A 55037-nucleotide genomic window follows, 5' to 3' on the forward strand; every position below is an offset into this window, starting at 1 on the left:
GCACATCGCCCAGCGCCGCGGTGTTCTCGCGTATCGCAAGGTCCGGGATCGGCTGGGCGATCGCGCCGACCGTCTCCGGTCCGAAGGACGAGCCGCCGAGCACGATCACCAGTTCCGCCAGCAGCACCAGACCGACCAGCGCGCCAATCGGCGCATATTGCAGCATGCCGGTCCGCAATTCGGCGAAATCGATGTCGAGCATCATCACGACGAAGAGGAACAGCACCGCGACCGCGCCGACATAGACGATCAGCAGGATCATGGCGAGGAACTCGGCCCCGGTCAGCAGGAAGAGCGCCGAAGCGTTGAAGAAGGTCAGGATCAGGTAGAGCACCGAATGCACGGGATTGCGCGACGACACGACCATCAGGGCCGCGGCGACCGCAACAAAAGCGAAAAGATAGAAGAACGCGGCCGGCAATCCGGTCAGCAATGCGCCCTGTTCCATGGTCCGTTCCCTGTCATCGCGGCCGTCTGAATGGGATTCAGCCAGCCTCGTTTCGGCGAGCCGTGCCGCCTTGTGTCAAATTCCGCTTGCGGATGCCAGCCACCCGCAACGCTGTCCCCTGTCTCTTGGCGCCCTAGCGATAGGGCGCGTCGAGTTCGATATTCTTCGCCAATTCGCGCTCCCAGCGGTCGCCATTGGCCAGAAGCTTTTCCTTGTCGTAGTAGAGTTCCTCGCGGGTCTCCGTCGAGTACTCGAAATTCGGCCCCTCCACGATGGCGTCGACCGGGCAGGCCTCCTGGCAGAAGCCGCAATAGATGCACTTCACCATGTCGATGTCGTAGCGCACGGTGCGGCGCGTGCCGTCGTTGCGGCGCGGGCCGGCCTCGATGGTGATGGCCTGGGCCGGGCAGATCGCTTCGCACAGCTTGCAGGCGATGCAGCGCTCCTCGCCGTTCGGATAGCGGCGCAGCGCGTGCTCGCCGCGAAAGCGCGGCGATTGCGGGTTTTTTTCGTAGGGATAGTTGATCGTATGCTTCGGTGCGAAGAACTGCCGCATCGTCAGGCCGAACGCCTTGACGAATTCCAGAAGAAGCAGCGATTTGGCGGCTTGCGCGAGACCAGTCATCCGTTTGCTCCCAGAGAATAAGCGGCATAGCCAAACACAAAGGCGAACACGAGCGGCATCACGAACCGGTATACAAGGATCGTGGACCGGCGAACGCGATCCATATCGCCCGGGCGGCCTGTCACTCGACTCTTGAAGCGGTCTTGGTGACTACGCTGATAAGCCAGCACCCTTGGAAGAACGAGCACGTTGGCCGCCAACGCAACCAACAGACCAAGCCCTGCTCCAAGAGCTATCCGAAACAACGGAATGTCAGCAACGACGCTCATCATCCCTCTCCAAACACATAGGGACCAAGAAACCAGCCGATGATCGGAAAGGCGATCAGCTGCACGATGGCGGTGATGCGCAGAATGCCGCTCGGGCCGGCCAGGTCCAGCCGGCGACCGAGCATCGTTAGCAGCGCGAAATCGGCCACTGCCAGTACGATGCCGCAGACCAGTCCGAGCAGGTTGGCGCTCATGCCGCACCGCCTTCCAGAAGCTTCAGCACGAAGGCCGTGATGACAACCATGGCCAGGCTGATCGGCAGGAACACCTTCCAGCCCAGACGCATCAGCTGGTCGTAGCGATAGCGCGGCACGAAGGTCTTCACCATGGCGATCATGAAGAACAGAAGCGACAGTTTCAACGTGAACCAGATCACGCCCGGCACCCAGGTGAAGGGCGCGATGTCGACGGGCGGCAGCCAGCCACCGAGGAACAGGATCGTCATCAGCGCGCACATCAGCAGGATGGCGATGTACTCGCCCAGCATGAAGAGCATGTACGGCGTCGACGAATATTCCACCATGTGGCCGGCGACGAGTTCGGCTTCCGCCTCGACCAGATCGAAGGGCGGGCGGTTCGTCTCGGCCAGCGCCGAGATGAAGAAGATGACGAACATCGGCAGAAGCGGCAGCCAGTGCCAGTCGAGGAAGGTGTTCATCAGGCCGAGCCGGGTGCCCAGACCATCGGTCTGGCTCATCACGATCACCGACAGATCGAGCGAGCCGACGGCCAGGAGCACCGTCACCAGAACGAAGCCGATGGAGACTTCGTAAGAGACCATCTGCGCGGCCGAACGCAGCGCGCCGAGAAACGGATATTTCGAGTTCGAGGCCCAGCCGGCCATGATGACGCCATAGACCTCCAGCGAGGAGATCGCGAAGACGTAGAGAATGCCGACATTGATGGAGGCAATGGCCCAGCCTTCATTGACCGGGATGACCGCCCAGGCCGCGAGCGCCAGAACGCTGGAGACCAGCGGCGCCAGCAGGAACACGCCCTTGTTCGCGCCAGCCGGAATGATCGGCTCCTTGAACACGAATTTCAGCATGTCCGCAAAGCTCTGCAGCAGGCCCCAGGGACCGACGACGTTCGGCCCGCGCCGCAGCATGACGGCCGCCCAGATCTTTCGGTCGGCGTAAAGAATGAAGGCGGTGAAGACGAGCAGCGCGACGAGCAGCAGAAGCGACTGCCCGATTATGATCAGCGCCGGCAGCACCCAAATGGTGAAGAATTCCATCGTTCCCCTGCCCTACTCTATTCCGCGGCCTGCTGCAGCGCGCCCTGCACGAAGCGCTGGCTGCATTCGGCCATGACCGCAGAAGCCCTCGCGATCGGATTGGTGAGATAAAAATCGGCGATCGGGGTGGTGAACTCGCCCGTTCCGAGATCGCCCGCGCCGAGCGATGCGAGCGCGCCGACATCGGCCGGTTCGATTGAATCGATGGCTGCAAGATGCGGCACGGCTTCGTAAAGCTGCGCGCGCAACGGCTGGAGGCTGTCAAATGGCAGCTTGTGGCCGAGCACGTCGGACAGCGCTCGGAGAATCGCCCAATCCTCGCGCGCGTCGCCCGGTGCGAAACCGGCGCGGGCCGCCATCTGCACCCGCCCTTCGGTGTTGACGTAGGTGCCGCTCTTTTCGGTGTAGGTCGCCGCCGGCAGGATCACGTCGGCATGGTGCGCGCCACGGTCGCCATGTGTGCCAATATAGACTGTGAAGGCATCGCCAAGCTGGGTCACATCGAACTCGTCCGCGCCGAGCAGGAAGACGACATCCATATCGCCCATTTGCGACAGCGGTTTGCCGCCCTCGCCCGGCACGAAACCGATATCGAGCGCGCCAACGCGCGAAGCTGCCGTGTGCAGAACGGCCAGACCGTTCCAGCCTTCTTCGCCAGCGGCCAGTTCGGCCACCTTCGCCAGCAGGGCTTCTGCATTGTCGCCCGTCAGTGCGCCCTGACCGACAATGACCAGCGGCTTCTTCGCGTCCGACAAAACCGAGGCAAATTCGCCCAGGTCGCTCAGCGACGCTGCGCCGCGTCCAAGATGGGCGTAATCATAGGTCAAATCGACATGTTCGCCGATCAGCGCGATCGGCAGGTCCGTTGCGCGCCAGTGCTTGCGGATGCGGGCATTGATGACAGGCGCTTCCCAGCGCGGATTTGCGCCGACGATGAGAATGGCGTCGGCTTCCTCGATCCCGGCAATAGTCGGGTTGAACAGATAGGAGGCGCGCCCCTTCGACGGATCGTGGCGGGTCCCGTCCTGCCGGCAGTCCAGATTGGCAGAGCCGAGGCTTTCCATCAGCAGCTTGGCCGCGAACATTTCTTCTACGGCGGAGAGATCGCCAGCCACCGCACCGATCTTCTCGCCGGAGGTGGCCGAGACCTTGTCTGCAATGGCCTGAAATGCTTCGCCCCAACTCGCCGGGCGCAGCTTGCCGTCGACCTTGATGTAGGGCCGGTCGAGGCGCTGGGTGCGCAGGCCGTCCCAGACGAAGCGCGTCTTGTCGGAGATCCATTCCTCGTTCACGTCTTCATTGGTGAGCGGCATGATGCGCATCACTTCGCGGCCGCGCGTATCGACGCGGATGGCGGAACCTGCAGCGTCCATCACGTCGATGGTCTCGGTCTTCTGCAATTCCCACGGTCGCGCCTGAAAGGCATAGGGACGGCTGGTCAGCGCGCCGACCGGGCAGAGATCGATGACATTGCCCTGCAATTCGGAGGTCATCGACTTTTCCAGATAGGTGGTGATTTCGGCATCCTCGCCCCGACCGACCAGGCCGAGTTCGGAAATGCCAGCGACTTCCGTGGTGAAGCGCACGCAGCGCGTGCAGTGTATGCAGCGCGTCATGATCGTCTTGACCAGCGGGCCGATATATTTGTCCTCGACGGCGCGCTTGTTCTCCGCATAGCGCGAGGAATCGACGCCGAAGGCCATGGCCTGGTCCTGCAGGTCGCATTCGCCGCCCTGATCGCAGATCGGGCAATCGAGCGGATGGTTGATGAGCAGGAACTCCATCACGCCTTCGCGAGCCTTCTTGACCATCGGCGTGTTGGTGAAGACCTCCGGCGGCTCGCCGTTCGGGCCGGGGCGCATATCGCGAACGCCCATGGCACAGGACGCCGCGGGCTTCGGCGGACCGCCCTTCACCTCGACGAGGCACATGCGGCAATTGCCGGCGATGGACAGCCGTTCGTGAAAACAGAAACGCGGAATTTCGGCGCCGGCCTCCTCGCACGCCTGTAGCAGCGTGTAGTGATCCGGAACCTCGACTTCCTTGCCGTCGACCTTGATCGTCTTCATCTCGATCCGTTTCCTTGCTCAGCCCCGGCACCGACGTCGCCGGAGTTCGACCAGCGGCAGACACGGCCTGCCAAGGGCGCGGTCGGTATCGCCGTGCGCGCTGCGATGGTCAAGCCATGGCTCGGCAATCCCTTCGCAATTTGCGTCGCTTCCATCATTCCGCCGCCACCAGAGCAGGCCGGTCCACATCGGCATTGCGGGAAAATTCGTCGATGCGGCGCTCGATCTCGGGGCGGAAATGGCGGACGAGACCCTGGATCGGCCAGGCGGCCGCGTCACCGAGCGCGCAGATTGTGTGGCCCTCGACCTGCTTGGTGACTTCCAGCAGCATGTCGATCTCGCGCTTCTGCGCATTGCCGACAACCAGACGCTCCATGACGCGCCACATCCAGCCTGTGCCTTCGCGGCAGGGCGTGCACTGGCCGCAGCTTTCATGCTTGTAGAAATAGGAAAGCCGGGCAATCGCTTTGACGATATCGGTGGATTTGTCCATCACGATGACCGCCGCCGTGCCGAGACCGCTCTTCAGCTCTTTCAGCCCATCGAAATCCATCGGCGCGTCGATGATTTCGCTGGCAGGAACGAGCGGCACGGACGAGCCGCCCGGAATAACGGCCAGAAGATTGTCCCAACCGCCGCGAATACCGCCGCAATGCTTGTCGATCAATTCCTTGAACGGCACGCTCATGGCTTCTTCGAAGGTCGCCGGCTGATTGACATGGCCGGATACACAAAAAAGCTTGGTGCCCGTGTTGCCCTCGCGGCCGAAGCCAGCGAACCACGATCCGCCACGGCGCAGAATGGTCGGGGCGACCGCAATCGATTCCACATTGTTGACGGTCGTCGGGCAGCCATAGAGGCCGACATTGGCCGGGAATGGCGGCTTCAGGCGCGGTTGACCCTTTTTGCCTTCAAGGCTTTCCAGCAGCGCCGTTTCCTCGCCGCAAATATAGGCGCCGGCTCCATGATGGATGAAGACGTCGAAATCGTAGCCATGAACATTGTTCAGGCCGAGAAGGCCGGCATCGTAGCATTCGTCGATGGCTGCCTGCAGCGCTTCGCGCTCGCGCATATATTCACCGCGAATATAGATATAGGCGGCATGGGCGCCCATCGCGAAACCGGCAATGACGCAGCCCTCGATCAATGTGTGCGGATCGTGGCGCATGATCTCCCGGTCCTTGCAGGTGCCGGGCTCCGATTCATCTGCGTTGACGACGAGATAGTGCGGACGGTCACCGACTTCCTTGGGCATGAAGGACCACTTCAGGCCGGTCGGAAAACCCGCGCCGCCCCGGCCGCGCAGCCCCGACGTCTTCATTTCGCCGATGATCCAGTCGCGGCCCTTTTCCAAAAGGCCTTTCGTGCCATCCCAATGGCCGCGCTTCATCGCTCCGGCCAGGCTCTTGTCGAACTGGCCGTAGAGATTAGTAAAAATGCGATCCTTGTCGTCCAGCATGATCGTTGCTCCCTAGCGCGGCTTCTTGCCGAAGCGGCGCTCATATTCTTCCGGCCCGCCAGCGGCCAGCGCATCGGCCTGCGCGATCCAGTTCTCGCGCGCGATCCGCCCGCGGAACGATAGCTGCCGGTCGACATAAGCGGCGTTGTCCGGCGTCCACGATGCGATCTGCGCGTATTTGTATACGCCTAGATCGTTGAGCTTGGCGTGAATTTTCGGACCGATGCCGGCAATCAGGCCAAGATCGTCGGCGTCGTCCGGACGGCTTTCATGCAGTTTGGGCTGCGCTTCGTTCTCCGCGGCAGCCGATCCGCTCTTCGACGAAGACGCATCGGCGTCATCACCTTCGGCAATGGCCGTTGCCGGGCTGCTGTCGCTCTTGTCGCCACCGCCTGCCTGCTGGGCGGGATCGCGATAGCCGGGCCCTTCCGCATCGGCCGGTCCTTCGATGGATGGGTCGGCTTCCGGCGCGTCGCCGTCCGGCTTTGCCGCCTCGGTCATCTCGGCCCGTTCGGCATCGGTCGGCTTGTCGCCGCCGGAGGGTTCGCCTGCCGGTTCCGTCATGTCCTCGGCCATTGCGGCGGCATCGCCATCGCCCGCTCCGACATCCGACGTGGCCGGAGCCTCGCTGGCGGACCGTGCCTCGGCGTCAACGCCCTCTATCCGCTCGTCGACATCGATTTTCGCTTCGCCCGTCATGGCGACCGGCTCACCGGACGCCGTCAGCGAATAGCCCGGCTCGCCCGAAGTCTGGTTGGCGTCGGCCGGTCGTGCGACGTTGTCGGCCCGAACCATGCTTACCAACGCGGCAACCGTCTCGGCGGCCGTCTCGATGTCACCGCTGCAACGCTGGGCGGCCTGATCGCCACGGCCGCTGTCGGGCTTCGCGGCCGGCTTGAGTGTGATCGCTTCCTCGTCGGTCAGCGAGGTCGCGCCCTCGATCGGCATGGAGAAGACGCGGCCGTTCTGCGGGCCGGTCGGAACATCGGCACCCTGGTCGGCCTCGAACGCCTTGATGATCTCGTCCAGACGCTCGACCGTCAGATCTTCGTAGGCGTCCTTGCCGATAATAACCATCGGCGCGTTGACGCAGGCGCCCTGACACTCGACCTCTTCCCATGAAAGCGTGCCTTCCGCATTCGGATGCAGCGGTTCGGGATGAATGTGCGTTTTGCAATGCTCGATCAGTTCGCCCGCGCCGCGCAGCCAGCAGGGCGTCGTGCCGCAAACCTGAATATGCGCTTTTTTGCCGACCGGCGCGAGCATGAACTGTGTGTAGAACGTCGCCACTTCCAGCACGCGGATTAGCGGCATGCCGAGCATCTGCGCGACGGACTCCACCGCCGGCTTGGTGACCCAGCCTTCCTGTTCCTGCGCAAGCATCAGAAGCGGAATCACGGCGGATTGCTGGCGGCCCGCCGGATAGCGAAGCAGCCATTTATCGACTTCGGTCTGGCGCGCCGCATCGAAGGAGAAGGCGGCGGGCTGAACATCATCGGTAGCGAGACGACGAACGGACATTACTTCTCACCGGTCTTTCTTGTCTTGGCGATCGTGCGGATATCGGACATCAGCGGTCCACCTCACCGAACACGATGTCGAGCGATCCGAGAATGGCGGACACATCCGCCAGCTGATGGCCACGACAAATGAAATCCATCGCCTGCAGATGGGCAAAACCAGGTGCGCGCAATTTGCAGCGATAGGGTTTGTTGGTGCCGTCGGCAACGAGATAGACGCCGAACTCGCCTTTCGGCGCTTCCACGGCGGCATACACTTCGCCCGGCGGGACGTGATAGCCCTCCGTGTAGAGCTTGAAGTGGTGGATCAGCGCTTCCATGGAACGCTTCATCTCGCCACGCTTCGGCGGAACGATCTTGCCGTCGGTATTGGAGACCGGGCCGATTCTCTCCTTGCCGAGAAGCCGTTCGCAGCATTGCCGCATGATGCGCACACTCTGGCGCATCTCTTCCATGCGGATCAGATAGCGATCGTAGCAATCGCCATTCTTGCCGATGGCGATGTCGAATTCCATTTCGTCATAGCATTCATAGGGCTGGCTCTTGCGCAAATCCCATTTCGCACCGGAACCGCGCACCATGACGCCGGAAAAGCCGAACGCCCAGGCGTCGTCCAGATCGACGACGCCGATATCGACATTGCGCTGCTTGAAAATTCGGCTGCCGGTCAGCAGGTCGTCCAGGTCCTGCACGGTCTGCAGAAAGGGATCGCACCAGGCGGCGATGTCTTCGACCAGTTGATCGGGAATGTCCTGATGAACCCCACCCGGCCGGAAATAGGCGGCGTGCATCCGCGCCCCGGAGGCGCGCTCATAGAACACCATCAGCTTTTCGCGTTCTTCGAAGCCCCAGAGCGGCGGGGTCAGCGCGCCGACGTCCAGCGCCTGCGTCGTGATGTTGAGAAGGTGCGAGAGAATACGACCGATCTCGCAGTAGAGAACGCGGATCAACTGGCCACGCTTCGGCACCTCGATATCGAGCATTCGCTCGACCGCCAGCGCAAAGGCGTGCTCCTGGTTCATCGGCGCGACGTAGTCGAGCCGGTCGAAATAGGGCACGGCCTGCAGATAGGTCTTGTGCTCGATCAGCTTTTCAGTGCCGCGATGCAGAAGGCCGATATGGGGATCGACGCGCTCTACAACCTCGCCGTCGAGCTCAAGCACCAGACGCAGAACGCCATGCGCCGCGGGGTGTTGCGGGCCGAAGTTAATGTTGAAGTTTCGGACGTTGTGTTCAGTCATGTGACTGCGCCTCTTGTCCTGCCATCACCATCGCCATGAACTGTTCGCCGGTCTGGCACTTGGTTTCGTTGGCGAATGCGTAATTGTCGGGTTTGTCGTCGATGAAAATCTGACCTGTGAAGGTAAAGCGGGACGGATCGTCGAAGGCCTGCGCCGAAACGACCGACACCGAGCCGTCTTTCGCGCGCCAAGAGAGCGTCGTGCCGCACGATTTGCAAAACAGGCGCTGGCCCCACGGCGATGAGTCGTAGACGCCGATAGAATCCTCGCTGTCATATTCGACGCTCTCGGCATCGACCGCCATCCAGACGCCGCCGGACCAGCGCCGACACATGCCGCAATGACAGACACCCATCTCCATATTTTTCGGCGTCGCCTGAAATTCGACAGCGCCGCAGAGACATTGACCTTTCAGCGGTTCCGCACTCATCACGAACTCGCCTTCTCATCACCGGGCAGTTCGTATTCGGTGCCCTCCCAGGGCGACAGGAAATCGAACTGCCGGAACTCCTGGCGCAGATTGACCGGCTCGTAGACCACACGCTTGACGGTATCGTCCCAGCGCACCTCGACAAAACCAGTCAGCGGAAAATCCTTACGCAGCGGATGCCCCTCGAAGCCGTAATCGGTCAGAATGCGCCGCAGATCCGGGTGTCCGGTGAAGAGAATACCGTAGAAATCGTAGGCTTCGCGCTCGAACCAGTCGGCGCCGGGAAAGACATCGACCGCACTGGGAATCGGCGTGTCCTCATCCGTCTCGACCTTGATGCGAATCCGCATGTTCTGCCGTGGCGACAGAAGATGATGCACCATGTCGAAGCGCCTCTGGCGAGACGGATAATCCACGCCCGCGCCATCGATGTAGTTGATGAACTGGCACTGCGTATCGGTCTTCAGGAAGTTCAGCACCTTGATGAGATTTTTCGGCGCGACCACGATGGTGAGTTCGCCATAGGCGACGCTCGACTGTTCGATCGCATCGTCCAGCTTCTCGGCCAGATAGTCGGCAAGGTCGCGCATTGCTTCGTCGGTCATCGCCTTCCCCTACCGCTCGATCGTGCCGGTGCGGCGAATTTTACGTTGAAGAAGAAGAACACCGTAAAGGAGCGCCTCGGCGGTCGGCGGGCAGCCCGGCACATAGATGTCCACCGGGACCACCCGATCGCAGCCACGCACGACGGAATAGGAATAGTGGTAATAGCCGCCGCCATTGGCGCAGGACCCCATGGAGATGACGTAGCGCGGTTCGGGCATCTGGTCGTAGACCTTGCGCAGCGCCGGCGCCATCTTGTTGGTCAGCGTGCCGGCGACGATCATCACATCCGACTGGCGCGGGCTCGCGCGCGGTGCGAAGCCGAAGCGCTCGCAGTCGTAACGCGGCATGGACATCTGCATCATTTCGACCGCGCAGCAGGCCAGGCCGAAGGTCATCCACATCAGCGAGCCCTGGCGCGCCCAGGTGATCAACGCCTCGGACGAGGTGACGACGAAGCCCTTATCGTCCAGTTCGCCGTGAACCTCACGGAACCAGGGATCGTCAGCGCCAACGGGCTGGCCGGTGTTCGGATCGATGATGCCTTTCGGAGACGGAGCGACGATCGTGCCGTCTCCGGCCGTCACGGCCTTATCGGAAGTGGTCAGTCCCATTCCAGCGCCCCCTTCTTCCATTCATAGACGAAGCCGATGGTCAGAACCGCAAGGAACACCATCATCGACCAGAAACCGAACCACCCTATAGCGCCGAACGAAACGGCCCACGGGAAGAGAAACGCCACTTCCAGATCGAAGATGATGAAAAGGATGGCGACCAGGTAGAAGCGAACATCGAACTTCATGCGCGCATCGTCGAATGCGTTGAAGCCGCACTCATAGGCCGACAGCTTCTCAGGATCGGGATCCTTGTATGCGATGATGAAGGGCGCGATCATCAAAGCGAGTCCGATGACCAGCGCGACACCGATGAAGATCAGAACTGGAAGGTAGGAAGCGAGAAGTTGTTCCACGCTCGACATCTCCTTTGCCACCCTTTGCGTCAGACGGGAGCGAGAAGGACTGGCAGGACGCCGAAGCTCTCGTCCGAGATGGTTCTCGAAATGACGCCGCACTAGCCCAGCCAATCAGGGAGTGCAAGGGTAACACAAGTCTAATGGGGCCTGCCCACCATAGAATATAATATGATATTACTGGTCATATATAGTTTAATGTCCTTCCTGTTGGAGGCTCATGGCCGACCACTCTTGCGCAATGGCAGTCCTTTGAGTTCTCGATAGGCCTTCACGCCATTCTGTCCGCCCAGCCGGCGAAGGTGCGTTCCAGCCAGACAACGGCGTAATAAAGAAGGATGCCCAGCACCGCCAGCGCGATGAGCACGGCGAACATCAGAGGATAGTTCGAGTTGGTCTGGCCGGAGAGGAACAGCGCGCCGAGACCTCGGCCATGCGGTGAGATGATCTCCACCAGATTGGTGCCGATAAAGGCGAGCGTGGCGGAAACCTTCAGCGCGCCGAAGAATTCCGGCAGGGTCTTCGGCAGGGCGATCTTACGGAAGATAGTGAAGCGAGATGCGCCCAGCGAACGCAGAATGTCGCGATATTCCGGCTCCAACGTCGCCAGACCGATGGCGACCGACACCGCGATCGGAAAGAAGGAGATCAGGAACGCCATCATGACCGTGTTGAAGTTGTGCTGGCCGATGAAGAGAAGCGCCAGCACCGGCACCAGGGTGGCTTTCGGAATGGCGTTGAAACCGATCAGAAGCGGATAGAGCGCATCGTTGGCAATACGCGAGAGGCCCATCACCATGCCGAGCAACACGCCCGCGACGATGGCGATGAGAAGGCCGACCACCGTGCGCCAGAGCGTTTCCCAAGCACCCGTCAGAAAGAGCTTCCAGAAGCGCATATAGGCGTCCGGCAGATCCGACGGTGAAGCCATCACGTAGTCCGGCCATCCATTGGCCCAGACGAGCAGTTCCCAGAGAATGACGAAGATGGCGATCGCCGCGATCGGAACGGCGACCTTCTGAAAGGTGTGCATCAGCCGGCCTCCCCGTCGCGACCCTGCGCGATTTTGATCTGGTCGCGCAGCGTGTGCAGCATGTCACCGACATGCGGCTCGAAGAGAATGGCGAGCGGCCGGTCGTCGGGCAGATCGATATCCATCACATATTGCGTCCTGGCAGGGCGGTCGGACAGAACGATAACCTCATCGCCGAGATAGACACTTTCGCGCAGATCGTGGGTGATCAGCAGGGCCGTGAAGGGCTCGGCCGCCCGCAGATTGCGCATGGTCTGCCAGAGATCCTCGCGGGTGAAATTGTCCAGCGCGCCGAACGGCTCGTCCATGATGAGAACGTCGGGCTTGTGCACGATGGCCCGGCAGAGCGAGGCGCGCTGGCGCATCCCACCGGACAGTTCGGAAGGCCGCTTGCCCTCGAAACCGGACAGCCCCACCATCTCCAGCAGTTCTTCGGCGCGCGCCACGCGCTTCTTGCGCGGCATGTCGGAGGCGACGATCTCCAGCGGCAGGATGACATTGTCCAGAATGGTCCGCCATTCCAGCAGGACCGGGTTCTGGAATGCCATGCCGACCGTCTGGCGCGGGCTGCTGACCCGTTCGCCGTGCAGCCAGACCTCGCCCTTGTCGGGCCGCATCAGCCCTGCGATCAGCCGCGTTAGCGTGGATTTTCCGCATCCGGATGGCCCCACGACCGCACAGAACTCCCCTTCCGGCACCGCCAGATCGAGACCGGCCAGAACCGGCAGCGGTCCGGCCTTGGTCTGGTAGGCATGGTGAACGTCTTTGATTTCAATGAGATCGGTCATCGCGATTCCAAAAGAGTCGAGCCGGTCATTCGCGACCGGCTCGTCAAAGCAAAAATCCGGGCGTCTTACTGCAGTTTGGCGGCGTCACCGGACGGCAGATAGCTGCCGTCCCAGAACGTTTCCATCCGGGGCGTAGTCTGGAATTCGTAGACGGTCTTGGTCTGTTCGATCGCCGCTTCGAAACGCGATTCGTCGATACCGCCCATGCCGTTTTCTTTGACCCAGTCGGTCAGCACATTGGCATCGATCGCCATTTGCAGCCGGTCGATTTCCAGCTCCTTGTCGGCGGCCGGGTTGCGTTGCAGAAGCGAATCGATCGCCTCGGAAGGATTGGCGATCGCGCTTGTCCAGCCCATCGCGACCGCTTCCAGAAAGCCCTTCACCGCATCCGGGTTCTCTTCGGCGAACTCGGTGTTGACGATGATGGCATTGCCGTAAAGCTGCACACCGTAATCGGACATCAGCAGGACGGACAGATCGTCTTTCGGCACGCCGAGCCGGATCAGATTGAGAGTGGACGAAAACGAGAAGCCCGTCACGGCCGCGACATTGCCCTCCGCCAGCATCGGCTCACGCGTCGGGAAGCCGACCGGCTCGACCGTGATGGCGTCCATGTCCAGATCGTTTTCGGCGGCAAAGATCGGAAATTGCGCCCAGGCGCCATCGGGCGGCGGCGCGCCCAACACTTTTCCTTCGAGGTCTTTCGGGGCTTCGACACCGAGCGACTTGCGTCCAACGACCGAGAAGGGCGGCTTGTCATAGACCATCATCACCGCCCTGACCGGCGCGCCAGGGTTCTGGTCCAGAAAGCGCATAAGCGAGTTGATGTCGGCGAAACCGACGGGAAAGGCGCCGGTCGCCACTTTTGGAATCGCGTCGAGCGATCCTTTGCCTTCCGTGATCTCGACCTCGAGGCCCTTCTGCTCGAAATACCCCTTGTCGATGGCCAGGAAATACGGTGCGGCCGGCCCCTCGAATTTCCAGTCGAGCGCGAAAGGCATGGCCTGCTGCGCCCAACTGGGAGTTGCGGTTGCCGCGATCATCGCCGCGGCGGCCAGGAATGTTTTGATCAAATTGCGCTCCGTCTGGTGGGGGCCTTTTCTCGTCGAAAGACCCGGCCTCATCGAAAGCCATCGAACCACATGGGCGTTTTTTAATCAACCAAACGAGCAACCTCGATCTTGCCTATTTTTTTGGCAGTCTTTCAGGCTTGCGCAGGGCAAAAGGTGGCGCGGCAGCTGCTCAGGACCTCACAGCGGCTTCAGGGATGCGATGGCCGCCGCACCGGCCTATCGACAAAAAGACTCCTATTCGTCCGTTTCCCAGGCTGCGCCTTCGAGAACGTCCAAAGGGATTTTCATGTAACGTGTGCCGTTGGATTCCGGCTTTGGCAGCCGGCCGCCATTGGTGTTCACCTGCAGGGCGAAGAGAATCTGGTTCGGCATTGGCAGGGTCTTGTCGCGGCTTTCGCGCAATTCGATGAAGTCCGCTTCGCTCATGCCATCCTTCAAATGAATGTTCTCCCGCTTTTGCTCGCCGACGGTCGATTCCCAGGCGGGGTCGCGGCCACCCGGCTGATAGTCATGGCCGGTGAAGATGCGCGTTTCGTCCGGCAAAACGAGGATCTGCTGGATCGAGTTCCACAATGTCTTGGCGCTGCCGCCCGGAAAGTCCGCGCGCGCCGTGCCGCCATCGGGCATGAACAGCGTATCGTGCACGAAGGCAGCATCGCCGATGACATAGGTGATCGAGGCAAGCGTATGTCCGGGCGAGAACATCACCCGCGCATCCATCTGGCCGACCTTGAACGTCTCACCATCCTTGAAAATATGGTTCCATTGCGAGCCGTCGGCGGGAAAATCCGGCCAGTTATAGAAGTCTTTCCAGAGCGACTGCACCTGAACCACCTGATCGCCAATGGCAGTTCGCGCGTTCGTCTTCTCTTTCAGGTAATGGGCGGATGAAAAATGATCGGCATGGGGATGAGTGTCGAGAATCCATTCGACCGACAGCCCTTCGCTGTCGATATAGTCCAGAATCTCATCGGCGCTGAACGTCGACGTCGCGCCCGATTTCGGATCGAAATCGAGAACCGGATCGATGATGGCGGCCTTTTTGGTTTCGGGACAAGAGGCGACATACTGGATCGAGTTGGTCCGCTTCTCGTAGAAGCCTTTCACCTTTGGTTTCAACATTCTGGTTCCTTCTTGAAAACGGTTCAGTGCCAACGGAAAACCTCGTATCCCGCAGCGGCTGGATTTACATATTCATTTTTCTATATATGTTCAACCCGTCCTCGCTTGCGCCGGCAAAAACCTGCCGAATCCCGGAATTGACCAAATGCGTTTTCTACGACTGTCAGACCGTTACCTACCGATCCTGAGTTGGGGGCGCGACTATAACCGCGCCACGCTGACAAGCGATCTCGTCGCTGCGGTCATCGTGACGATCATGCTGATTCCCCAATCGCTTGCCTATGCGCTACTGGCCGGCCTTCCACCCGTCGTCGGGCTCTACGCATCGATCCTGCCACTCATTGCTTATGCGATCTTCGGCACGAGCCGGACGCTCGCGGTCGGTCCGGTGGCGGTCGTCTCGCTTCTGACGGCAGCGGCGGTTAGCGAGATCGCAGCCAGCGGCACGGCCGATTACCTGACGGCGGCGCTCATCCTGGCGCTCATGAGTGGGTTCATTCTTCTCTTCATGGGAATCTTTCGCCTCGGCTTTGTCGCCAACCTTCTCTCTCATCCCGTCATTTCCGGTTTCATCACCGCGTCGGCCATTATCATCGCCCTGTCTCAGGCAAAGCATATTCTGGGCGTCGAGGGCGGAGGCGACTCACTCGTTGCGATTGCTGGAACTCTTCTGACCGCCCTGCCCGGCTTCAATGCCATCACGCTGGCGATCGGAACGGTATCGCTGCTCTTCCTGTTCTGGGTCCGGCGCGGCTTCAAGCCGCTGCTGCTGCGGTTCGGATTGAGCGACTTTCTGGCCGGGCTGATCGCACGCACCGGCCCGGTATTGGCGGTGATCGCCGCCATCCTCGCTGTCGCGATCTTTCGGCTCGACCACCAGGGCGTCGCCATTGTGGGCAAAATTCCCCAGGGACTACCGCCCTTCACCGTTCCCATCTTCGATCAGGACATATGGCTGGCGCTTCTTCCCGCGGCGTTTCTGATTTCCATCGTCGGTTTCGTGGAATCGATTTCCGTCGCCCAGACGCTGGCCGCAAAACGGCGGCAATCCATCGATCCCGACCAGGAGTTGGTCGGTCTGGGCGCCGCCAATATCGCAGCGGGCCTTACGGGAGGGTATCCGGTCACGGGAGGCTTCGCCCGGTCCGTTGTCAATTTCGACGCCGGCGCGCAGACGCCGGCCGCCGGCGCCTTCACTGCCGTCGGTATTCTGCTCGCCTCGCTCCTGCTGACGCCGCTTCTGCACTTCCTGCCGATCGCGGTTCTGGCCGCCACCATCATCGTCGCCGTTCTCAGCCTGGTCGACCTCGAAACGATGAAGGAGAACTGGGCCTATTCCAAAGCCGACTTCGCCGCCATGGCGATCACGATCCTCGCAACCCTCGCCTTCGGCGTGGAAACCGGCCTGATTGCCGGCGTGGCGCTGTCGATCCTGCTCTATCTTTATCAGACGTCACGCCCGCACGTCGCCATTGTCGGTCAGGTGCCGGGCACCGAGCATTTCCGCAATGTCGATCGCCACGATGTGGTGACGAGCCCTCATGTGCTGACGATGCGGTTCGATGAAAGCCTTTATTTCGCGAATGCCCGCGCGGTCGAATCCCGCATCCAGAAAGAGGTGGCCGAACGACCGGAGATCAAGCATGTCGTGTTGCAATGCCCGGCTGTGAACTTCATCGACGCCAGCGCGCTGGAGAGTCTCGAAATGACCGTGCAACGGTTGAAATCGGCGGGGATCGACCTGCATCTGTCGGAAGTGAAAGGCCCGGTCATGGACCGGCTGAAACGTTCTCATCTGCTGGATGAACTGACCGGCCGCGTCTTCCTGACCCAACATCAGGCCATGCGCACGCTCGACCCGGAAACCACGCTGAAGGCGGACAAAATGGTGCGGCCGGAGATAGCCGGGTAAACACTCGATTTCCCAAACCTCGGACCTATTTAAAAGAAACGACAGAAATCGATTGGAAACAGTGACTTATGCCGATTTGGCGACCCCTGCAGGATTCGAACCTGCGACCATCGGCTTAGAAGGCCGGTGCTCTATCCAGCTGAGCTAAGGGGCCAATGGTGACTGGCGTCCGGCAAACGTCGGCTCAGTGCGTCCAGGGCGTCTTGCGATCGTAGCGGAAATTGTCGGCGTAGGAAATCGTGCGGCGGGTCTGTTCCTTCGGCTCGAACACGCGGTAGGCAAGCCCTTCGCGCTTGGCGAAGGCGATCGCTTCGTCCTTGGTGTCGAACCAGAGCCGGACCTGGCTCGTCATGTCGGAGGACGAGGTGTAGCCCATCAGCGGATCGATGGCGCGCCGCTCCTGCGGTTCGAACTCCAGCAGCCAGCGGCCGGTCTTGGCCCGTCCGGACTGCATGGCCGTCTTGGCGGGACTGTAGATGCGCGCGCTCATCTTTGGCCTCCATTCGCCTCGGCAAAGCCGGGCGCGACCCGGTTGCCGACATCACTTCCTACGGCGATGGTCGGAGCGGCAGGATTCGAACCTGCGACCCTCTGGTCCCAAACCAGATGCGCTACCAGGCTGCGCTACGCTCCGGGCCGTTGCCGTTCGGGTGCGACATGGCCCGTTTCACCGCCACTGTCAATCGGCGTCGGGCTCTTCTTCGCCGCTTTGCTGCAGCGCCCGCAGCACATCGGCTGCCAGAGGCCGTGTCACGGCGGCTCGGTTTGCGAAAGCCCGCCGGTCGATCGCATCCACCAGCCGGCGCGCCTCCGACAGGGATCGCTTCATGCGCGGAATGAGATAGGCCGTCACAACCGGATCGATGCCGATCTGACGGTCGGAAAAGAGCTTGGCGAGAACCGCTTCCAGCAGCGCATCGTCCGGTGGATCGATAGACGCCAGAGCGACCGACCGAAGCCGGGAAATGAGGTCCGGCAGAGTAATCGGCCAGTTGGCCGGGGTGGCGCGCGCTGTAACGAGCAGGAACCCACCGCCCTGCCGCACAGCGTTCATCAGGTGAAACAGGCCCGTCTGGTCGAACGCGCCGCCGTCGATATCCTCGATCAGTATCGAGCCGCCCCGCATCGCCGCTTCGATCGCTTCGTTGCCAATGGCCCCGGCGGTGATGGCGCGCGCCGATGTGCGATCTTGCCAGATCGCCGCCAGATGCGACTTTCCACTACCCTCCGGCCCATGGATGACGGCAACAGGAGCCAGCCAGTTCGGCCAGGAATCGATCAGCGCGACCGCAGCCCGATTGGTGGACGTTGCAACCAGATCATCGCGGCTCAGCGCTGGATCGCGCGTCAGATCCAGCAGCAGCTGTTCCGGCGGCGTCTTTCGAATGTCTTCGTTCGAATCACTCATGACACCGTTCTAGGACGTTCCCTTTGTGGCGTCATAAAGATGCGACTGCCGATAGCGTTCAAGCAGGAAGCGGACGATCACGCCGACCGCCGCTGCCGCGGGGACGGCGACCAGAAGACCGATGAATCCAAAAAGCGCGCCGAAGGCGAATAGTGCGAACATCAGCCAGACGGGATGCAGGCCGACCTTTCCGCCGACCAGTTTCGGTTGCAGAATGTTGCCCTCGATAAACTGGCCGGAAAAGAAAACGGCTAGCGTTGCCGCAATCCACAAGAAGTCTGGCCAGAACTGCACAAGCGCCACTCCAAGTGCGACGACAAGGCCGATGGTCGAGCCGATATAGGGGATGAAACTGATCAGGCCGGCGCCCAAACCGATCAGAAGCCCGAAATTCAGACCGACCAGTGTCAGTCCGATTGCGTAATAGATGCCGAGAATGAGGCAGACGGAGCCCTGCCCCCGAATGAAGCCGGCCACCGCCCTGTCGACATCGCGGGCGATGGCGCGAACCGTATCGACATGGCGGCGGGGCACATGGGCGTCGATGGACGCGATCATCCGGTCCCAGTCGATCAGCATGTAAAAGGCCACGACCGGCGCGATCACGAACAGGCCCGCTATGTCGACGAGCGCCGCGCCCGAATTCCAGACCGATTCCAGAAACGAAGCCAGGAAGCCCGATCCCTGCGACAGAGCCTGGTTCAAGCCGTCTTCCAATGTCGACCTGTCGACGCCGAAAACCCGCTCCAGCCAAGCCGGTCCGTAAGAGGTAATCATAGTCTGAAGGTTGGACAGCAGTTGCGGCAGACGCTCCACGAAACCGGAAAGCTGATTGGCCAGAACCGGAAGAACCAGCACGAAACCCAGTGCCAGAAGGGCGATCGCAAGGATGAGAATCACAATGGCGGCCAAGGTGCGCGACAGGCCGCGCCGCTCCAGCATATCGGCGACGGGATCCAGGAAATAGGCAAGCAGCATGCCGACCACGAATGGCATCAAGACCGAGCGGAAGACCCACAGCATCAGAAGAGCCGCAAGCGCCATGCCACCCCAGAACAGAACCCGACGGCGCCACAAAGCGCTGTCGCCGACGCCGTTCGCGGCCTCGGGTTCTGATTGCGTCTGCGGAACCTGGCGTTCGGGCAGGTTGTGCGGCGGCCCGGTCTCGGTCATGGCGTCACGCGGCCTCATGCATATGGCGGAACCAGAGCAAGGCATAGGCTGCCGCCGAACTGACCGTCAAGAATCCACAGAGCAGCACCAGCAATGTCAGTATAACGGGTATCGAAATGAGGCCGGCACCCTGCGCCAGAACGGCAGCCGCCAGAACGATCTGAATGGCGGTATTGAATTTGGACAGAAGAATCGGATGAATGGTGATGGGCGAGCCCATTTCTCGCGCCAGCACGACCCCACCCAGGATGCCGATATCGCGAAAGACGACGATCACCACGAGCCACATCGGCAGGGCGCCAACGAGCCCCAGAACAATAAATGTCGATGACAGCAGAAGCTTGTCGGCGATCGGATCGAGATAGGCGCCGATGGTGCTCTGCTGATTCCATAACCGCGCCAGCGCGCCATCCACGGCATCGGATAGGCCAGCGACCACGAAGCCGGCAAGCGCCATGCCCCAATGGCCGGCCATGAGCGACCAGACGACCAATGGCACCAGGACGAGGCGAAACAAGGTGATCAGGTTCGGGATCGTCAACGCGCGATTCACTCCTTGAGAAACAACACACACCTAGGTGTTTCCTCAGGCGAAGGCAAAGCCGGCCTCTGGCACCTTGCTGACGACTTTCTTTCATGCCAATTGCCGGTGTGCTTCCGCCAACCGAACGATCGACATTGCCAAATGAATGATTCACCGGAAAACCGTATGAGCTACGCCGATGCCGGCGTCGATATCGACGAAGGCAACGCGCTTGTCGAACGGATCAAGCCGATGGTCCGTTCGACCGCCCGCCTTGGCGCAGATTCGGAAATCGGCGGTTTCGGCGGGCTGTTCGACCTGAAGGCCGCGGGCTTTTCCGATCCGATTCTGGTCGCTGCGAATGACGGGGTCGGAACCAAGCTCAAGGTCGCCATCGAAACCGGGCGACACGACACGGTCGGCATCGATCTGGTCGCGATGTGCGTCAACGATCTTATCGTGCAGGGAGCGGAGCCGCTTCTGTTTTTGGACTATTTCGCCACAGGCAAACTGTCGGTCGATCAGGGTGCGGCCATCGTTTCAGGCATTGCGGAAGGGTGCCGACAGGCCGGCTGCGCGCTGATCGGCGGCGAGACCGCCGAAATGCCCGGCATGTATGCCGGCGAGGATTACGACCTGGCCGGCTTTGCCGTGGGCGCGGCCGAGCGCGGAACGCTGCTACCGAGCAGCGATATCGCGACGGGCGACGTCATCGTGGGGCTGCCATCTTCCGGTCTGCATTCCAATGGGTTCTCCCTGGTCCGACGGATCGTCGCGATGGAAGGGCTGGCCTGGGATGCTGCCGCGCCGTTCTCGCCTTCGACCAGCCTTGGCGAAGCGCTGCTGGAGCCGACGAAAATCTACGTCAAACCGCTGCTCGCGGCGATTCGAGCAACCGGCGCGATCAAAGCGATGGCTCACATCACCGGAGGCGGTTTCACCGAGAACATCCCGCGCGTGCTGCCTGACGATCTGGCCGCAACAATTGATCTGGACGCCATCACACCGCCGCCGGTCTTCTCCTGGCTGTCGAAAGCCGGAAACATTGCCGATGAGGAAATGCTGCGGACCTTCAATTGCGGGATCGGCATGGTCGTCATCGTTGCCGCGGATGAAGCCGATACCGTTCGGGCCAGCCTCGCCGACGCCGGGCAGGACACCGTCACCATCGGATCGGTTGCCGGAAAGGGCAAAGGTACGGATGTTCGCTATGAAGGCGCACTCTTCGCATGAAAACCGAACCGAAGCGTGTGGTCGTACTGATCTCCGGCCGGGGCTCCAATATGCGCGCGCTGGTCGGTGCGGCGCTCGACCCGGCCTATCCCGCACGGATCGCCGGCGTCATCTCCAACCGGGCGGACGCACCCGGCCTCGCAGTCGCCGAGGATTTCGGCATTCCGACGCAAACCATCTCACACAAGGATTTCGACGACCGCGCCAGCCATGACGAGGCGATCAGCGCCGCGATCGAGGAAGCAGGAGCGGACTTTGTCTGTCTTGCCGGCTATATGCGCCTGCTGACGGCAGAGTTCGTCAACCGCTGGGAAGGCCGGCTGATCAATATCCACCCTGCCCTCCTGCCAAGCTTCAAGGGCGTCGACACCCATGCCCGCGCCATCGCCGCCGGTGTGCGTGTGCATGGCGCCACGGTTCATTTCGTGACTGAGGACATGGACGATGGGCCGATCATCGCGCAGGGCGCCCTGTCCGTCGAACTGAACGAGACCGAAGCGACATTGGCGGCCCGTGTTCTGAAGATCGAGCACCATCTCTATCCCCTTGCGCTGCGACTGCTTGCGGAAGGCAAGGTGGGAATGCGCGATGGCGCGACGTTCTATAACGGCATGAGCGCAACCGATGAAGAGGCGATGCGCTCGTTTATCGGCGGTCCGTCGGATGCACCTGTTCAGCCGTGAATTACCGCCACGTCTTCCACGCCGGAAATTTCGCCGACATCCTGAAACATATCGTCCTGGCGCGTTGCATCGAACACTTGAAGCGCAAGGACAAGGCCTTTCGAATCATCGACACCCATGCGGGGATCGGGCTCTACGATCTGTCGTCCGACCAAGCGCAGCGGACTGGCGAATGGCGTGACGGAATCGGCCGGATCACGAAGGAAGAGTTTTCAGCGGATGTCGCCGGGCTTATCGCGCCGTTTCTGAACGCCGTCGGCGCCGTCAATGACAATGGTGTAATGACTGCCTATCCCGGCTCGCCCATGGTCAGCCGTTTTCTGATGCGCCCGCAGGACCGGCTGAGCGCGATCGAGCTCCACCCCAAGGATAGCCAGGCTTTGAAAGCGCGGTTCGCGGGCGATTGGCAGGTCCGTATCATCGAACTGGACGGTTGGCTGGCGCTCGGCGCCCATGTTCCGCCCAAGGAGAAACGCGGGCTGGTGCTAGTCGATCCGCCCTTCGAGCAACCGGGCGAATTCGACCGTATGATCGATGGGGTTGCCAAGGCCGTCAAGCGCTGGCGTGGCGGCACCTACGCCCTTTGGTATCCGATCAAGGACCGCCCCGCCGTGGAACAGTTCAGAAGACGGTTGGCGGAAGGCGGCTTCGGCGAAGGTCTCGATATTTCTCTTCTTATCCGCGAGCCATCGGCTTCGCCGCCCCGCCTCGACGGTTGCGGCATGGCCGTCATCAATCCGCCCTATACGCTCGCCGGCGATATGGCGACGATCCTACCGGAGATCGGACGTCTCCTCTCGGAAGACGGCAAAGCCCGCTGCGCCATCCAGCCATTCTGAGCGACGTGGTGGAAGTGCCACGGCCCGGCAATTAGCAGGCGGTGGCGATCGGCCAGGTATCGTTTCGGGGCTTGATCGGCTGGGCGCGTTGGCGCAAACCGGTCGACAAGGTCTTTTCGCCCCAATACACCAACGTCTTCCGGGAGCCGGATTCACATGTTCCGCCACATCGTCGCCTCAACCGCGCTCACCGTGCTTATGTTCTTCGGCTCCGGCGCCGTGTCCCACGCCGCTGACATGCTGCGCCTTTATGAGGACAACCAGGATTGTGCCGACGACCGCGTTCTCAAAGGCGTATCTCGGCAGATCGACTATCAGAGCCGCCGTGTGCCCGGTGTGCCGCAAGTCGACATTGTGGATTATTACGCCATCCACCAGAACGATTTCCTGCCTGAAGCGTATAAGCGGCCCATAGCCCGACGCTACTGCCAGGCAAGCGCAGCCCTCTCCAATGGCGAGACGCGAACCGTCTGGTATCTGATCGAATACGGCCAGGGCTTTGCTGGCGCGCTTGGCGACAATGTCGAAGCCTGCATGCAGGGTTTCGACGAGTGGAACGTCTATGATGAAGCCTGCCGGGTGGTCAGAAGCGGCGTCGGCCGGAATTAGGCGTGCGGTTTCGGAGCAAACGGCTTCTGGCTCTACTGGTTCTCGGCGGCCTGGCGTTGGCCGGCCTCGTTCCCTACCAGTTTTTCGAAGACGAACTCGCGACCTTCGTTCAGGGTGGCGAATCCTCGTTGGAAGGGCCTTCTTCGACCTCGGCGGAAGCCAGGACGCCCGATGATCTGCGTTCGACCACCGGCGATCGCGATCTGCCGAGGCCGAGCGATGAATTTGATTTCTGGGTGCTCGCCCTATCCTGGTCGCCCAGCTACTGCGCCTCCGAGGGCGAGCGGGCCAATCGCCGCCAGTGTGGCCAGGGCGGCCCCAAGGGCTTCGTCGTGCATGGCCTGTGGCCGCAATATCGCGGTGGCCGCTACCCGAGCGATTGCCCTTCATCCGAACCCGGCCGCGTGTCGCAGCAGGTCTATGCCGGCATCCGCGACCTGATTCCGACCATCGGGCTCGCAGGGCATGAATGGCGCAAGCACGGCACCTGCACCGGCCTCAGCCAGACCGACTATTTCCGTATGACGCGTGCTGCCTACGAGAAAGTTCGAATGCCGACCAATCTTGCTGGCGGCGCGGTTTCGCCCGCTAAAGCCGAGGAGGCGTTTGTCCGGGTGAATCGCGGCCTCGAACACAATGGTCTCGCCGTCACCTGCGACCGGCGCTATCTGCGCGATGTCCGTATCTGCCTGGACAAGGCGCTGAACTTCATCGCCTGCCCTGCCGTGGACCGCCGCGCCTGCAATCTGAAACAGCCACTTATGCCGAACCGGCGGTAGTTGCTAAAAGGAAACGCCATGCCACGCCTGCTCTATTCCGATCCGTCGCCCTATAGCGCGAAAGCCCGCATGGGATTGACGCTCGCCAATATCGCATACGAAAGCGTGCCGACCGATACCAGTGCCGAGCCGGCGGAACTGATGGGGTCCAACCCACTCGGAAAGATTCCTGTCCTCATTCTGGACGATGGTCGCACCATCTTCGATTCGGGCGTGATCCTTCGCTATGCCGACCGGATGAGCGGCAATGGCGTGTTTCCCTTGGAGCCCGATGCGCGGCTGGAAGCAGAGACGATGGAAAGCCTGGCGAACGGCATTTGCGACGCGCTCGTCGCTATGGTCTATGAGCGACGCTACCGCCCAGAGGAGAAGGTTCATCAGGACTGGATCGACAGGCAGATTGGCAAAGCGGAACGCGGTTTCGCGCATTTCGAAGGCGATGTTCCATCCTTGGAAAATGGGCTTCATGGCGGCCATATCGCGCTGCGCTCCGCAATTGGATATGCGAAGCTACGGAAGCCGGACATTCTGCAGGGTTGCCCCAAGCTGGGCGAATGGGCCGATGGGTTCGATTCCGCCCGGCCGGATCTCGCCGCGCTTTTGCCCAAATAGATCTCTGCGACAGGGCCACCGGCGCAGGGGAATAAAGAGACGCAGTTAAAAGAAAAGCCCGGCCAATGACCGGGCTTTTCTGCATTTCGAACCGAAATCGGCGATCAGAACTTGAAGCCGATACCCGCGCCGACGCGGTGGTTGTCGATGTCGACATCCTGTGCGCCCGAACCGGTGTTGAACGACTTGTCCATATAGTCGGTGTAGCGATATTCGCCGCGAGCGAAAATCTGCTCGGTGATCTTCACATCGGCACCCGCGCCGACGGTATAGCCGATCACAGTGTTGCTATCCTTGCCCGCCCCATCAGAGACTTCGGCATCGGCTGCGGCCACACCGCCCGTACCATAGACCAGAACGCGATCGTTCGGCGCATAGCCGAGACGGGCGCGAAGCGAGCCGTCGACACCGGTTTCAACGTCCGTGCCGCCCTCATCGCCATTCATGGCGTTGTAGCCGACATCGGCCTCGGCACCGTAAACGATGTTGCCGCTCTGGCGCTGGTAACCGGCAAACGCCGCACCGCCGAAGGTGTCGCTGTCCACGCCCGGCAGACCGTTGTCGCGGTCGGCCTTGCTGTGATTATAGTTGCCCATGGCGCCAACGTAACCACCGTCCCAGCCCATGACCGGCGCCTCTTCGACGTAGACGGCAGGTGCTTCGGGGACGACATCGATGGCATCGGCAGCCTGAGCGACGCCAGAAAAGGCGACAAGGCTAACGCCGGAGAGGGCGGCGAATACGAAATTTTTCATCATACTATACTCATTCTTGTTGTTTGCGCCGTCGTATGGGGGAGCGATCGGCGCTCACGTTTCGAACGGTAGGCAACGGCCGTGCATCGACTCGGTTCCAGACCCGTTCACGAAAAAGAATTTGCGCTTCGAATGCGGAGAAAGACCAGCGACGAAGTGAAGATTTTCCGGCAGAAATGAGGCGTCGGCCGCCGTTGCCCCTATGCAACAGATTGATTGCAAGTCGGTCGCGACCAACATGTTGCACTGCAATGTCGCGATGGTGTGCGCCGGGGGTCTGGTGCCGGTTTCGCCGCAATCTATATGCGACTTACCAATTCGTAGGACACATTCATGCTCATCAGCTACGTTTCGCTCCTTGGCGGATTCGTCCTTCTCATCATAGGCGGCGACACACTTATCAAAGGCGCGGTCGGCCTTGCGGAACGTTTCGCCGTTCCCCCGCTCATCATCGGACTGACCATCGTGGCATTCGGCACGAGTGCGCCGGAACTGTTCGTATCTCTCGATGCGGTCTTCGCCAATCAGCCGGGTCTGGCCGTCGGCAATGTCGTGGGCTCCAATATCGCCAATGTCCTGCTCGTTATCGGTATACCCGCATTGATCTCGACGATGTCGCCCACCGAACGTGGCGTGCGGCGGAACGTCTTCGCCATGCTGGTGGCAACGGCCCTCTTCATGGCGATGATGGGCTTTCAGGGCGAGTTGACGCGGGTGTCGGGCGGCATTCTCTTTGCCCTGCTGATCGCCTATCTGGTCTGGCAGTTCGTCAATGCCCGCAGCAACAATGTGGCGCCCACCTTTCTGGATGAGGAGGAAGTCGACGCCAAAGGCCAAAGCGGCCTCGGAATCGGTCTGCGGATTGTGGCCGGCCTGATCTGTTTGCCACTGGGCGCGGAACTGACCGTCACCGGAGCTAGCTCCATCGCCAGTTCGTGGGGCGTTCCGGAAACCATTATCGGCCTGGCGATCGTCGGCATCGGCACGTCCCTGCCTGAGTTGGCAACCAGTATCACTGCAGCCTGGCGTGGTCATGGCGCCGTCGCGTTCGGCAATGTCGTCGGATCGAACCTGTTCAACATTCTGTCGATCATGGGACTGACGGCGCTGATCGTGCCATTCGACGTCGATCAGCGAATTATCGATGTCGATATGTGGGTAATGGCCGCCGCTGCCATCGTCCTGGCGATCGTTGTCTTTGGCCGCATCAGGATGGGCAAGGCGCTCGGCGCGGTGCTGACAACCGCCTTCATCGTCTATCTGTACACCTTGTTCGCGTGGAACTGAGCGCCTTCAGGCAATCGAGGCACCGCCATCGGCCTGGATCACCTGGCCGTTAATATAGCCAGCGCCGTCCGAGAGCAGATAACAGGCCAATGCCGCTACTTCGTCCGGTCGTCCCATCCGGCCGGCCAAACCATTCTGTTCGTCGACCGCCGCCTTTTCACTGGCGCTGAGGCCCCAACGCTCGGTCCAGCCCGTATCGATAGGACCCGGCGCTATGGCGTTGCATCTGATCGTCGGGGCGTAGCGGCGTGCTACCGAGCGCGTCAGGCCGATTACGGCGACTTGCGCGGGATTATAGGCGAACGCTTTTGGATCGCCGCGCAGCGAGTCGCTCGACGAAAAATTGACGATGGCGCCGCCCTTCCCCTTCATCAGGCCGACGGATTCGCGAATGGTGAGAAACGAACCGATAAGATCGACATCGAAGACCGCCCGCAGATCGGCCGGCGTCAGTTCCGCCGGGTCGGCGTCCCAAAGGTCCTGCGACCAGAAGGAGGCGTTGTTGACGAGATAGTCCAGGCCTTCGCCTTTGCGCGCAATCTCTGAGAACACACCCTTCACCGCGCTTTCGTCCGTCAGGTCGAGTTGCCGCACCTCGACGCCAACCTCCTGAGCGAACGTCTCCTGAAGGCGACGCACCGGCTTTTCATCATTGTGGTAAGTCAGCCAGAGGTCGCACCCCCTCCGCGCGAGTTGCCGGGCGATTTCCTGACCGACGCCGCTCGATGCACCCGTGACGACCGCCACACGGCCTGCCATATCCCTGTCCGCCGTCATCTGCTCTCCGTCCCGCCGCCTGCATCGATCCGCATGGCAGTAATCTGATGATGAAAAATCCGCCAGGGCTCAACATCTCGCCCGGAAAGTTCCAAATATAGTGATATGAGCGAAACGCGAATCATCAAGGCCCGCCGCAACCGGAAGCGGAAAGAGCCGCTGGTCCCGGGCGAGGATCGGGATCTCGGTGCCCGTGTGCGCGAACTTGTCGACGAAACAGAGACGACCCGGGCTGACGAAAAATGGCAGCCGGGCGATATTGTTTCCGAAAGCCAGGCGACCGAAACGGATCGCAACGCCATCGAAACGCTTCTGAAGGATATCTCCTGGGACAATCTTTCCAGCGCTGAGGCCGCCGGCCAGACCGGCGCTGCGGCCATCGCCGTCTATGTCAAGCATTTGCCAAACCGTTCCGGCGTCTACCGGATGCTGAACAGGGACGGCGATGTCCTCTATGTCGGCAAGGCGCGCAGCCTGAAGAAGCGGGTCGCGAACTACGCCCAAGGTCGCGCCCATGCCGGCCGCCTGACGCGGATGATCGCCGAAACCCATTCGATGGATTTCATCGTCACCCGCACCGAAACCGAAGCGCTGCTGCTGGAAGCGAATCTGATCAAGCGCTTGCGGCCGCGCTTTAATGTCCTGCTGCGGGACGACAAAAGCTTTCCGTATATCGTTCTGACGACCGATCATGAGGCGCCCGGCATTTTCAAGCACCGGGGCGCGCGTTCGAAGCATCGCGATTATTACGGCCCCTTCGCCTCCGCCGGAGCCGTGACGCGGACGGTCAACGCCCTGCAGAAAGCCTTTCTGATCCGCTCCTGCTCGGACAGCGTCTATGCCAGCCGGACGCGCCCCTGTCTGCTCTATCAGATCAAGCGCTGCGCCGCCCCGTGCACCGGCGAGATCGGCGAAGAGGATTATCGGAAACTCGTGAGAGACGCCGGCAACTTTCTGTCCGGCCGGTCCAATGCGGTCACCAAGCGCATGGCCGACGAGATGAACGAAGCGGCGGGCGATCTCGATTTCGAGCGTGCCGCGCTTTTCCGCGACCGGCTGTCGTCGCTGTCCCACGTGCAGAGCCATCAGGGCATCAATGTGCGCGGCGTGGAAGAGGCAGATATCTTCGCCATCCACCAGGAAGGCGGACAGAACTGCATCGAGGTCTTCTTCTTCCGCACCGGCCAGAACTGGGGCAACCGCGCCTATTTCCCGAAAGCCGATTCGACGTTGGAAGAAGGCGACGTGCTGGGTGCATTTCTCTCGCAGTTCTATGACGACAAGCCCGTGCCCCGGCAGATCCTCCTCTCCCATGCGGTGGAAGATCAGGATCTTCTGGCCGAAGCGCTTTGCATCAAGGCCAGCCGCAAGGTCACGATCGCCGTGCCGGCGCGCGGCGAGAAGCGCGATCTGGTCGGCCGCGCCTTGCAGAATGCCCGCGAAGCCCTCGGCCGACGCCTTGCCGAAACCTCGGCCCAAGGCAAATTGCTGGCCGGGCTGGCCGAAACCTTCGGCCTCGACAAGCCGCCGCGCCGCGTCGAGGTGTTCGACAATTCGCACATCATGGGAACAAATGCGGTCGGCGCGATGATCGTCGCCGGGCCGGACGGGTTCGCCAAGAGCAGCTATCGCAAGTTCAACATCAAGAACCCGGACACCAATCCGGGCGACGATTTCGCCATGATGTCCGAAGTCATGCAGCGCCGATTTTCCCGACTGCTGAAGGAGCAGGGCAAGCCGAGCGAGGTCGAAGGCGACGCCGCGAAAGACGATGATGCCTTTCCCGACTGGCCGGACCTGCTGCTGATCGATGGCGGGCGGGGCCAGATCAGCGCCGTGATGAAGATTCTTCGGGAACTGGGTGTCGAAGACGACGTCGCGGTGATCGGCGTCGCCAAGGGCCAGGATCGTGACGCCGGGCGCGAACGTTTCGTCATCGAGGGCCGGGCGGAATTTTCGCTGCCGCCGCGCGACCCGGTTCTCTATTTCATCCAGCGCCTGCGCGACGAGGCGCACCGCTTTGCTATCGGCAGTCACCGCGCCAAGCGGAAGGCCAATTTCACGAAGAACCCGCTCGACGAGATCGGCGGAATCGGCCCTTCGCGTAAGCGCGCACTCCTTCAGCATTTCGGCACGGCTAAAGCGGTTTCGCGGGCCGCCCTGCGCGATCTGATGGCGGTCGACGGCATTTCAGAATCCATGGCCCGGCAGATCTACGATCATTTCCACGAGGGTGGCGATAGCGGCTAACAACAAGTTCATGCCCGATAGCGCTTGACGGTAGCGGCCAAAGCCCGACTTGGCTAAGAACGAAGCTGGTTCCGGACGACGGTGAGTAATATTCGCAGCGCCTACAATATTCCAAACATGCTGACCTATGCACGCATTCTGGCGGTGCCTGCGGTCGCGATCTGCTTTTTCGTCGAGGGCCGGCTGCATTCGTCGGACACGGCACGCTGGTGGGCGCTCGGCATCTTCGTTGCCGCCGCCATCACCGACTTTCTGGACGGCTATCTGGCGCGACGGCTCGGGCAAAGTTCGAATATCGGCAAGATGCTGGACCCCATCGCCGACAAGTTGCTTGTCGCGACGGCACTGCTTCTGCTCGCCGCCGATACCGACAAGACGATCCAGGGATGGAGCCTTTGGGCAGCAATCATCATTCTGTGCCGCGAAATCCTCATCGCCGGTCTGCGTGAATATCTGGCCGGTCTGAAGGTTTCAGTGCCGGTTTCGCGGCTCGCCAAATGGAAGACGACCGCGCAACTGGTCGCCATCGGGTTCCTGCTGGCAGGCCCGGCAGGCGACAAGGTCTTTCCTTACACGACCGAGACCGGTCTCGTCCTGCTCTGGATTTCGGCCATCGTTACCCTGATTACCGGTTGGGATTATTTCCGCGCCGGGCTCAAACATGTCGTCGAGGAATAAGAGGCTGCGATGGTAAAGCTCGTTTATTTCGCATGGGTGCGCGAGCGGATCGGTAAGAGTTCCGAGGAGATCGAACTGCCCGCTTCAGTCGAGACCGTCTCCGACCTTCTCGACCATATGGCGACGCGCGGCGAAGCCTATGCCGAACTGATGCAGCACCGGAACGCCATCCGCGTAGCGATCGACCAGGAACACGCCAATCATGACGAACGGATCGGCGATGCATCGGAGATTGCGCTCTTTCCGCCCATGACGGGCGGCTGACGAATGGACCGGACGGCAAGCCAGATCGTCATCCGCATCCAGGCTGATGATTTCGATGGCGAATCGGAAATCGCCGCCCTGATCGGCGGCCGGGCCGACATTGGCGCCGTCGTCGCCTTCACCGGCCTTTGCCGGGCGGATGGCGACGATCTGGCCGCGCTGGAACTGGAGCACTATCCCGGCATGGCAGAAGCGGAAATTCGCCGGATCGCCGAGGAAGCATGCCAGCGCTGGCCGCTCCACGGCATTCTCGCCATCCATCGCCATGGTCGGATCGCGCCCGGTGAGCGGATCGTCCTGGTCGCCGCCGCCTCGTCCCACCGGCAGGCAGCGTTCGACGGGGCCAATTTCGTGATGGACTTCCTGAAGACCGAAGCACCCTTCTGGAAGAAGGAGCACCGGACGGACGGAACGTCCGGCGACTGGGTATCGGCCAAGGATGCCGATGACGAAGCAAGGAAACGCTGGGCCGAGTCATGAGCGACGACATTCGTCTCGAAGACAGCTGGAAGTCGGCCTTGGGCGAGGAGTTCGCCAGCCCCTATATGGCCGTACTCAAATCCTTTCTGAAAACGGAATATGCCAATGGGCAGGTCGTCTTCCCGAAAGGATCGGACTATTTCCGCGCCCTCGATCTCACGCCGCTTGACGATGTCAAAGTCGTGATCCTCGGACAGGATCCCTATCATGGCGATGGGCAGGCGCATGGTCTCTGCTTTTCCGTGCAGCCAGATGTTCGCATCCCGCCCTCGCTCGTCAATATCTACAAGGAGATGGAAAGCGACCTTGGCATTGCGCCGGCGCGCCATGGCTTCCTGGAAAGCTGGGCCAAACAGGGCGTCCTGCTGCTGAACAGCGTGCTAACCGTGCGGCGCGGCGAAGCGGCGTCGCATCGCGGACAGGGCTGGGAGCGTTTTACGGATGCGGTCATTCGCCGAGTCAACACGCTCGATCATCCGGTCGTCTTCATGCTCTGGGGGTCGTATGCGCAAAAGAAGGCAAGCCTCGTCGACGCCGACCGACACCTTGTCCTGAAGGCCCCTCACCCCTCGCCGCTTTCGGCGCATAACGGCTTCTTCGGATGCCGGCACTTCTCCAAGGCCAACGCCTTTCTGGAGAAGAACGGTATGGAGCCCATCGACTGGCAGGTGCCGGAAGGCGCGCCGGCCTAGCCGATCATGTTGGTCGTGCCATGCGCAACGGCGATGAAATGGCAGACCGCGCCGGCAACAACGAAGCTGTGCCAGACCACATTGTTGAATTTCAGGCTTTCCCAGACGTGGAAGACCACGCCGACCGAGTAACAGACACCGCCTATGAAGATCATGGCTGTGACGAAGGTCGGCAGCACCAGCAGCATCTGGCCGATCAGCACGATTCCGCACCAGCTGAGCGCCAGATAGAGCGCGGGGTCCCAGCGGCGGTAATCGCCCGCGAAGATGAGCTTGGAAGCAACGCCGGCGAGTGCACCCGTCCAGATCACCGCCAGAATGACATAGGCGAGCGTCGTGCCCATCAGCACCACGAGAGGGGTGTATGTGCCGGCGATCATGACGAAGATGGCCGCCTGGTCGAAACGGCGCAGCAGCACCTTCGCCCCATGCCAGGGCGTCAGATTATAGGCTGCGGAACAGGCGAACATGGCGAAAAGGCCGGCGCCGTAGATCGACAGCGCCACCGTCATGCTGCCGGAGATTTGACCGGCGGTCAGCGCCAGAAGGAGCGTCACCGCGACGGCGCTGGCGATCATGGCGAGCGTATGAACGACACCATCGGCGTAGATTTCAGCGGCCGTGAAATTTGGAAACGACACAGGCGCCTCCCTTCCCGAGTTGATCCTCCGGGTGGCGCGCCGCAGGCGATCCGCCCCGCTCCCAATAGGATTGAGTATCCGTGACAACGTTATGACAACAGGTTAACGGCAATCCGCCAGCTGTCGAGTGGGCGCGAGCGCAGATCGAATAGCGCAATGCGATGAATCGTTTCCAAGCAGATCGCAATGTCGTGAATCAAAAAGGCCGGCACAAGAGGCCGGCCCTTTATCGTTTGTTACGCCTCGGCTCTATCAGCCGACAATGTCCTTCTCGGCGAACCAGAAGGCGATCTCTTCCTTCGCGGTTTCCGGCGCGTCGGAACCGTGGACCGAGTTCTCGCCGATCGACTGGGCGAACGCCTTGCGGATCGTGCCTTCGTCGGCATCGACCGGGTTGGTGGCGCCCATCACTTCGCGGTTCTTTGCAATAGCGTTCTCACCTTCCAGCACCTGCACGACGGTCGGGCCGGACGCCATGAACTCGGTCAGTTCGCCGAAGAAGGGGCGTTCCTTGTGGACGGCGTAGAAGGCTTCGGCCTCGCGCTGGCTCATATGGACGCGCTTGGACGCCACGACGCGCAGGCCGGCATCCTCCAGCATCTTGGTGATGGCGCCGGTCAGGTTGCGCTTGGTCGCGTCCGGCTTGATCATGGAAAAGGTGCGTTCGATAGCCATGGAATTCCTCTGGTCGAATTTTCGGGAAAGAATGTTCGGCGCGCTTCTAGCCGAACCGACAGGTCTTTGAAAGAGCGAACGGCAAGCCCTTGCCTAGCAGCCCGTCCCGCGCCACAAGGGCCGCACCATGCTCACCATATCCGACCTTTCGCTCCGCATCGCCGGACGCCTTCTACTCGACCATGCCGACCTTTCGCTGCCGACCGGCGCGAAAGCGGGCCTTGTCGGGCGGAACGGCGCTGGCAAGACCACGCTGTTTCGGGCCATTCGGGGCGAAATGCCGTCCGAAAGCGGGCGCATCGACCTGCCGAAGGGCGCACGGATCGGCGGCGTCAGCCAGGAGGTGCCGGGTACGGACGAGGCGCTGCTCGACATCGTGCTGAAGGCCGATACGGAGCGCGCCGCGCTCATGGCGGAATCGGAAACGGCGACCGATCCGATGCGGATCGCCGACATCCAGACCCGTCTGGTCGACATCGACGCCCATTCCGCCGAGGCGCGCGCCGCCGCCATCCTCTCCGGCCTCGGTTTCGACCAGGACGCCCAGTTGCGCCCGGCCAGAAGCTTTTCGGGCGGCTGGCGAATGCGCGTCGCGCTCGCCGCCGTACTGTTCAGCCAACCCGATCTTCTGCTGCTCGACGAGCCGACCAACTATCTCGATCTGGAAGGCACGCTGTGGCTGGAAAACTATCTTGCGCGCTACCCGCACACCGTGCTGCTCATCAGCCATGATCGCGACCTGCTGAACCGCGCGGTCTCCTCCATCGTCCATCTGGAGGGCAAGAAGCTCACCTTCTGGCGCGGCGGCTACGACCAGTTCGCCCGCCAGCGCGCCGAAAAGGCCGAACTCGCGGCCAAGGCCGCCGAAAAGCAGGATGCCCGCAAGAAGGAATTGCAGGCCTTCGTCGACCGCTTCCGCGCCAAGGCCTCCAAGGCGCGCCAGGCGCAGAGCCGCTTGAAGATGCTGGAGAAGATGGACGCGATCGACATGCCCGTCGATGAGCATGTCGCGCCGTTCCGCTTCGCCGAGCCGCAGAAGGAGGTCGCCTCCCCCGCCATCCGGCTGGAGGAAACCGCCGTCGGTTACGAGCCGGGCAAGCTGATCCTCAAGGGGCTGAATCTTCGAATCGACGCGGACGACCGGATCGCGCTGCTCGGCGCTAACGGCAATGGCAAATCCACCTTCGCCAAGCTGCTGGCCGACCGGCTCAAGGCCGAAGAAGGGAAGATGACCGTCGCGCCGAAGCTGAAGGTCGCCATGTTCGCCCAGCACCAGATGGACGATCTGCACCCGAACGAAAGCGCCATCGAGCATGTGCGCGCGCTGATGCCGCAGGCGCCGGAAGCGAAGGTTCGCGCGCGGGTGGCGCAGATGGGCCTGCCGACCGAGAAGATGATGACCGCCGCCAAGGACCTGTCCGGCGGCGAGAAGGCGCGGCTTCTGATGGGGCTCGCGACCTTCGAGGGGCCGAACCTGCTCATCCTCGACGAGCCGACGAACCATCTGGACATCGACAGCCGCCGCGCGCTGACCGATGCGCTCAACGCCTTTTCCGGCGCGGTGATCCTGATCAGCCACGACCGCAGCCTGGTCGAAAGCACCGCCGACCGGCTCTGGCTCGTCCATGGCGGCTCTGTGGCGCCCTATGAGGGCGACATGGAGGATTACAAATCGCTGATCCTGTCGCTCAACCGGACCAGCAAGGGCGACAAGTCGAAGCCCAGCCAGTCGAAGGCCGAGATCCGGCGCGATGCGGCCAGGAAGCGCGAGGAGATGAAGACGCTCGCCAAAAAGATCAAGGAATTCGAATCCTTGATGGGCAACGCTCAGAAACGGATTCAGGCGATTGAAGCGGAGCTTGCGGATGGCGACATCTACGAAAACGACCCCGCCCGCGCGACGAAGCTCGCCAAGGAGCGCAGCGACGCATCCGTAAAGCTCGCGGAGACTGAAGCGGCCTGGGTCGAAGCGAGCGAAGCGTATGAGGGGGCGGTCAAGGACGTTTGATTTTGTCGAAGGCGAAAAGCAACAGAAACACCAGCAGGAAAATACCAACCGCTACTATGGCGATTGTGCCCTCGCCTGATACTTCCAGCAACCATGGTATCTTTATCGAAAGTTTATTTTGCATACGGATCACTCACCAAAAAAATTGGTGTCCGGTCCGGCATCGTCGAATAGGTGGTTATTCAGGACCCGCGTCAAGAGACTATTCATCTGCAATTTGAGGTTCGAGTCCTGTTGAGGGATTCGAACCTCAAATTGCTCATACGTAACGGGCTAATGAATTTAGCGGCTTGTTTCTCGCTGATATCACGCGCCAGATGTCTTAAAAATCGACGGCGACAGAGCGCCTTACGAAAGCTATTCGTGACCGGTTTCTGCACCCAATGCGTCAAATCTTTAGCATGGAAACTTGTGGAAAACCCGACTTCATAAACTTTGAACCGCGTCACCGCACCGGCATCGCCGGCTCGCATTTCTGTCTCGGCACCATGACCTGGGGCAGCCAGAACTCCGAAGCCGAAGCCCACGGCCCGATGAATCGCGCGGTCGAACGCAGCGATGCATCCGTGAAACTCGCGGAGACCGAAGCGGCGTGGCTGGAAGCGAGCGAAGCGTATGAGGGGGCGGTCGGCGGATAAGCCGCCGCCCCTTTCGATCGTCTTCGCCTCCGGCTAAGCGGCGAACCGGTCGGTCGCTCCGATCAGCCGCTCCAGAATGCCGGGCTCCGAAAAGGCATGGCCGGCGCCCTCCACAATCTGAAGGTCGGCCTCCGGCCAGGCTTCGTGAAGGCGGAAGGCGGTCTGCGCCGGGCACGGCATGTCGTACCGGCCATGGATGATGACACCGGGTATGCCGCTCAGCCGTCCCGCATCGCGGATCAGCTGGTCGTCCTCCAGCCAGCCGCGATTGACGAAATAGTGCGTTTCCAGCCGGGCGAACGCGACGGCGAAATGCGGATCGTGAAACTTGCCGCTCACCTCCTCGTCGGGCAGCAGCGAGATCGTCTCACCCTCCCAGATCGCCCAGGCCCTGGCCGCTTCGAGTTGCGCCGCTTCGTCGTCCCCGGTCAGCCGACGATGATAGGCCGCGAGCAGATCGTGGCGCTCCTCGACGGGGATCGGCGCCAGCAGTCGCGCATATTTGTCGGGGAAGATTTGCGGCACGCCGCGCTGGTAATACCAGTTCATCTCGGCCTTCGTCAGCGTATAGATGCCGCGCAGGACCAGTTCGCTGACGCGTTGGGGGTGGGTTTCGGCATAGGCCAGCGCGAGCGTCGATCCCCATGAGCCGCCGAAGACCAGCCATCTTTCCGCACCGTGCAACTGCCGCAGGCGTTCGATGTCTTCGACGAGATGCCATGTCGTGTTGGCTTCGAGGCTGGCATGCGGGGTCGACCGGCCGCAGCCGCGCTGGTCGAACAGCAGCACATCGTATCTGGCCGGATCGAAGAGCTGGCGATGGGTCTGCGCTATGGCCCCGCCCGGCCCACCATGCAGAAAGACGGCCGGCTTGGCGCCCGGCGTGCCGCACCGCTCGTAATAGATGCGATGACCGCTCTCGCCCTCCAGATAACCGGCATCGTACGGCTCGACGGGCGGGTAGAGACCGCGCGGCCGGCCAGCCGAAAATGCTGTATTTTCCACTCGTTCATCCTTTCCTTCGCCAGCGGCGACCACAGTTTGTCGTGCAACGCAACGCGATCGGAATACAAAAAGCTTTCATGAAATCCAAACAGCTTGGCCGCACCGGCATCACCGTCTCCCATTTCTGTCTCGGTACCATGACCTGGGGCAGCCAGAACTCCGAAGCCGAAGCCCACGGCCAGATGGACCGCGCGATGGAGCGCGGCGTCAATTTCTTCGATACCGCGGAGATGTATCCGACCACGCCCCGCTCGCCCGATACGCTGGGCCGCACCGAGGAATTCATCGGAACCTGGTGGGCCAAGAGCGGCAAGCGCGACCGGGTGGTTCTGGCGTCCAAGATCATCGGCGAAGGCGCCGAAGCGCCGCGCGGCGGCGCGCCGATCTCCGGCAGGACGATGCGCGAGGCGCTGGACGGATCGCTCAGGCGGCTGCGCACCGATTATGTCGATCTCTATCAGCTGCACTGGCCCAATCGCGGCTCCTACCATTTTCGCCAGCACTGGACCTACGATCCGTCGGATCAGAATACGCAGACCGAGCTGGACCACTTCCTGGACGTTCTGAAGACCGCGGACGAACTGATCCGCGAAGGCAAGATGCGCGCGCTGGGCGTGTCCAACGACACCGCCTGGGGCATCATGCGCATGCTGCGTCTGGCCGAAGAGCGGGGCCTGCCGCGCATCGCGTCCGTGCAGAACGAATACAGCCTGCTCAACCGGCTCTTCGATACCGATCTGGCGGAGATCGCCCATCACGAGGATGTCGGGCTGCTGGCCTTTTCGCCCATCGCCTGCGGCATGCTGTCCGGCAAATATGATGGCGGGGACGTGCCGGCGGGATCGCGCGCCTCGATCAATGACGGGCTCGGCGGCCGTTTCGTGCCGCAGGGCCTGAAGATGATGGAGGCCTATAATGCGCTGGCGCGGCGCCATGGGCTCGATCCGGCGCAGATGGCGCTGGCCTTCGCCGCCAGCCGTCCTTTCATGACGAGCGTGATTTTCGGAGCCACGTCGAGCGAGCAGCTCGAAAATGCGCTGGACGCGGCCGACCTCAGACTGTCGGACGAGGTGATGAACGACATTCTCGACGTTCGCAGGACGAACGGCCTGCCAGTCTGACGATGGCCTCGCCGTCGCCTCTGATCGAGGACGTTCTGGCGCCGGGCCTTGCCGTGGTGTTCTGCGGCACGGCGCTCGGTCGCATCTCCGCCAAGCGGCGCGCCTATTACGCCAATTCAGGCAATTATTTCTGGCGCACCCTTCACGATGTTGGCGTGACGCCCGAACGCCTGCCCCCGGCGGCCTACAGGCGGGTTCTCGATTACGGGATCGGCCTGACCGATCTGTGCAAGACCCATTTCGGGCAGGATGCGGAACTGCCCGTTTCAGGCTTCGATGCTGCCGCGCTCGAAGCGAAGATCCGACAGTTCCAGCCGGTCCATCTGGCCTTCACCAGCAAGACGGCCGCATCTGTCTTTCTGGACCGCCCCACCGGCCAGTTTGTAACGGGCCGCCTGGAGCGGCGGATCGGCACCACGCAGCTATGGGCGCTGCCATCGCCCTCCGGCCAGGCCCGGCGTTACTGGGACATTGCACCATGGCAGGCACTGGCCGACGCCATGAGGGACGCTCACAGCCGATCGCCGGACTAGCCGGCTCTGCGCCACACATCGAAGCGATGCGGAATGGTCTTGTCCGGGCGGACGATGTCGAAACTGTCGGACGCCTCGCGTTTCAGGCCGGATGCGGCATAGAGATCGAGTTCGGACGGCGTCAACGGCCAGGGCGGGCCATCGGTCTGTTCGTCTTCCTTCCGCGACCGGGCATAGACGAGCAGGGTGCCGCCCGGCGCAACCAGCGAGGCGATGGCCGCACTGAATTCGGCGTGGCGCTCCGGCGGGACGGACTGCACCGTATAGCATTCATGAACCAGATCGAACGCGCCACGCCAGTTCGCAGGCAGGTTTAGCAAGTCCGCGACCTGCCAGTCGACCGGTTTGACCGGAAAGCGGCGCCTCGCCCAGTTCACGGCCTTTTCGGTATAGTCGAAGGCGGTCGTATCATAGCCTGCATCGGCCAGCGCAGCCGCATTGTCGCCAAGGCCGCAGGCGACATCGATGGCGCGGCGCCCCTGCCCCGGATGTTCGGCCAGCCAGTTCAAGAGCTGCGGTTTGGGCTCCAGATCGGCCCACGGTACGGCGGCGGCATCGCCCTGCGCTTTCTCATACACATTGGCGAAGAAGCCGGACCGGCTGGTATCGTCACGTTCGGCCTTCATCGCGGGATCGTCGGCATCGAGCCGGTCGCGCGCAGCCTGCCGTCGAGCCTCGAAATCTCCGTCGCGCGTCATGCCATCTTCGCCCAACGGCCGCCTTCACCCTGTTTCCAATAGGTGACGTCCTGGCCCTCGCCCTTCAGGCGCTTCCAGGCCGCGCGCGCATCGGCCTTTTGCGCTTCGTCATGGCCGTCGAACATCAGGACGACGCGCTCATAAGCGTCCAGGCCGTCTGCCGGCATGGCGCCGCCGCCAAGAAAGCGGATTTGTGCTCCGTTTGGGTTGTCACGGCCCGTCGTGAGCACGATCGGCTGATCGCTGGCCGCCATATTCTTCGCCACATCGGTGCCATGCGCCAGAAAGGATTCGTCCCGAAACGTCCACAAATGCGCATCGAGCGCGTCGCGCAGGCGTTCGTCCGGCACCTCGACAGCCGCGCGCCAGCCGCGCGCCAAGCTTTTTTCCAGCAGCATGGGCAGTGCGGCGTGCAGCGTCGAATCGGTCAGATGATAAAACCAGATCTCCGCCATCCGCCCCGCTATCAGCCCTCGTGCTTTTCGTAATGGTCGCGCACCAGGCGGTCGAGCAGACGCACCCCGAAGCCAGATGCCCAACCGCTGGAAATCTCGTTTTTCGGGGAGCCCATGGCCGTGCCGGCCACATCGATATGCGCCCAGGGCGTCTCGCCCACGAAACGCTTGAGGAACTGGGCGGCAGTGATCGAACCAGCCTGGCGGCCGCCCGTGTTCTTCATATCGGCATTCTTGCTATCGATCAGCTTGTCATAGGCTTCGCCCAGCGGCAGCCGCCAGACCTTTTCATTGGTGGCGCGTCCGGCCTGCGCCAATCGTTCGGCCAGCGAATCGTCATTTGAGAAGAGGCCGGCATGATCGTTGCCGAGCGCAATGATGACCGCGCCCGTCAGCGTCGCCAGATCGATCATGAATGCCGGGTCGAACCGGTCGCGGACGTAATGGAGCGCGTCGCCGAGAACGAGCCGGCCTTCGGCATCGGTGTTGATGACCTCGATGGTCTGGCCGCTCATCGATGTGACGATGTCGCCGGGGCGCTGGGCCTTGCCGTCCGGCATGTTTTCAACCAGGCCGATCACGCCGACCACATTGGCCTTGGCCTTTCTTGCGGAAAGCGCGTGCATCAGCCCATAGACCGCCGCGGCGCCGCCCATATCGCCCTTCATGTCTTCCATGCCGCCGGCCGGCTTGATGGAGATGCCGCCCGTGTCGAACACCACGCCCTTGCCGATGAAGGCGATGGGCTTTTCGCCATCGGCCCCGCCATTCCAGCGCATGACGACCAGACGGGGTGGACGCTCCGACCCCTGCGACACGCCGAGCAGCGCGCCCATGCCGAGCGCCTCCATCTCGTCCCAGCCGAGGATTTCGATTTCAACGCCCTGCTCGGACAGCTTCTGCGCCTTTTCGGCGAACTCGACGGGCCCGAGCACATTGGCCGGCAGGTCGACGACTTCGCGCGCGGCCAGCACCCCTTCGGCGACGCCGCGATAACCCTTCCAGGCCGCTTCGGCGGCATCGGGATCGGCGCACTGGACGGTCAGTTCGACCGGCGTATCGGCCTTCTCGTCCTCATCCGGCTTCTTCTTCGTCTTGTAGGTATCGAAACTGTAGGAACGCAGAAAGAACCCCATGGCGAAACGCATGACCTCTTCGACCGAACATGGACCATCGGGCGCATCGAGCACCGCCGTCGCCGCCTGTCCGGCGCGGAGCGCCGCGTAGGCCGCGCCGCCGATGCGGATGAAATCGTGCTCCTGCCTTTTGTCAGCGGGGCCGATGCCAATGGCGACGATCCGGGAATAGTTCGTGCCGGACGGCAAAAGCAGATCGAGCTTGGCCGCCAGCTTGCCCTTGAACTTCGCTTCGGCGGTTGCGCGATCGAGCACGCCGTCGGGATCGCCTTCCCTTGCGCGATCGGAAAAAGCACCGCCGTCGCCAGCCAGAAGAATGACACAGCCTTCAGTTGGTGTTGAAAACGGTGCGAAACGAATCTGCGGACGAAGCGACATTGTGGAGCGTGACCTTTCTGATCGGACCAATTTGCGAGAGCCGTTCGATCATCTGGTCAGCGCCAACCTTTAGGCAAGGGCGGAGCGGCTTTTGCCCAGGCACAATCCTGATGTTCTCGGCGGCACAAGACACAAGCTGGGGCGCTTATGCAACGGGCCAAAAGCATTCGCCGCCTGTTAACCACGCTTCTTGTCACGCCATTTGCCATTTGCGGTCAAATTGGCGAAAAGCCGACCGGTTTGGGTCCTCACGCTAGGCGCTTATGAACATTCTCAATCGTTACATCGCCGTGCGAATTGCCAAGACCGTGCTGATCACGCTGGCGTTAAGCCTTGGCATCGTCTGGACGACCGAAGCCATCGGCCGGCTCGAACTGGTGACCGACAATGGCAGCGGCCTTGTGTTCATCAAGGTCGCCTCGCTTCTTTTGCCCGGCGTCGTGCCCGACACTTTGCCGTTCGCGCTCGCCATTGCTGTCGCCCTGACCCTACAAGCCATGAATCGCGACAGCGAACTGGCGGTGATCGCCAATTCCGGTGGCGGGCGACGTCAATTGCTGCGGCCTGTCTTCACCGTCGCTTTGATCTGCGCGGCCCTTGCAGCGTATATCCAGAACGTCGTTTCGCCGGCGAGCTGGCGGGAAGTGCGTACGTTGATCGCCGAATCGAGCGCCGAACTCATTCTCTTCGCGCTTCAGGAAAACAGCAGCCGTACCCTGCCCGGCGGTATAACCATTCAGATTGGCGCGAGGGACGCAGAGGGCCAGCTCACTTCGATTCTCATTGCCGACAAGCGCAAGCCCGAGGAACCGAGTCTGATCTATGCCGACAAGGCGGTTGTCGACAAACAGCGCGCCGAACCGATCCTGTCGCTGCGCAACGGCCAGATCCAACGCGGCAAGGGCGCGGATGTATCGATCATCAATTTCGACCGCTACGGTATCAGCCTCTACGATTTTACCGGCACCGGCGATAAGGGCGTTTCCTTCGGCAACAAGGAAGCGCCGTTCTCCCTGCTGGCCGGGCTCGAACCGATTCGCCCACCCTACCGTGACACGCCCGAATCCTATCGCAAGGAACTGCATGTGCGGCTGACTTCGTGGATCTACTGCTTCACCTTCGCGGCGCTCGCGCTCGCCGCACTTGGGCAGCCCCGGACAAACCGCAGCCAGGGTATGGGCATCGTGCCGCCTCTTCTGCTTGCCCTTCTCATTCGCTGGATGGGCTTTACGGTCGAGGACGCCGCCACGGGATCGCCGAACCTGATACCCTTCATCTACATTATTCCCATAGCGGGACTCGTTCTCTTCCTCTGGGTCTTCATGTCGGGCCGCTTATTGTTCGGCGGCCTGTCGCTGCCGCGCCTGTCCCTTCGACAAAAGGCGCAGCCGGCATGAAGGTTCTTCTCCTCCAGCGCTACATGTTCCGGCATTTCCTGAAGAGCGTCGCCGTTCTGGCAGTGATCGCGCTGGCCCTCGCGTTCATCGTCGATTTCGTCGAAGTTGCCGACCGTTACGGCGATCGGGAGAGCGTGACGACCGCGATTCTTGTCGGCATTACCGGCAACCGTATCCTCCAACTCGTCTCCGACATCGTCCCCTTCGTCATCCTGCTGGCCGCGGTCATGCATTTTTCGTCGCTCAATCGGCGGCTGGAACTCGTGGTGGCACGAGCCGGCGGCATGAGTGTGTGGCAGTTCGTTTCGCCGGCCATCGCCGGCGCATTTCTGGTCGGGGTCGTCACGGTTCTATTGATCGGACCGTTGACGACCTACTCCACGCAATGGATCGCTCTCGCGACGGGCCAGAAAAGCGCGGCGATCGGCGAGCGCCGTTCACTCTGGCTTCGCGAACGCAACGATCAGGGCACCCGGGTGATCGGAGGTACGGTAGAGGGCTCCGCACCCGATGCGATCTATGAGGTCACAGTGCTGGATATTGGCGAAGACGGCCGCGTAAAACGGCGAATTGACGCGGATCGGGCCGTCATCGAAGGCGATCGAATGATTCTCAACGATGTCTTCGAAAGGCCTATTGGCAACCGCATGATTCGCCGGGACGAACTGGACTTTGCGACGCAGGTCACCCCGGCCCGGCTTAAACCGAGGGAGGTGGATCCCCGCCGCCTCGCGCTGACCGACATTCCTGCCGCTGAACGGGACGCCATGGCGCGTGGGGCAAGCATCGCTCCGCTGCGCACCCGCATGCATCAATTGCTCGCCAAACCCATCACATTGATCGTCATGGTTATCTTTGCTGCAACAGTCGCCGTGAAATTCGAACGCACCGGGCCTGTTTTACGAGCTCTGGCTGGTGGCGTCGCCGCTGGCTTTCTGCTTTATGTCGTCTCGGTACTGTCGGATGGGTTCGGCAGTGCGGGGCTTATTGCGCCTGCCATCGCGGTGTGGGTGCCGATTTTGGTGGCGGGACTTATGGGAACTGCTTTCCTTATCCAGAGGGAGGACGGCTGAGTGTGGGTTCGGCGTGATAGGACGCGTTCGGCAGTGCGGGCTCTGGCCGCGCTACTGCTTACTAGCGCGTTGGCCGGCCCGGCCTTGTCCGCCGATACGGGCGGCGGCGCGTCGGACGTTAATCTGGCTACCGCGCTCGGCGCCCCCGATCCGGAACGCATGCTGATCGAAGCCAATGTTCTGGAATACGATATCGATAGCGGCATCGTCACAGTCCAGGGGGCCGTCCGGATCTTCTATCGAGGCAATTCCATTGTCGCGGACCGGGTGATCTACGATCAAAAAGGCGAGAAACTTCAAGCCGTTGGCAATGTCGAACTGATCCAGCCCGACGGAACGATCATCAACGCAGCTGCTCTCGACATTACCGACGATTTCGCCAATGGCTTCGTCAATGCACTGCGGGTGACGACACCCAACAAGACCTATTTTGGCGCCCAGAGCGCCGTTCGTCAGCCCGGCGATGTCACGATCTTCAATTCGGCGGTCTATACGGCCTGCGAGCCCTGTGAAGAAAACCCCGACAAGGCGCCCATCTGGCGGATCAAAAGCCGCCGTGTCATCTGGGACGGTGAAGAGAAAACCGTCACCTTTGACGACGCGACATTCGAATTTCTGGGTGTGCCGCTGTTTCGTGTCGGCAGCTTCACCACTGACGATCCGACCGTAAAACGCAAGAGCGGCTTTCTCTTTCCGACATTCGGCAGATCGGGAAATCTCGGCTTTTCCCTCGGCGTGCCCTACTATTTCGCGCTGTCGCCCTCCTCCGAAGCGATCATTCGACCGGCAGTCTATTCGAAGCAGGGTCTGCTCCTGTCCGGCTTCTACGCGCGCCGGTTCGAAAACGGCTACGCCTCCATTTCGGCGGCGGCCATCCGCCAATTGGACCCGTCGGCGTTCGGCGAGGATAATATTAGCCGAGGCCGCGAATGGCGGGCGATGGTTGGAACGAAAGGCCAGTTCACGCTCAACAAGAATTTCGTGTTCGGTTGGGACGTTCTGGCGCAGACCGACAAATATTTCTCCAAGCTGTACAATGTCGATGGATATACACAGTCCGAACGTGCATCGGAGGTATGGCTTGAGGGTAGCAATGACCGCAATTGGCTCGATCTTCGCGCTGGACGGTTCCAGATCCAGGAATCGGTAAAGGATGACGAGGTTTCGTCCCGTCACCGGAGCCAACCCTGGTTCCTGCCCAGCGCCGATTATCGCCGCGTGGACGAGGATATTGCCGGAGGCGAAGTCCGCACGCGGGTCAATAGCCGGACGATCTATCGCGAGCGGTTGCGGACATACGACAATGAGGCCGACACGGCACTGGTCGGTGTGCCCGGGCCGGAAGGCCTATCCAGCCGCCTGACCGCGGAGAGCACATGGCGGCGGCAGTTCATCACCGATCAGGGGCTGGTGATAACGCCGCTTCTGTCGGGACGCGCCGACCTCATCGGCACCGAGTTCTCCGGCAGCACGCAATCGGCCATGAGCACGCTGGCGGCCAATCAGGGCACAAGCTTCGAAGAGCGCGAGTTCATCGCCCGCGGCATGGCGACCGCAGCGATCCAGGTCAGCTATCCGCTTCTTTTCTCCGCAGCCGGATCGTCCCATGTCGTCGAACCTGTCGGACAGCTCATCGTACGGCCGGACGCCGCCTATCAGTCCTCGTTCGGCCTGCCGAACGAGGATGCGCAGGCTTTGACCTTCACAGCGGCCAATCTCTTCGACATCGACAAGTTCAGCGGCCTCGACCGCATGGAAGGCGGCACCCGGGCCAATGTGGGACTGCGCTATGTCGGCACGTTCGACAATGGCTGGACAGCGAACGCCCTTATCGGCCAATCCTATCACCTGGCCGGCGAGAACCCCTTCGCCCAACCCGGTCTCGTTCAGTCCGGCGCATTTTCCGGGTTGCAGGATGACATCTCCGATATCGTCGCCCAGCTGAGCATCAGCGCGCCGAACGGCTTTCAGGCCAGCGTCGATACCCGCATCAGCAAGGATGATGGCGACCCGGACCGGATAGCCGCGCGCGTCTCCTATGTTTCGGACAAGTGGAGCGCAGGTGTGGGTTACAGTTCCATCGCCGCGCAACCGGGCTATGGCCTCTACGACCGCAACGAAGAGCTGAGCGGCGCAGCCTCGTTGAACTTCGCAGAACATTGGACGGCCTTTGCAAAGGCGGCCTACAATTTCGATCAGGACTACATTTCGACCGCGACGGCTGGCCTATCCTACGAAGATCTCTGCTATATCCTGGCGGGCGCTTATACGATGACGCGGAGCGGTTCGACGGATATGCAGCACAATTTCAAGGTCTACATGTCATTCCGCACTCTCGTGGATATTGGAAAAGACGCTCGCCCAAGTTTCGACCAATAGGCGCCTACAACCCGTCCAACCATGCTTTCGCCGCATAAACTGGGCATCGGTGAAGCGTCTAAAGCGCCGACTTTTCGATAGATGCCAGACGATCAACGCCGGAGCCGCCATGTTTCGCCACCATAGATATATCGCCGCATTCGCGCTGAGCCTTGCCCTGTGCTGCCTTACGCCGCTGGCCATGCCGCAGACGGCGGTCGCCAGCCAGATCAAACTCGTGGTCAACAAAGTGCCGATCACGAGCTACGATATCGCAAAGCGGACCGCCTTTCTGAAGCTTCAGCGCAAGAAGGGCAATCTGCGTAAGATGGCCGAAGAAGAACTGATCGAGGACGCGCTGAAGCGGTCGGCGTGGGAGAGCACCCGAATCCGCATCGCCGATGCCGAAGTCGACGCCTATTTTGCGCGCTTCGCCAAGAGCAACAAGCTGACGGCTGCACAGTTGACCCAAGTGTTGGGCCAGTCTGGCGTGACTGCGCAGCACTACAAGGAATTCATCCGCACCCAAATGGGCTGGGGACAGTATGTCCGGGCACGCCTTGCGGCGGAAAAGCGCAAGGACGACAATGATATCACCAAGAAGATCCTGGCGCGGGGCGGCGAAAAGCCGACGGCTACGGAATACATCCTGCAGCAGGTCATCTTCGTGGTCCCGCAGGCCGAACGCGGCAGCCGCCTTGCCGCGCGCACGAAGGAAGCCGAGGCCATGCGCCAGCGCTTCCAGAACTGCGAGAGCACGCCGGAGTTCGCCAGAGGCTTGATGGATGTGACCGTTCGTAACCTCGGCCGCAAGCTGGCGCCGGAACTGCCGGGCGACTGGGCTTCGCACATCAAGGGACTGGAACAGGGTCAGACCACCAAGGTTCGCCAGACCGACCGGGGCGCCGAGTTCATCGCCGTCTGCCGGACACGTGCGGTGTCCGATGATCGTGCGGCGGAGATGGTCTGGGATGCTGAAGACAATGCCAGCGGGCAGGGAGCAGAGACGCAGGAGAAGATTCTTGCCGAATTGCGCGAGAAGGCGAATATCCAGCGCAAGTGATCGTGCATGCTGCAGCGTGCTTCATGATTGACCGCCCTCTTGCCGTATCATGCGGCGATCCCGCCGGCATTGGACCGGAATTGCTGTTTCGCGCCTTTGGACGTCGTGAAGCGCTTGGACTGCCGGCCTTCGCCGTTCTCTGCGATCCGGATTTTCTTCAGGCGCGTGCTGACCGCATGGGCGTCGATGTGCCGATGCAGCGGATCGACGACTGGACGAAGGTGGAGACCACTTTCGCCAGAGCGCTCCCCGTTCTGCCGCTGAAAGCACGCTTCGACGACTGTCCCGGCGAGCCGCTCTCCGCCCATGCGACGGGCATTGTCGAATCCATCGATCGCGGGGTGGCTGCAAGCCTCTCGGGCGAAGCCGCCGCGCTGGTCACGCTTCCGATCGCCAAAGCGCCGCTCTACGAGGCCGGTTTCGCCTTTCCCGGCCATACCGAATATCTCGGTGCGCTGGCCGAGAGAGCTACGGGAGCGCAGGTCCAACCGGTCATGATGCTGGCTGGGCCCAGCCTTCGCGCCGTTCCGGTGACGATCCACATCCCTCTATCCGCAGTGCCGGGCGCTCTGACGGCAGAACTTCTGGAACAGACGATCCGTATCACCGAACGCGATCTTCGGGTCCGCTTCGGCCTGTCCCGTCCCCGCATCGCCGTCTCCGGCATCAACCCTCACGCCGGCGAAAGCGGCAAGATGGGACACGAGGAGATCGATCTGATCGCGCCGGTGCTCCACGCTTTGCGACAGGAGGGCCTCGATATTGCCGGCCCCCTGCCCGCCGACACCATGTTTCATGAGCGCGCGCGCGCCGGCTATGACGTCGCCATCTGCATGTATCACGATCAGGCGCTCATCGCAGCCAAGGCTCTAGCGTTCGATGAGACGGTCAATGTGACGCTGGGCCTGCCCTTCATCCGAACATCGCCCGATCACGGCACCGCGTTCGACATTGCCGGCACGGGCATCGCGCGCGAGGACAGTTTCGTCGCCGCCCTCATCATGGCGGCGGAGATGGCCGCCGGATCGGCATCATGAGCCCGGATGGTCTGCCGCCACTTCGCCAGGTCGTCGAGCGGCACGGTATCGCGGCGAAGAAATCGCTTGGGCAGAACTTTCTGTTCGACCTCAATCTGACAGCCAAGATCGCCCGGTCGGCCGGTGCTCTGAAAGATCATACGGTCGTCGAGATCGGCCCCGGCCCTGGCGGGCTGACCCGAGCATTGCTCGCCGCCGATGCCGCTGAAGTGATCGCCATCGAGCGCGACAGCCGCTGCATTGCCGCGCTGGAAGAGATCGGCAAGGCCTATCCGGACCGCCTCACCATCGTTCCTGGCGATGCGCTCGCGCTGGACTATGTCAATCTGACCAAAACTTCAGACAGGCCGGTGAAGATCGTCGCCAACCTGCCCTACAATATCGGCACGGAACTGCTTCTCGGCTGGCTGACATCGGAGGACTGGCCGCCTTTCTGGTCGTCGCTGACGCTGATGTTTCAGAAGGAAGTGGCGCAACGCATCGTCGCGCAACCTGGTGACAAGCATTACGGCCGGCTCGGCGTTCTGACGGGGTGGCGCTGCCAGGCGGTGAGCGTTTTCGACGTGCCGAAGGAAGCGTTCTCACCGCCACCCAAGGTCACATCGAGCATCGTTCACGTCGAACCGCGATCCGAGCCTCTTTCTGCCAGTCTCGACGCGCTCGAGCGGGTGACATCGCACGCTTTCGGCCAGCGCCGGAAAATGCTGCGACAGTCGTTGAAACCACTCGGTGGCGAAGCCCTGTTGGAGCGTGTGGGCATCGATCCCACGCGCCGGGCCGAAACCCTTTCCATCGAGGAGTTCGTCGCGCTCGCCAATGCCATCCCGGCAGGGCAGTCCAGCTAGACGACCGCGCTTTCGTTCAACATTTCCGATACGAAATCGAACAGGCCGGGCCGACGATCGCGGCGCAGTCGTTCGGCAGTGACGATGGCCTGCACCTCATGGAAGGCGTCGTTCAGATCGTCATTGACGACGATATAGTCATATTCGCGCCAATGCGCGATTTCCGCACGGGCATTGCGCAGGCGGGTCTCGATGACCTCGTCACTGTCCTCGGCGCGGCGCTTCAGCCGCTCGCGCAACTCGTCGATGGAGGGTGGCAGGATGAAGATCGACACCATGTCGACGCCGACCTTCTCCTTCATCTGTTGGGCGCCCTGCCAGTCGATATCGAAGAGCATATCCTGGCCGTCGCCGATGGCCTTTTCGGCAGGCGCGCGCGGCGTGCCGTAGAAATTGCCGTGAACCTCGGCCCATTCCAGCAATTCGTCCCGGTCGCGCATCACTTCGAAATCCGGCACGGAACGGAAATGATAATGCTGGCCGTCGATCTCGCTGGAGCGCCGCTTGCGTGTGGTCACGGAAACAGAAAGGCGAAAAGCGGGATCGGTTTCGAGTAGATTGCGCGCAATCGTCGATTTGCCGGCGCCGGAGGGCGAAGACAGCACCAGCATCAGGCCGCGGCGGGGAATGGACCGGCGCTCCGCTGCCGCAGCCTCGCGCGCTATGCTCTCGATCATCGTCGTCCTCCCGCCGCTGGCGGCCAAGCCATGCCGCTGGCTGTTATTCCACGTTCTGAACCTGCTCACGCAACTGATCGACGACGACCTTCATGTCGAGGCCGATCGCGGTCAGCGCGGGCGCGTTGGATTTGGCACAGAGCGTGTTCGATTCGCGACCCAGTTCCTGCGCCAGAAAGTCGAGCCGCCGACCGACCGGCTCGCTGGCCTCGAAGAGTTCGCGGACCGCGGCACAATGGGCGGCGATACGGTCGAGTTCCTCGCGAATATCGGCCTTCGTCGCCAGCAGCGCCGCTTCACTATGAAGGCGCGCCGGATCAAGCGTGCTGGACGCTTCGATGAGCGCCTCGACCTGGCCTCTAAGCTTTTCGGCGATGGCCTCGATCTGCCGCGACGGATCGTTTCCAGCCAGAACGGCAAGTTGTTCGATCCGATCAATCTGACCGGCAATGACCGATTGCAGCCGCTCGCCTTCCTCGCTACGCGATGCGTTCAGATTGTCCAGAGCCGCCTTGAATATCGCAACGATGACGGGATCGTTCGTCTGGCGTGACGCCTCATCCGCCGGCAGCGCCTGCTCGCCAATTTCGACTACGCCACGCATCGCCAACAGCGCATCGGCGCGGGCGGCCGCAAAGCCGCGTTGCTCCAGCAGACCCGCTTCCTCGCAAAGCCGGTCGAGGATCTCGCGGTTGATCGAAATACCCTCGCTCGAGCCAGCCAGTTCGCCGTTCACCTGTAATGTACCGCGGCCCAGAGCATCGCGCGCTGCTGCCCGCAAGGCGGGACTCACATGATCGAAACCCGGCGGAAGGCGAACGCGTATATCGAGCCCGCGCCCGTTCACCGCGCGCAATTCGAAACGCAAGAGCCGTTCGGCGACCATTCCGTTCGCCGATCCGAATCCTGTCATGCTTTTCAGGGCCATGACCCGCGCCCTATTGCCCGGGAACGGGGTCGTCGCCCTGAACCGGTCCAAGTTCATCGTCTGGAATACCGCGTTCGGCCTCGATCTTCCGCCAGGCGCGGACATTGGCGTTGTGCTCATCGAGTGTCGTGGCGAAAGCGTGGCCGCCCGATCCGTCGGCGACAAAATAGAGAGCGTCCGTTTCAGCCGGATTGGCGACGGCCTTGAGCGCGTCCTTGCCGGGCGTGGCGATAGGACCGGGCGGCAGGCCGTTGATCGTGTAGGTATTGTAGGGCGTTTCTTTGGTGATATCGGAGCGGTAGATCGGACGATCTGCCGGTTTGCCCTGGCCGCCGAACAGGCCGTAGATAATCGTCGGATCGGATTGCAGGCGCATGCCCTTACGCAGGCGGTTGACGAAAACAGCCGCGACTTCCGGGCGCTCTTCGGCAATGCCGGTTTCCTTCTCGACAATGGAGGCGAGCGTGACGAACTCCTCAACGGTCTCGATGGGCAGATCGGGATCGCGCCCCTCCCATATCCGCTGAACGAGCTCGCGCTGGCGCTGCTGCATGTCGTCGATCAGCGCCTGGCGGTCCAGCCCGCGCTGGAAGACGATGGTATCGGCAATCAGGCTGCCCTCGGGCGGCGCCTCTTCAGGCATATCGCCGGTCAGCGCCGCATTGCTTTCGATCCGGGCAAGCGCCTGGTGGGTGGTCCATCCTTCGGGGATCGTCACCCGATATTCCAGAACGTCCCCACGCTGCATCATCTGCAGAATGTCGCGCATGGAGGCCTTTGGCGGAATTTCGTATTCGCCTGCCTTGAGGGAGCCGTCGAGCCCGTAGGCGCGGGTCGCGATCTTGAAGATCTGGGCGTCGGAGATCAGCCCCCTGTCCGCCAGATTGGCGGCGATGGTGGACAGGCCAGATCCCGGCTCCACGGCGAAGAGGGCGGGACGAGAGCGCTCGCTTGGCCGGTCAAACACGTTGAGCGAATACCAAATCATGCCGCCCACGCCGATGACTGCGAGAACGGCCAGGGTGAAAAGGAAATTGAAAAAAATGACGAACTGGTTGCGGGCCGTGCGGCTGCGCGGGCGAACGGCGTCCGTCTCGCTCGATGCAGCCGGGCTTGCAATGGATGGCCTTTCGCTCTCGTTCATCCCCGCTCCGATTCGTTTGTCTGTCTTTGCCCGGGCAGACCTGCCCGGGCAATGTGGCAAGCCGGCGGCTGCTCTTCGCCTATTCGGAAAGCCGCCGGAAGATCAGGCAGGCATTGGTGCCCCCGAAACCGAAGGAGTTGGAGAGCGCTACATCGATCTGTCGCTCGCGCGGCTTGTGCGGAACCAGATCGATGGCGGTTTCGGCCGCAGGATTGTCCAGATTGATGGTCGGCGGCGCAACCTGATCGCGGATTGCGAGGAGGCTGAAAATCGTTTCCACCGCGCCTGCCGCGCCCAGAAGGTGGCCGATGGCGCTCTTGGTCGACGACATCGAGGCGTTGGCCGCCGCATCGCCGAGCAGACGCTCGACCGCGCCCAGTTCCAGCGTGTCGGCCATGGTCGAGGTGCCATGCGCATTGACGTAATCGATGTCGGACGCCTCAATTCCAGCGCGCTTCATAGCCGCCGTCATCGCCCGGAAAGCGCCTTCGTGATTCTCCGCCGGCGCGGTGATGTGAAAGGCATCGCCAGACAGCCCGTAGCCAACCACTTCGCCGTAGATTTTCGCCCCGCGCGCCTTGGCGTGTTCCAGTTCTTCCAGCACGACGATGCCTGCGCCTTCACCCATGACGAAGCCGTCGCGGTCGCTATCCCATGGGCGCGAAGCAATTTCAGGCGTATCGTTGTACTTGGTCGACAGCGCCTTGCAGGCGGCGAAGCCGGCAAGCGACAATTTGGTGATCGGCGCCTCGGCGCCGCCGGCGACCATGACGTCCGCATCGCCGAGCGCGATCATGCGGGCCGCGTCGCCGATGGCATGCGCGCCGGTCGAGCAGGCAGTCACGACGGCGTGGTTCGGCCCCTTCAGTCCATGACGGATCGAGACCTGGCCGGAGACCATGTTGATGATATTGCCGGGAATGAAGAACGGGCTGACGCGGCGCGGGCCCTTCTCTTCCAAAGTCAGCGTGGTTTCCGAAATGCCTTCGATGCCGCCAATGCCCGAGCCGATCACCACGCCGGTGGCGCATTTTTCGTCTTCGGTCTGTGGCTTCCAGCCGGCATCCTCCAACGCCAGATCGGCAGCGGCGATACCGTAGGTGATGAACTCGCCGATCTTGCGCTGTTCCTTCGGTTCGACGAAATCGTCGGGATTATAAGCACCCTCGCCTTCGCGCGGAATGGAACAGGCGATCTTGCAGGCCAGATCGTCGACATCGAAACGTTCGACACGGCGCGCGGCGGATTTGCCGGCCAGTATCTGTTTCCAGGTGTGCTCGTGTCCGACCCCGAAGGGCGAGATCATACCGACGCCGGTTGCGACTACTCGTCTCATTGTCCCTCTCCAAATGCAAAAGGTCTCCGCCATAACGGACGGAGACCTTCACGCTATCAGCATGCCGCCGCCAGTTACGCGATGGGCTTTCGCGACAAGCAATACGGCTCCTCCGCCTTGATCAGGCGGTCTGCTTCTCGATGTAACGAACCGCGTCGCCGACCGTCAGGATCGTTTCGGCGGCATCGTCGGGGATTTCCACGCCGAATTCTTCCTCGAAAGCCATGACCAGCTCGACCGTGTCGAGGCTGTCGGCACCGAGATCGTCGATGAAGGAGGCTTCCATCGTCACCTTCTCCTCCTCCACGCCGAGATGCTCGACGACAATCTTCTTCACGCGTTCGGCGGTGTCGCTCATTTGGTATTCCCCAGTTGTAAAATCTGCTGGCGCTTTCGTTAGCTGCGCTATCGCCGCTAATCAAGGGCAAGCATTGTTGGAACGTGTCTTATTGTCAGGATGTTTCGGTCTGTAAATCGGGCTCAGAACATAGCCATGCCGCCATTGACGTGCAAGGTCTGCCCCGTCACGTAGCCTGCCGCATCGGAAGCCAGGAACGCCGTCATCGACGCGATTTCCTCGCCCGTTCCCATTCGTTTCATGGGAATCGAGGACAGGATGCCCTCGCGCTGCTTGTCGTTCAGCTTGTCGGTCATGGCGCTTTCAATGAAGCCTGGCGCGATTGCGTTGACGGTAATGCCGCGACTGGCGATTTCCTGGGCCAAGCTCTTGGTGAAGCCGATCATTCCGGCTTTGGCGGCGCAGTAATTGACCTGTCCGGGATTGCCGGTCACGCCCACGATCGAGGTGATGTTGACGATGCGGCCTGCGCGGCGCTTCATCATCGGCTGGGTCAGTTCGCGTGTCAGGCGGAAGGTGGCGGTCAGGTCGATTTCCAGAACCTGGTCCCAGTCATCATCCTTCATACGGATGAAGAGGCCATCCTTCGTAATGCCGGCATTATTGACAAGGATATCCACACCCTGGAGTTTTGCCTCGGCATCCTTGCCAAGCTGGGTGACGGCTTCGCGGTCGGACAGATTGGCCGGCAGGACCACCGTCCGCTCGCCGAGATCGGATGCGATCTGCTCCAGCTTCTCGGCGCGGGTGCCATGCAGGCCGACCGTCGCTCCAAGCGCATGGAATTTTCTGGCGATGGCTTCACCGATACCGCCCGATGCGCCCGTGATCAGCGCTTTCTTGCCGGAGAGATCGATCATGGAATTGTCCTCGTTTTCGTTTGAGCCGGCCCTCTTCAGGACAGGGCGTTCAGCGCCTTCTCGATATCGTCCAGACCGCCAATCGGAATCGCGGTGAGCGAACGGTCGATGCGACGGGCGAGGCCCGACAACACCTTGCCGGCACCGATCTCGTAGAGCGTATCGATATCGTTGGCCGCAAACCACTGCATGGTTTCACGCCAGCGGACGCGCCCGGTGACCTGCTCGACCAGACGGTCTGCGATTTCGGCCGGATCGGTCAACGGGCTGACCGTGACATTGGCGATCAACGGCACAGTCGGCGCGTTCATCGTGACATCGGCAAGCGCTGCGCGCATCCGGTCGGCCGCCGGCGCCATCAGGCTGGAATGGAACGGGGCGGAGACCGGCAGCATCAAAGCGCGCTTGGCGCCCTTTTCCTTCGCAAGCTCCGCGGCCTGTTCGACCGCAGCCTTATCACCGGAGATCACGAGCTGGCCGCCGCCATTGTCGTTGGCGATCTGAACGACTCCCCCGGCAGACGCTTCTTCGCAGACCGCTTCGACATCGTCCTGCTCAAGGCCGATAATGGCCGCCATCGCGCCCTCGCCCACCGGCACGGCCTTCTGCATGGCTTCGCCGCGAATACGCAGCAGCCGGGCCGCATCGGCCAGTGAAAACGTACCAGCCGCGCAGAGCGCGGAATATTCGCCGAGCGAATGACCGGCGACATAAGAGACACGCTTCTCCAGAAGAAGGCCGCGCGCCTGCATGGCGCGGAGCGCGGCGATCGAAACCGCCATCAACGCGGGCTGGGCGTTGGCCGTCAGAGTCAGCTTTTCCTCCGGCCCTT

58 protein-coding genes, 2 tRNA genes and 1 pseudogene (2 of these 61 running past the window's edge) are annotated in these 55037 nt (G+C 61.7%); 23 read left to right on the plus strand and 38 right to left on the minus strand.

Translation table 11 applies throughout. From position 1 onward, the window contains the following. The 17 genes and pseudogenes from B7H23_RS13945 to B7H23_RS14025 form a co-directional block, all read right to left on the minus strand. Positions 1-448, minus strand: the 5' portion of a protein-coding gene (locus B7H23_RS13945; RefSeq protein WP_173861919.1) for an NADH-quinone oxidoreductase subunit J. It extends 188 nt beyond the left edge of the window; the window shows 448 of its 636 coding nt (coding positions 1-448); it begins with the start codon at positions 446-448; its stop codon lies beyond the left edge, outside the window. A gap of 133 nt (positions 449-581) precedes the next feature. Then, the gene (nuoI, locus tag B7H23_RS13950) at positions 582-1073 is read right to left on the minus strand and encodes an NADH-quinone oxidoreductase subunit NuoI (RefSeq protein WP_094078058.1); all 492 of its coding nucleotides are present in this window, start codon (positions 1071-1073) and stop codon (positions 582-584) included. After that, a complete protein-coding gene (locus B7H23_RS13955) occupies positions 1070-1345 on the minus strand; it encodes a hypothetical protein (RefSeq protein WP_143534779.1) in 276 nt (91 codons plus the stop codon). Before B7H23_RS13955 ends, nuoI begins: the two co-directional genes overlap by 4 nt. Then, positions 1342-1536: a hypothetical protein gene (locus tag B7H23_RS13960; RefSeq protein WP_094078060.1), complete on the minus strand. Its 195-nt coding sequence runs from the start codon at positions 1534-1536 to the stop codon at positions 1342-1344. Before B7H23_RS13960 ends, B7H23_RS13955 begins: the two co-directional genes overlap by 4 nt. Continuing rightward, complete coding sequence (gene nuoH / locus B7H23_RS13965) at positions 1533-2579, minus strand: NADH-quinone oxidoreductase subunit NuoH (protein WP_094078061.1); 1047 nt, start codon at positions 2577-2579, stop codon at positions 1533-1535. The genes B7H23_RS13960 and nuoH overlap by 4 nt, the downstream gene beginning before the upstream one ends. Before the next feature lie 17 nt (positions 2580-2596). Next, entirely contained in the window at positions 2597-4648 is a 2052-nt protein-coding gene (gene nuoG / locus B7H23_RS13970) for an NADH-quinone oxidoreductase subunit NuoG (protein ID WP_094078062.1), read from the minus strand. Between the two features lie 154 nt (positions 4649-4802). Then, positions 4803-6107, minus strand: a complete 1305-nt coding sequence (gene nuoF, locus B7H23_RS13975) for an NADH-quinone oxidoreductase subunit NuoF (protein ID WP_094078063.1) — start codon at positions 6105-6107, stop codon at positions 4803-4805. A 12-nt stretch (positions 6108-6119) separates the two neighbouring features. Beyond that, a complete protein-coding gene (gene nuoE, locus B7H23_RS16155; protein WP_094078064.1) occupies positions 6120-7628 on the minus strand; it encodes an NADH-quinone oxidoreductase subunit NuoE in 1509 nt (502 codons plus the stop codon). A 49-nt stretch (positions 7629-7677) separates the two neighbouring features. Then, on the minus strand, positions 7678-8868 hold the full coding sequence (locus B7H23_RS13985) for an NADH-quinone oxidoreductase subunit D (protein ID WP_094078065.1): 1191 nt from the start codon (positions 8866-8868) through the stop codon (positions 7678-7680). Beyond that, positions 8861-9298: a GFA family protein gene (locus B7H23_RS13990; RefSeq protein ID WP_094078066.1), complete on the minus strand. Its 438-nt coding sequence runs from the start codon at positions 9296-9298 to the stop codon at positions 8861-8863. The genes B7H23_RS13985 and B7H23_RS13990 overlap by 8 nt, the downstream gene beginning before the upstream one ends. After that, positions 9298-9903, minus strand: coding sequence for an NADH-quinone oxidoreductase subunit C (locus B7H23_RS13995; protein ID WP_094078067.1), 606 nt, complete (start codon positions 9901-9903; stop codon positions 9298-9300). The genes B7H23_RS13990 and B7H23_RS13995 overlap by 1 nt, the downstream gene beginning before the upstream one ends. Before the next feature lie 9 nt (positions 9904-9912). Further along, positions 9913-10515 carry a NuoB/complex I 20 kDa subunit family protein gene (locus B7H23_RS14000; protein ID WP_162787186.1) on the minus strand — a complete coding sequence of 201 codons (603 nt, stop codon included), beginning with the start codon at positions 10513-10515 and terminating at the stop codon, positions 9913-9915. After that, positions 10506-10871 carry an NADH-quinone oxidoreductase subunit A gene (locus B7H23_RS14005; protein ID WP_094078404.1) on the minus strand — a complete coding sequence of 122 codons (366 nt, stop codon included), beginning with the start codon at positions 10869-10871 and terminating at the stop codon, positions 10506-10508. Before B7H23_RS14005 ends, B7H23_RS14000 begins: the two co-directional genes overlap by 10 nt. Before the next feature lie 271 nt (positions 10872-11142). Then, positions 11143-11904 (minus strand): ABC transporter permease, encoded by a 762-nt coding sequence (locus B7H23_RS14010; RefSeq protein WP_094078069.1) that lies wholly within the window; start codon positions 11902-11904, stop codon positions 11143-11145. Continuing rightward, on the minus strand, positions 11904-12692 hold the full coding sequence (locus B7H23_RS14015) for an ABC transporter ATP-binding protein (protein ID WP_094078070.1): 789 nt from the start codon (positions 12690-12692) through the stop codon (positions 11904-11906). The genes B7H23_RS14010 and B7H23_RS14015 overlap by 1 nt, the downstream gene beginning before the upstream one ends. A 65-nt stretch (positions 12693-12757) precedes the next feature. Beyond that, complete coding sequence (locus B7H23_RS14020; protein WP_206608910.1) at positions 12758-13765, minus strand: ABC transporter substrate-binding protein; 1008 nt, start codon at positions 13763-13765, stop codon at positions 12758-12760. 234 nt (positions 13766-13999) lie between these two features. Continuing rightward, positions 14000-14881 (minus strand): annotated as a pseudogene (locus B7H23_RS14025) (MBL fold metallo-hydrolase); the annotation flags it as partial. A 151-nt stretch (positions 14882-15032) separates the two neighbouring features. Here B7H23_RS14025 and B7H23_RS14030 point away from each other — a divergent pair. Then, the gene (locus B7H23_RS14030) at positions 15033-16799 is read left to right on the plus strand and encodes a SulP family inorganic anion transporter (protein ID WP_094078072.1); all 1767 of its coding nucleotides are present in this window, start codon (positions 15033-15035) and stop codon (positions 16797-16799) included. Between the two features lie 77 nt (positions 16800-16876). On the opposite strand, the gene B7H23_RS14035 is transcribed toward B7H23_RS14030, so the two are convergent. From B7H23_RS14035 to B7H23_RS14060, 6 genes are all read right to left on the minus strand, one after another. Further along, a tRNA-Arg gene (locus B7H23_RS14035) sits at positions 16877-16953 on the minus strand. A 30-nt stretch (positions 16954-16983) separates the two neighbouring features. Beyond that, positions 16984-17289, minus strand: a complete 306-nt coding sequence (locus tag B7H23_RS14040) for an ETC complex I subunit (protein WP_094078073.1) — start codon at positions 17287-17289, stop codon at positions 16984-16986. Between the two features lie 67 nt (positions 17290-17356). Beyond that, a tRNA-Pro gene (locus B7H23_RS14045) sits at positions 17357-17433 on the minus strand. 45 nt (positions 17434-17478) lie between these two features. Continuing rightward, positions 17479-18207 carry a P-loop NTPase family protein gene (locus tag B7H23_RS14050; RefSeq protein WP_240535118.1) on the minus strand — a complete coding sequence of 243 codons (729 nt, stop codon included), beginning with the start codon at positions 18205-18207 and terminating at the stop codon, positions 17479-17481. Positions 18208-18216: 9 nt separating this feature from the next. Then, on the minus strand, positions 18217-19380 hold the full coding sequence (locus B7H23_RS14055) for an AI-2E family transporter (protein WP_094078407.1): 1164 nt from the start codon (positions 19378-19380) through the stop codon (positions 18217-18219). Positions 19381-19384: 4 nt separating this feature from the next. After that, entirely contained in the window at positions 19385-19921 is a 537-nt protein-coding gene (locus B7H23_RS14060) for a CDP-alcohol phosphatidyltransferase family protein (protein ID WP_094078408.1), read from the minus strand. Between the two features lie 144 nt (positions 19922-20065). On the opposite strand from B7H23_RS14060, the gene purM reads away from it, so the two are divergent. From purM to B7H23_RS14090, 6 genes are all read left to right on the plus strand, one after another. Next, a complete protein-coding gene (gene purM, locus B7H23_RS14065; RefSeq protein ID WP_094078074.1) occupies positions 20066-21136 on the plus strand; it encodes a phosphoribosylformylglycinamidine cyclo-ligase in 1071 nt (356 codons plus the stop codon). Further along, entirely contained in the window at positions 21133-21819 is a 687-nt protein-coding gene (purN, locus tag B7H23_RS14070) for a phosphoribosylglycinamide formyltransferase (RefSeq protein ID WP_094078075.1), read from the plus strand. The genes purM and purN overlap by 4 nt, the downstream gene beginning before the upstream one ends. Continuing rightward, positions 21816-22658, plus strand: a complete 843-nt coding sequence (locus tag B7H23_RS14075; protein ID WP_094078076.1) for a 23S rRNA (adenine(2030)-N(6))-methyltransferase RlmJ — start codon at positions 21816-21818, stop codon at positions 22656-22658. Before purN ends, B7H23_RS14075 begins: the two co-directional genes overlap by 4 nt. A gap of 156 nt (positions 22659-22814) precedes the next feature. Further along, entirely contained in the window at positions 22815-23267 is a 453-nt protein-coding gene (locus B7H23_RS14080; protein ID WP_240535119.1) for a hypothetical protein, read from the plus strand. A gap of 2 nt (positions 23268-23269) precedes the next feature. Next, positions 23270-24046 (plus strand): ribonuclease T2 family protein, encoded by a 777-nt coding sequence (locus B7H23_RS14085; protein WP_158215845.1) that lies wholly within the window; start codon positions 23270-23272, stop codon positions 24044-24046. Between the two features lie 18 nt (positions 24047-24064). Beyond that, positions 24065-24658, plus strand: a complete 594-nt coding sequence (locus B7H23_RS14090) for a glutathione S-transferase family protein (protein WP_094078078.1) — start codon at positions 24065-24067, stop codon at positions 24656-24658. Positions 24659-24762: 104 nt separating this feature from the next. On the opposite strand, the gene B7H23_RS14095 is transcribed toward B7H23_RS14090, so the two are convergent. Beyond that, positions 24763-25416, minus strand: a complete 654-nt coding sequence (locus B7H23_RS14095) for an outer membrane protein (RefSeq protein WP_240535120.1) — start codon at positions 25414-25416, stop codon at positions 24763-24765. Between the two features lie 330 nt (positions 25417-25746). Between B7H23_RS14095 and B7H23_RS14100 the strand changes: the two genes are divergently transcribed. Then, positions 25747-26700, plus strand: coding sequence for a calcium/sodium antiporter (locus B7H23_RS14100; protein ID WP_094078079.1), 954 nt, complete (start codon positions 25747-25749; stop codon positions 26698-26700). A 6-nt stretch (positions 26701-26706) separates the two neighbouring features. Here the strand turns inward: B7H23_RS14100 and B7H23_RS14105 are convergent, their stop codons facing one another. Continuing rightward, positions 26707-27477 carry an SDR family NAD(P)-dependent oxidoreductase gene (locus tag B7H23_RS14105; protein WP_094078080.1) on the minus strand — a complete coding sequence of 257 codons (771 nt, stop codon included), beginning with the start codon at positions 27475-27477 and terminating at the stop codon, positions 26707-26709. Between the two features lie 105 nt (positions 27478-27582). Here B7H23_RS14105 and uvrC point away from each other — a divergent pair, with 105 nt between their 5' ends. From uvrC to ung, 5 genes are all read left to right on the plus strand, one after another. Further along, the gene (gene uvrC / locus B7H23_RS14110; RefSeq protein ID WP_094078081.1) at positions 27583-29727 is read left to right on the plus strand and encodes an excinuclease ABC subunit UvrC; all 2145 of its coding nucleotides are present in this window, start codon (positions 27583-27585) and stop codon (positions 29725-29727) included. Positions 29728-29844: 117 nt separating this feature from the next. Next, positions 29845-30405, plus strand: a complete 561-nt coding sequence (gene pgsA, locus B7H23_RS14115) for a CDP-diacylglycerol--glycerol-3-phosphate 3-phosphatidyltransferase (protein WP_094078082.1) — start codon at positions 29845-29847, stop codon at positions 30403-30405. Between the two features lie 9 nt (positions 30406-30414). Then, positions 30415-30669 carry a molybdopterin converting factor subunit 1 gene (gene moaD, locus B7H23_RS14120; protein WP_094078083.1) on the plus strand — a complete coding sequence of 85 codons (255 nt, stop codon included), beginning with the start codon at positions 30415-30417 and terminating at the stop codon, positions 30667-30669. Positions 30670-30672: 3 nt separating this feature from the next. Further along, positions 30673-31149: a molybdenum cofactor biosynthesis protein MoaE gene (locus B7H23_RS14125; protein ID WP_094078084.1), complete on the plus strand. Its 477-nt coding sequence runs from the start codon at positions 30673-30675 to the stop codon at positions 31147-31149. Next, complete coding sequence (gene ung, locus B7H23_RS14130) at positions 31146-31841, plus strand: uracil-DNA glycosylase (protein ID WP_094078085.1); 696 nt, start codon at positions 31146-31148, stop codon at positions 31839-31841. The genes B7H23_RS14125 and ung overlap by 4 nt, the downstream gene beginning before the upstream one ends. Here the strand turns inward: ung and trhA are convergent. Then, positions 31838-32482: a PAQR family membrane homeostasis protein TrhA gene (trhA, locus tag B7H23_RS14135; RefSeq protein WP_094078086.1), complete on the minus strand. Its 645-nt coding sequence runs from the start codon at positions 32480-32482 to the stop codon at positions 31838-31840. The two genes, ung and trhA, sit on opposite strands and share 4 nt — an antisense overlap. A 252-nt stretch (positions 32483-32734) precedes the next feature. Further along, positions 32735-33157: a nucleoside-diphosphate kinase gene (gene ndk / locus B7H23_RS14140; protein WP_094078087.1), complete on the minus strand. Its 423-nt coding sequence runs from the start codon at positions 33155-33157 to the stop codon at positions 32735-32737. Positions 33158-33284: 127 nt separating this feature from the next. Here ndk and B7H23_RS14145 point away from each other — a divergent pair, with 127 nt between their 5' ends. Continuing rightward, positions 33285-35165, plus strand: a complete 1881-nt coding sequence (locus B7H23_RS14145) for an ABC-F family ATP-binding cassette domain-containing protein (protein WP_094078088.1) — start codon at positions 33285-33287, stop codon at positions 35163-35165. A 401-nt stretch (positions 35166-35566) separates the two neighbouring features. Next, positions 35567-35803 carry a hypothetical protein gene (locus B7H23_RS14150; RefSeq protein ID WP_143534780.1) on the plus strand — a complete coding sequence of 79 codons (237 nt, stop codon included), beginning with the start codon at positions 35567-35569 and terminating at the stop codon, positions 35801-35803. Between the two features lie 33 nt (positions 35804-35836). Here B7H23_RS14150 and pip read toward each other — a convergent pair whose 3' ends face one another. Then, complete coding sequence (pip, locus tag B7H23_RS14155; protein WP_094078411.1) at positions 35837-36808, minus strand: prolyl aminopeptidase; 972 nt, start codon at positions 36806-36808, stop codon at positions 35837-35839. A 77-nt stretch (positions 36809-36885) separates the two neighbouring features. Here pip and B7H23_RS14160 point away from each other — a divergent pair, with 77 nt between their 5' ends. Then, positions 36886-37929 (plus strand): aldo/keto reductase, encoded by a 1044-nt coding sequence (locus B7H23_RS14160; RefSeq protein WP_094078090.1) that lies wholly within the window; start codon positions 36886-36888, stop codon positions 37927-37929. A gap of 2 nt (positions 37930-37931) precedes the next feature. Then, positions 37932-38462: a mismatch-specific DNA-glycosylase gene (locus tag B7H23_RS14165; protein WP_094078091.1), complete on the plus strand. Its 531-nt coding sequence runs from the start codon at positions 37932-37934 to the stop codon at positions 38460-38462. On the opposite strand, the gene B7H23_RS14170 is transcribed toward B7H23_RS14165, so the two are convergent. Genes B7H23_RS14170 through B7H23_RS14180 form a run of 3 tightly spaced genes read right to left on the minus strand, consistent with a single transcriptional unit; the run spans position 38459 to position 41129 of the window. Then, positions 38459-39160: a class I SAM-dependent methyltransferase gene (locus tag B7H23_RS14170; protein ID WP_094078092.1), complete on the minus strand. Its 702-nt coding sequence runs from the start codon at positions 39158-39160 to the stop codon at positions 38459-38461. The two genes, B7H23_RS14165 and B7H23_RS14170, sit on opposite strands and share 4 nt — an antisense overlap. Further along, positions 39157-39615 (minus strand): DNA polymerase III subunit chi, encoded by a 459-nt coding sequence (locus B7H23_RS14175; RefSeq protein WP_094078093.1) that lies wholly within the window; start codon positions 39613-39615, stop codon positions 39157-39159. Before B7H23_RS14175 ends, B7H23_RS14170 begins: the two co-directional genes overlap by 4 nt. A gap of 11 nt (positions 39616-39626) precedes the next feature. Then, a complete protein-coding gene (locus B7H23_RS14180) occupies positions 39627-41129 on the minus strand; it encodes a leucyl aminopeptidase (RefSeq protein WP_094078094.1) in 1503 nt (500 codons plus the stop codon). Between the two features lie 263 nt (positions 41130-41392). Here B7H23_RS14180 and B7H23_RS14185 point away from each other — a divergent pair, with 263 nt between their 5' ends. The 6 genes from B7H23_RS14185 (at position 41393) to rsmA (ending at position 48902) form a co-directional block, all read left to right on the plus strand. Further along, on the plus strand, positions 41393-42526 hold the full coding sequence (locus B7H23_RS14185) for an LptF/LptG family permease (protein WP_094078095.1): 1134 nt from the start codon (positions 41393-41395) through the stop codon (positions 42524-42526). Further along, on the plus strand, positions 42523-43599 hold the full coding sequence (locus tag B7H23_RS14190) for an LptF/LptG family permease (protein ID WP_094078096.1): 1077 nt from the start codon (positions 42523-42525) through the stop codon (positions 43597-43599). Before B7H23_RS14185 ends, B7H23_RS14190 begins: the two co-directional genes overlap by 4 nt. Continuing rightward, the gene (locus B7H23_RS14195; RefSeq protein ID WP_143534781.1) at positions 43600-45978 is read left to right on the plus strand and encodes an LPS-assembly protein LptD; all 2379 of its coding nucleotides are present in this window, start codon (positions 43600-43602) and stop codon (positions 45976-45978) included. A gap of 109 nt (positions 45979-46087) precedes the next feature. Next, positions 46088-47020, plus strand: a complete 933-nt coding sequence (locus B7H23_RS14200; protein WP_094078098.1) for a SurA N-terminal domain-containing protein — start codon at positions 46088-46090, stop codon at positions 47018-47020. 23 nt (positions 47021-47043) lie between these two features. Beyond that, entirely contained in the window at positions 47044-48057 is a 1014-nt protein-coding gene (gene pdxA / locus B7H23_RS14205; RefSeq protein WP_094078412.1) for a 4-hydroxythreonine-4-phosphate dehydrogenase PdxA, read from the plus strand. After that, a complete protein-coding gene (rsmA, locus tag B7H23_RS14210; protein WP_173861928.1) occupies positions 48051-48902 on the plus strand; it encodes a 16S rRNA (adenine(1518)-N(6)/adenine(1519)-N(6))-dimethyltransferase RsmA in 852 nt (283 codons plus the stop codon). The genes pdxA and rsmA overlap by 7 nt, the downstream gene beginning before the upstream one ends. Here rsmA and gmk read toward each other — a convergent pair. From gmk to fabD, 7 genes are all read right to left on the minus strand, one after another. Next, entirely contained in the window at positions 48899-49579 is a 681-nt protein-coding gene (gene gmk, locus B7H23_RS14215) for a guanylate kinase (protein WP_240535121.1), read from the minus strand. The genes rsmA and gmk overlap by 4 nt on opposite strands. Before the next feature lie 43 nt (positions 49580-49622). Further along, positions 49623-50507: a YicC/YloC family endoribonuclease gene (locus tag B7H23_RS14220; RefSeq protein WP_173861920.1), complete on the minus strand. Its 885-nt coding sequence runs from the start codon at positions 50505-50507 to the stop codon at positions 49623-49625. Between the two features lie 10 nt (positions 50508-50517). After that, a complete protein-coding gene (mltG, locus tag B7H23_RS14225) occupies positions 50518-51651 on the minus strand; it encodes an endolytic transglycosylase MltG (RefSeq protein ID WP_094078100.1) in 1134 nt (377 codons plus the stop codon). Between the two features lie 79 nt (positions 51652-51730). Continuing rightward, positions 51731-52987 carry a beta-ketoacyl-ACP synthase II gene (fabF, locus tag B7H23_RS14230; RefSeq protein ID WP_094078101.1) on the minus strand — a complete coding sequence of 419 codons (1257 nt, stop codon included), beginning with the start codon at positions 52985-52987 and terminating at the stop codon, positions 51731-51733. A 121-nt stretch (positions 52988-53108) separates the two neighbouring features. Next, positions 53109-53345 (minus strand): acyl carrier protein, encoded by a 237-nt coding sequence (locus tag B7H23_RS14235; protein ID WP_094078102.1) that lies wholly within the window; start codon positions 53343-53345, stop codon positions 53109-53111. A 122-nt stretch (positions 53346-53467) separates the two neighbouring features. Then, the gene (gene fabG, locus B7H23_RS14240) at positions 53468-54205 is read right to left on the minus strand and encodes a 3-oxoacyl-[acyl-carrier-protein] reductase (protein ID WP_094078103.1); all 738 of its coding nucleotides are present in this window, start codon (positions 54203-54205) and stop codon (positions 53468-53470) included. Positions 54206-54240: 35 nt separating this feature from the next. Beyond that, on the minus strand, positions 54241-55037 hold the 3' portion of the coding sequence (gene fabD, locus B7H23_RS14245) for an ACP S-malonyltransferase (RefSeq protein ID WP_094078104.1). 145 nt of this gene lie beyond the right edge of the window; the window shows 797 of its 942 coding nt (coding positions 146-942); its start codon lies off the right edge, out of view — the gene reads right to left on this strand; its stop codon occupies positions 54241-54243.

The organism is Notoacmeibacter marinus, assembly GCF_002238045.1.
GTDB lineage: Bacteria > Pseudomonadota > Alphaproteobacteria > Rhizobiales > Rhizobiaceae > Notoacmeibacter > Notoacmeibacter marinus.

What these genes read in the sequence shown, in the direction of transcription:
- B7H23_RS13960 (WP_094078060.1), bottom strand. Translation starts at nt 1,536, where the DNA reads ATGAGCGCCAACCTGCTCGGACTGGTCTGCGGCATCGTACTGGCAGTG.
- B7H23_RS14010 (WP_094078069.1), bottom strand. Translation starts at nt 11,904, where the DNA reads ATGCACACCTTTCAGAAGGTCGCCGTTCCGATCGCGGCGATCGCCATC.
- nuoE (WP_094078064.1), bottom strand. Translation starts at nt 7,628, where the DNA reads ATGTCCGTTCGTCGTCTCGCTACCGATGATGTTCAGCCCGCCGCCTTC.
- B7H23_RS14220 (WP_173861920.1), bottom strand. Translation starts at nt 50,507, where the DNA reads ATGGCCCTGAAAAGCATGACAGGATTCGGATCGGCGAACGGAATGGTC.
- B7H23_RS14235 (WP_094078102.1), bottom strand. Translation starts at nt 53,345, where the DNA reads ATGAGCGACACCGCCGAACGCGTGAAGAAGATTGTCGTCGAGCATCTC.
- ndk (WP_094078087.1), bottom strand. Translation starts at nt 33,157, where the DNA reads ATGGCTATCGAACGCACCTTTTCCATGATCAAGCCGGACGCGACCAAG.
- nuoG (WP_094078062.1), bottom strand. Translation starts at nt 4,648, where the DNA reads ATGAAGACGATCAAGGTCGACGGCAAGGAAGTCGAGGTTCCGGATCAC.
- nuoF (WP_094078063.1), bottom strand. Translation starts at nt 6,107, where the DNA reads ATGCTGGACGACAAGGATCGCATTTTTACTAATCTCTACGGCCAGTTC.
- ung (WP_094078085.1), top strand. Translation starts at nt 31,146, where the DNA reads ATGAGCGACGACATTCGTCTCGAAGACAGCTGGAAGTCGGCCTTGGGC.
- pdxA (WP_094078412.1), top strand. Translation starts at nt 47,044, where the DNA reads ATGATTGACCGCCCTCTTGCCGTATCATGCGGCGATCCCGCCGGCATT.
- mltG (WP_094078100.1), bottom strand. Translation starts at nt 51,651, where the DNA reads ATGAACGAGAGCGAAAGGCCATCCATTGCAAGCCCGGCTGCATCGAGC.
- B7H23_RS14015 (WP_094078070.1), bottom strand. Translation starts at nt 12,692, where the DNA reads ATGACCGATCTCATTGAAATCAAAGACGTTCACCATGCCTACCAGACC.
- purM (WP_094078074.1), top strand. Translation starts at nt 20,066, where the DNA reads ATGAATGATTCACCGGAAAACCGTATGAGCTACGCCGATGCCGGCGTC.
- B7H23_RS14040 (WP_094078073.1), bottom strand. Translation starts at nt 17,289, where the DNA reads ATGAGCGCGCGCATCTACAGTCCCGCCAAGACGGCCATGCAGTCCGGA.
- B7H23_RS14100 (WP_094078079.1), top strand. Translation starts at nt 25,747, where the DNA reads ATGCTCATCAGCTACGTTTCGCTCCTTGGCGGATTCGTCCTTCTCATC.
- B7H23_RS14090 (WP_094078078.1), top strand. Translation starts at nt 24,065, where the DNA reads ATGCCACGCCTGCTCTATTCCGATCCGTCGCCCTATAGCGCGAAAGCC.
- gmk (WP_240535121.1), bottom strand. Translation starts at nt 49,579, where the DNA reads ATGATCGAGAGCATAGCGCGCGAGGCTGCGGCAGCGGAGCGCCGGTCC.
- B7H23_RS14095 (WP_240535120.1), bottom strand. Translation starts at nt 25,416, where the DNA reads ATGATGAAAAATTTCGTATTCGCCGCCCTCTCCGGCGTTAGCCTTGTC.
- B7H23_RS14080 (WP_240535119.1), top strand. Translation starts at nt 22,815, where the DNA reads ATGTTCCGCCACATCGTCGCCTCAACCGCGCTCACCGTGCTTATGTTC.
- B7H23_RS14180 (WP_094078094.1), bottom strand. Translation starts at nt 41,129, where the DNA reads ATGTCGCTTCGTCCGCAGATTCGTTTCGCACCGTTTTCAACACCAACT.
- nuoH (WP_094078061.1), bottom strand. Translation starts at nt 2,579, where the DNA reads ATGGAATTCTTCACCATTTGGGTGCTGCCGGCGCTGATCATAATCGGG.
- B7H23_RS14050 (WP_240535118.1), bottom strand. Translation starts at nt 18,207, where the DNA reads ATGAGTGATTCGAACGAAGACATTCGAAAGACGCCGCCGGAACAGCTG.
- B7H23_RS13955 (WP_143534779.1), bottom strand. Translation starts at nt 1,345, where the DNA reads ATGATGAGCGTCGTTGCTGACATTCCGTTGTTTCGGATAGCTCTTGGA.
- B7H23_RS14160 (WP_094078090.1), top strand. Translation starts at nt 36,886, where the DNA reads ATGAAATCCAAACAGCTTGGCCGCACCGGCATCACCGTCTCCCATTTC.
- B7H23_RS13990 (WP_094078066.1), bottom strand. Translation starts at nt 9,298, where the DNA reads ATGAGTGCGGAACCGCTGAAAGGTCAATGTCTCTGCGGCGCTGTCGAA.
- B7H23_RS13995 (WP_094078067.1), bottom strand. Translation starts at nt 9,903, where the DNA reads ATGACCGACGAAGCAATGCGCGACCTTGCCGACTATCTGGCCGAGAAG.
- moaD (WP_094078083.1), top strand. Translation starts at nt 30,415, where the DNA reads ATGGTAAAGCTCGTTTATTTCGCATGGGTGCGCGAGCGGATCGGTAAG.
- B7H23_RS14030 (WP_094078072.1), top strand. Translation starts at nt 15,033, where the DNA reads ATGCGTTTTCTACGACTGTCAGACCGTTACCTACCGATCCTGAGTTGG.
- B7H23_RS14055 (WP_094078407.1), bottom strand. Translation starts at nt 19,380, where the DNA reads ATGACCGAGACCGGGCCGCCGCACAACCTGCCCGAACGCCAGGTTCCG.
- B7H23_RS14125 (WP_094078084.1), top strand. Translation starts at nt 30,673, where the DNA reads ATGGACCGGACGGCAAGCCAGATCGTCATCCGCATCCAGGCTGATGAT.
- B7H23_RS14000 (WP_162787186.1), bottom strand. Translation starts at nt 10,515, where the DNA reads ATGGGACTGACCACTTCCGATAAGGCCGTGACGGCCGGAGACGGCACG.
- B7H23_RS14145 (WP_094078088.1), top strand. Translation starts at nt 33,285, where the DNA reads ATGCTCACCATATCCGACCTTTCGCTCCGCATCGCCGGACGCCTTCTA.
- B7H23_RS14200 (WP_094078098.1), top strand. Translation starts at nt 46,088, where the DNA reads ATGTTTCGCCACCATAGATATATCGCCGCATTCGCGCTGAGCCTTGCC.
- B7H23_RS14190 (WP_094078096.1), top strand. Translation starts at nt 42,523, where the DNA reads ATGAAGGTTCTTCTCCTCCAGCGCTACATGTTCCGGCATTTCCTGAAG.
- B7H23_RS14175 (WP_094078093.1), bottom strand. Translation starts at nt 39,615, where the DNA reads ATGGCGGAGATCTGGTTTTATCATCTGACCGATTCGACGCTGCACGCC.
- B7H23_RS14105 (WP_094078080.1), bottom strand. Translation starts at nt 27,477, where the DNA reads ATGACGGCGGACAGGGATATGGCAGGCCGTGTGGCGGTCGTCACGGGT.
- nuoI (WP_094078058.1), bottom strand. Translation starts at nt 1,073, where the DNA reads ATGACTGGTCTCGCGCAAGCCGCCAAATCGCTGCTTCTTCTGGAATTC.
- B7H23_RS14150 (WP_143534780.1), top strand. Translation starts at nt 35,567, where the DNA reads ATGGAAACTTGTGGAAAACCCGACTTCATAAACTTTGAACCGCGTCAC.
- B7H23_RS14185 (WP_094078095.1), top strand. Translation starts at nt 41,393, where the DNA reads ATGAACATTCTCAATCGTTACATCGCCGTGCGAATTGCCAAGACCGTG.
- B7H23_RS14170 (WP_094078092.1), bottom strand. Translation starts at nt 39,160, where the DNA reads ATGACGCGCGACGGAGATTTCGAGGCTCGACGGCAGGCTGCGCGCGAC.
- fabF (WP_094078101.1), bottom strand. Translation starts at nt 52,987, where the DNA reads ATGAGACGAGTAGTCGCAACCGGCGTCGGTATGATCTCGCCCTTCGGG.
- B7H23_RS14165 (WP_094078091.1), top strand. Translation starts at nt 37,932, where the DNA reads ATGGCCTCGCCGTCGCCTCTGATCGAGGACGTTCTGGCGCCGGGCCTT.
- B7H23_RS13985 (WP_094078065.1), bottom strand. Translation starts at nt 8,868, where the DNA reads ATGACTGAACACAACGTCCGAAACTTCAACATTAACTTCGGCCCGCAA.
- uvrC (WP_094078081.1), top strand. Translation starts at nt 27,583, where the DNA reads ATGAGCGAAACGCGAATCATCAAGGCCCGCCGCAACCGGAAGCGGAAA.
- purN (WP_094078075.1), top strand. Translation starts at nt 21,133, where the DNA reads ATGAAAACCGAACCGAAGCGTGTGGTCGTACTGATCTCCGGCCGGGGC.
- pgsA (WP_094078082.1), top strand. Translation starts at nt 29,845, where the DNA reads ATGCTGACCTATGCACGCATTCTGGCGGTGCCTGCGGTCGCGATCTGC.
- fabG (WP_094078103.1), bottom strand. Translation starts at nt 54,205, where the DNA reads ATGATCGATCTCTCCGGCAAGAAAGCGCTGATCACGGGCGCATCGGGC.